The sequence below is a fragment of the Pseudofrankia inefficax genome, assembly GCF_000166135.1.
In the GTDB taxonomy this organism is placed as follows: Bacteria; Actinomycetota; Actinomycetes; order Frankiales; family Frankiaceae; genus Pseudofrankia; species Pseudofrankia inefficax.
Map to the genome: position 1 here is coordinate 8198542 of NC_014666.1, position 57671 is coordinate 8256212.

47 protein-coding genes (1 of these 47 running past the window's edge) are annotated in these 57671 nt (G+C 71.3%); 27 read left to right on the plus strand and 20 right to left on the minus strand.

The annotated features are described in order from the left end of the window. The first annotated feature begins 12 nt into the window (after positions 1-12). Positions 13-693 (plus strand): peptidoglycan-binding protein, encoded by a 681-nt coding sequence (locus FRAEUI1C_RS33300; protein WP_013427785.1) that lies wholly within the window; start codon positions 13-15, stop codon positions 691-693. 200 nt (positions 694-893) lie between these two features. Here the strand turns inward: FRAEUI1C_RS33300 and FRAEUI1C_RS33305 are convergent, their stop codons facing one another. Then, a complete protein-coding gene (locus tag FRAEUI1C_RS33305; RefSeq protein ID WP_013427786.1) occupies positions 894-3470 on the minus strand; it encodes a DEAD/DEAH box helicase in 2577 nt (858 codons plus the stop codon). A 263-nt stretch (positions 3471-3733) separates the two neighbouring features. Next, entirely contained in the window at positions 3734-4435 is a 702-nt protein-coding gene (locus FRAEUI1C_RS39935) for a hypothetical protein (protein WP_013427787.1), read from the minus strand. Between the two features lie 474 nt (positions 4436-4909). Between FRAEUI1C_RS39935 and FRAEUI1C_RS40550 the strand changes: the two genes are divergently transcribed. The 4 genes from FRAEUI1C_RS40550 (at position 4910) to FRAEUI1C_RS33330 (ending at position 8813) form a co-directional block, all read left to right on the plus strand. Beyond that, the gene (locus tag FRAEUI1C_RS40550) at positions 4910-5578 is read left to right on the plus strand and encodes a hypothetical protein (protein ID WP_198318672.1); all 669 of its coding nucleotides are present in this window, start codon (positions 4910-4912) and stop codon (positions 5576-5578) included. A gap of 208 nt (positions 5579-5786) precedes the next feature. Next, a complete protein-coding gene (locus FRAEUI1C_RS33320) occupies positions 5787-6446 on the plus strand; it encodes a YdcF family protein (protein WP_013427789.1) in 660 nt (219 codons plus the stop codon). Positions 6447-6797: 351 nt separating this feature from the next. Then, complete coding sequence (locus FRAEUI1C_RS33325; RefSeq protein WP_232425212.1) at positions 6798-7490, plus strand: dTMP kinase; 693 nt, start codon at positions 6798-6800, stop codon at positions 7488-7490. 90 nt (positions 7491-7580) lie between these two features. Next, positions 7581-8813: a DNA sulfur modification protein DndB gene (locus FRAEUI1C_RS33330; RefSeq protein WP_013427792.1), complete on the plus strand. Its 1233-nt coding sequence runs from the start codon at positions 7581-7583 to the stop codon at positions 8811-8813. A gap of 103 nt (positions 8814-8916) precedes the next feature. On the opposite strand, the gene FRAEUI1C_RS33335 is transcribed toward FRAEUI1C_RS33330, so the two are convergent. From FRAEUI1C_RS33335 to FRAEUI1C_RS33355, 7 genes are all read right to left on the minus strand, one after another. Beyond that, positions 8917-11994, minus strand: a complete 3078-nt coding sequence (locus tag FRAEUI1C_RS33335; protein WP_013427793.1) for a Z1 domain-containing protein — start codon at positions 11992-11994, stop codon at positions 8917-8919. Positions 11995-11996: 2 nt separating this feature from the next. Continuing rightward, positions 11997-12986, minus strand: a complete 990-nt coding sequence (locus tag FRAEUI1C_RS33340) for a PD-(D/E)XK motif protein (protein ID WP_013427794.1) — start codon at positions 12984-12986, stop codon at positions 11997-11999. Next, the gene (locus FRAEUI1C_RS33345; RefSeq protein ID WP_013427795.1) at positions 12983-14530 is read right to left on the minus strand and encodes an ATP-binding protein; all 1548 of its coding nucleotides are present in this window, start codon (positions 14528-14530) and stop codon (positions 12983-12985) included. The genes FRAEUI1C_RS33340 and FRAEUI1C_RS33345 overlap by 4 nt, the downstream gene beginning before the upstream one ends. A 15-nt stretch (positions 14531-14545) precedes the next feature. Continuing rightward, positions 14546-15163: a DNA cytosine methyltransferase gene (locus FRAEUI1C_RS39940; protein ID WP_071587973.1), complete on the minus strand. Its 618-nt coding sequence runs from the start codon at positions 15161-15163 to the stop codon at positions 14546-14548. A 53-nt stretch (positions 15164-15216) separates the two neighbouring features. Further along, positions 15217-15390, minus strand: a complete 174-nt coding sequence (locus tag FRAEUI1C_RS42085) for a DNA cytosine methyltransferase (protein WP_157735602.1) — start codon at positions 15388-15390, stop codon at positions 15217-15219. Then, positions 15380-15793, minus strand: coding sequence for a DNA cytosine methyltransferase (locus tag FRAEUI1C_RS36925; RefSeq protein WP_157735145.1), 414 nt, complete (start codon positions 15791-15793; stop codon positions 15380-15382). Before FRAEUI1C_RS36925 ends, FRAEUI1C_RS42085 begins: the two co-directional genes overlap by 11 nt. Positions 15794-16081: 288 nt before the next feature. Then, the gene (locus FRAEUI1C_RS33355) at positions 16082-16519 is read right to left on the minus strand and encodes a very short patch repair endonuclease (protein WP_013427796.1); all 438 of its coding nucleotides are present in this window, start codon (positions 16517-16519) and stop codon (positions 16082-16084) included. 771 nt (positions 16520-17290) lie between these two features. Here FRAEUI1C_RS33355 and FRAEUI1C_RS42090 point away from each other — a divergent pair. Continuing rightward, positions 17291-18577 carry a peptidylprolyl isomerase gene (locus FRAEUI1C_RS42090; protein ID WP_013427797.1) on the plus strand — a complete coding sequence of 429 codons (1287 nt, stop codon included), beginning with the start codon at positions 17291-17293 and terminating at the stop codon, positions 18575-18577. A 171-nt stretch (positions 18578-18748) separates the two neighbouring features. Here the strand turns inward: FRAEUI1C_RS42090 and FRAEUI1C_RS33365 are convergent, their stop codons facing one another. Together FRAEUI1C_RS33365 and FRAEUI1C_RS33370 are read right to left on the minus strand one after the other, a co-directional pair. Continuing rightward, positions 18749-20926 (minus strand): EAL domain-containing protein, encoded by a 2178-nt coding sequence (locus FRAEUI1C_RS33365; RefSeq protein ID WP_013427798.1) that lies wholly within the window; start codon positions 20924-20926, stop codon positions 18749-18751. A gap of 757 nt (positions 20927-21683) precedes the next feature. After that, positions 21684-22550, minus strand: coding sequence for a Sco1979 family transcriptional regulator (locus FRAEUI1C_RS33370; RefSeq protein ID WP_013427799.1), 867 nt, complete (start codon positions 22548-22550; stop codon positions 21684-21686). A 1427-nt stretch (positions 22551-23977) separates the two neighbouring features. On the opposite strand from FRAEUI1C_RS33370, the gene FRAEUI1C_RS33375 reads away from it, so the two are divergent. Both FRAEUI1C_RS33375 and FRAEUI1C_RS33380 read left to right on the plus strand, forming a co-directional pair. Next, complete coding sequence (locus tag FRAEUI1C_RS33375) at positions 23978-24208, plus strand: DUF397 domain-containing protein (RefSeq protein WP_013427800.1); 231 nt, start codon at positions 23978-23980, stop codon at positions 24206-24208. 56 nt (positions 24209-24264) lie between these two features. Further along, the gene (locus FRAEUI1C_RS33380; RefSeq protein WP_041262091.1) at positions 24265-25053 is read left to right on the plus strand and encodes a hypothetical protein; all 789 of its coding nucleotides are present in this window, start codon (positions 24265-24267) and stop codon (positions 25051-25053) included. A 267-nt stretch (positions 25054-25320) separates the two neighbouring features. Here the strand turns inward: FRAEUI1C_RS33380 and FRAEUI1C_RS33385 are convergent, their stop codons facing one another. After that, the gene (locus FRAEUI1C_RS33385; protein WP_013427802.1) at positions 25321-25527 is read right to left on the minus strand and encodes a cold-shock protein; all 207 of its coding nucleotides are present in this window, start codon (positions 25525-25527) and stop codon (positions 25321-25323) included. A 407-nt stretch (positions 25528-25934) separates the two neighbouring features. Between FRAEUI1C_RS33385 and FRAEUI1C_RS36935 the strand changes: the two genes are divergently transcribed. The 4 genes from FRAEUI1C_RS36935 to FRAEUI1C_RS33405 all read left to right on the plus strand — a co-directional run bounded on the left by FRAEUI1C_RS36935 (position 25935) and on the right by FRAEUI1C_RS33405 (position 31303). Continuing rightward, positions 25935-27551, plus strand: coding sequence for a cystathionine beta-synthase (locus FRAEUI1C_RS36935; RefSeq protein ID WP_013427803.1), 1617 nt, complete (start codon positions 25935-25937; stop codon positions 27549-27551). Then, a complete protein-coding gene (locus FRAEUI1C_RS33395; protein WP_013427804.1) occupies positions 27548-28723 on the plus strand; it encodes a cystathionine gamma-synthase in 1176 nt (391 codons plus the stop codon). The genes FRAEUI1C_RS36935 and FRAEUI1C_RS33395 overlap by 4 nt, the downstream gene beginning before the upstream one ends. Before the next feature lie 572 nt (positions 28724-29295). After that, positions 29296-30552: a hypothetical protein gene (locus FRAEUI1C_RS33400; protein WP_198318673.1), complete on the plus strand. Its 1257-nt coding sequence runs from the start codon at positions 29296-29298 to the stop codon at positions 30550-30552. A 196-nt stretch (positions 30553-30748) separates the two neighbouring features. Next, complete coding sequence (locus FRAEUI1C_RS33405; RefSeq protein WP_013427806.1) at positions 30749-31303, plus strand: NADPH-dependent FMN reductase; 555 nt, start codon at positions 30749-30751, stop codon at positions 31301-31303. Between the two features lie 13 nt (positions 31304-31316). Here the strand turns inward: FRAEUI1C_RS33405 and FRAEUI1C_RS33410 are convergent, their stop codons facing one another. From FRAEUI1C_RS33410 to FRAEUI1C_RS33420, 3 genes are all read right to left on the minus strand, one after another. Then, positions 31317-33092, minus strand: coding sequence for an acyl-CoA dehydrogenase family protein (locus FRAEUI1C_RS33410; RefSeq protein WP_013427807.1), 1776 nt, complete (start codon positions 33090-33092; stop codon positions 31317-31319). Positions 33093-33256: 164 nt separating this feature from the next. Next, positions 33257-33994 (minus strand): histidine phosphatase family protein, encoded by a 738-nt coding sequence (locus FRAEUI1C_RS33415; protein ID WP_013427808.1) that lies wholly within the window; start codon positions 33992-33994, stop codon positions 33257-33259. Positions 33995-34069: 75 nt separating this feature from the next. Continuing rightward, positions 34070-35764 (minus strand): long-chain fatty acid--CoA ligase, encoded by a 1695-nt coding sequence (locus FRAEUI1C_RS33420; RefSeq protein ID WP_013427809.1) that lies wholly within the window; start codon positions 35762-35764, stop codon positions 34070-34072. 594 nt (positions 35765-36358) lie between these two features. Between FRAEUI1C_RS33420 and FRAEUI1C_RS33425 the strand changes: the two genes are divergently transcribed. Both FRAEUI1C_RS33425 and FRAEUI1C_RS33430 read left to right on the plus strand, forming a co-directional pair. Then, the gene (locus FRAEUI1C_RS33425; RefSeq protein WP_013427810.1) at positions 36359-36757 is read left to right on the plus strand and encodes a response regulator; all 399 of its coding nucleotides are present in this window, start codon (positions 36359-36361) and stop codon (positions 36755-36757) included. Then, positions 36754-37539 carry a sensor histidine kinase gene (locus FRAEUI1C_RS33430; protein ID WP_013427811.1) on the plus strand — a complete coding sequence of 262 codons (786 nt, stop codon included), beginning with the start codon at positions 36754-36756 and terminating at the stop codon, positions 37537-37539. Before FRAEUI1C_RS33425 ends, FRAEUI1C_RS33430 begins: the two co-directional genes overlap by 4 nt. Before the next feature lie 40 nt (positions 37540-37579). On the opposite strand, the gene FRAEUI1C_RS33435 is transcribed toward FRAEUI1C_RS33430, so the two are convergent. After that, on the minus strand, positions 37580-38461 hold the full coding sequence (locus FRAEUI1C_RS33435) for a LysR family transcriptional regulator (RefSeq protein ID WP_232425213.1): 882 nt from the start codon (positions 38459-38461) through the stop codon (positions 37580-37582). 376 nt (positions 38462-38837) lie between these two features. On the opposite strand from FRAEUI1C_RS33435, the gene FRAEUI1C_RS33440 reads away from it, so the two are divergent. From FRAEUI1C_RS33440 to FRAEUI1C_RS33450, 3 genes are all read left to right on the plus strand, one after another. Next, positions 38838-40355 carry an amidohydrolase/deacetylase family metallohydrolase gene (locus FRAEUI1C_RS33440; RefSeq protein ID WP_013427813.1) on the plus strand — a complete coding sequence of 506 codons (1518 nt, stop codon included), beginning with the start codon at positions 38838-38840 and terminating at the stop codon, positions 40353-40355. Positions 40356-40366: 11 nt separating this feature from the next. Beyond that, positions 40367-40720, plus strand: coding sequence for a ferredoxin (fdxA, locus tag FRAEUI1C_RS33445; protein ID WP_013427814.1), 354 nt, complete (start codon positions 40367-40369; stop codon positions 40718-40720). Positions 40721-40814: 94 nt separating this feature from the next. Beyond that, a complete protein-coding gene (locus FRAEUI1C_RS33450) occupies positions 40815-41537 on the plus strand; it encodes a hypothetical protein (protein ID WP_013427815.1) in 723 nt (240 codons plus the stop codon). 180 nt (positions 41538-41717) lie between these two features. Here the strand turns inward: FRAEUI1C_RS33450 and FRAEUI1C_RS39210 are convergent, their stop codons facing one another. Further along, a complete protein-coding gene (locus tag FRAEUI1C_RS39210) occupies positions 41718-43178 on the minus strand; it encodes a sensor histidine kinase (protein WP_013427816.1) in 1461 nt (486 codons plus the stop codon). A gap of 560 nt (positions 43179-43738) precedes the next feature. Between FRAEUI1C_RS39210 and FRAEUI1C_RS33460 the strand changes: the two genes are divergently transcribed. Then, positions 43739-45142 (plus strand): adenylate/guanylate cyclase domain-containing protein, encoded by a 1404-nt coding sequence (locus FRAEUI1C_RS33460; RefSeq protein ID WP_013427817.1) that lies wholly within the window; start codon positions 43739-43741, stop codon positions 45140-45142. On the opposite strand, the gene FRAEUI1C_RS33465 is transcribed toward FRAEUI1C_RS33460, so the two are convergent. Then, positions 45100-45876: an SDR family oxidoreductase gene (locus tag FRAEUI1C_RS33465; protein WP_013427818.1), complete on the minus strand. Its 777-nt coding sequence runs from the start codon at positions 45874-45876 to the stop codon at positions 45100-45102. The two genes, FRAEUI1C_RS33460 and FRAEUI1C_RS33465, sit on opposite strands and share 43 nt — an antisense overlap. A gap of 394 nt (positions 45877-46270) precedes the next feature. On the opposite strand from FRAEUI1C_RS33465, the gene FRAEUI1C_RS33470 reads away from it, so the two are divergent. Further along, a complete protein-coding gene (locus FRAEUI1C_RS33470; protein ID WP_013427819.1) occupies positions 46271-46687 on the plus strand; it encodes a hypothetical protein in 417 nt (138 codons plus the stop codon). Between the two features lie 46 nt (positions 46688-46733). Here the strand turns inward: FRAEUI1C_RS33470 and FRAEUI1C_RS33475 are convergent, their stop codons facing one another. Then, the gene (locus FRAEUI1C_RS33475) at positions 46734-47657 is read right to left on the minus strand and encodes an LLM class F420-dependent oxidoreductase (RefSeq protein WP_013427820.1); all 924 of its coding nucleotides are present in this window, start codon (positions 47655-47657) and stop codon (positions 46734-46736) included. A gap of 201 nt (positions 47658-47858) precedes the next feature. Between FRAEUI1C_RS33475 and FRAEUI1C_RS33480 the strand changes: the two genes are divergently transcribed. Continuing rightward, complete coding sequence (locus tag FRAEUI1C_RS33480; RefSeq protein ID WP_232425214.1) at positions 47859-49148, plus strand: YncE family protein; 1290 nt, start codon at positions 47859-47861, stop codon at positions 49146-49148. A 107-nt stretch (positions 49149-49255) separates the two neighbouring features. Next, complete coding sequence (locus tag FRAEUI1C_RS33485) at positions 49256-50017, plus strand: SDR family NAD(P)-dependent oxidoreductase (RefSeq protein ID WP_013427822.1); 762 nt, start codon at positions 49256-49258, stop codon at positions 50015-50017. Between the two features lie 134 nt (positions 50018-50151). Here FRAEUI1C_RS33485 and FRAEUI1C_RS33490 read toward each other — a convergent pair whose 3' ends face one another. Further along, complete coding sequence (locus tag FRAEUI1C_RS33490) at positions 50152-51030, minus strand: TIGR03854 family LLM class F420-dependent oxidoreductase (protein ID WP_013427823.1); 879 nt, start codon at positions 51028-51030, stop codon at positions 50152-50154. Between the two features lie 159 nt (positions 51031-51189). Here FRAEUI1C_RS33490 and FRAEUI1C_RS39950 point away from each other — a divergent pair, with 159 nt between their 5' ends. The 6 genes from FRAEUI1C_RS39950 to FRAEUI1C_RS41435 form a co-directional block, all read left to right on the plus strand. Next, a complete protein-coding gene (locus tag FRAEUI1C_RS39950; RefSeq protein WP_013427824.1) occupies positions 51190-51336 on the plus strand; it encodes a hypothetical protein in 147 nt (48 codons plus the stop codon). Beyond that, positions 51333-51860, plus strand: coding sequence for a hypothetical protein (locus FRAEUI1C_RS33495; protein WP_013427825.1), 528 nt, complete (start codon positions 51333-51335; stop codon positions 51858-51860). The genes FRAEUI1C_RS39950 and FRAEUI1C_RS33495 overlap by 4 nt, the downstream gene beginning before the upstream one ends. A 264-nt stretch (positions 51861-52124) precedes the next feature. After that, positions 52125-53984, plus strand: a complete 1860-nt coding sequence (locus FRAEUI1C_RS33500) for a hypothetical protein (protein WP_013427826.1) — start codon at positions 52125-52127, stop codon at positions 53982-53984. Positions 53985-54253: 269 nt separating this feature from the next. After that, the gene (locus FRAEUI1C_RS33505) at positions 54254-56188 is read left to right on the plus strand and encodes a serine/threonine-protein kinase (protein ID WP_013427827.1); all 1935 of its coding nucleotides are present in this window, start codon (positions 54254-54256) and stop codon (positions 56186-56188) included. Positions 56189-56257: 69 nt separating this feature from the next. Then, complete coding sequence (locus tag FRAEUI1C_RS33510) at positions 56258-57061, plus strand: class I SAM-dependent methyltransferase (protein WP_013427828.1); 804 nt, start codon at positions 56258-56260, stop codon at positions 57059-57061. 239 nt (positions 57062-57300) lie between these two features. Continuing rightward, positions 57301-57671, plus strand: partial view of an OmpA family protein gene (locus FRAEUI1C_RS41435; protein WP_232425215.1) — the 5' portion only. 139 nt of this gene lie beyond the right edge of the window; the window shows 371 of its 510 coding nt (coding positions 1-371); it begins with the start codon at positions 57301-57303; its stop codon lies beyond the right edge, outside the window.

A 57671-nucleotide genomic window follows, 5' to 3' on the forward strand; every position in this document is an offset into this window, starting at 1 on the left:
GCCGCTGGTGTCATGAGCGCCACCGCGGGCGCCGCAATCTTCACCGGCGTCGCTCCTGCCAGCGCCGCCAGCAGCGTCATCTCCGACGCGCAGATCGCCGCCTACGCGCACAGCGCCGGTCTCGACAGCTGCCGCGGTGTCCCCCTCTCGACCTGGGTCGCGATCGCGCTGGCCGAGTCAAGTGGCAACACCTACGCCCACGCCACCGGCATCGAGGACTCGCGCGGGCTCTGGCAGATCAACATGTGGGCCCACAGCAGCTGGGTAGGCAGCCGCAACCTCTATGACCCGGCGACCAACGCCTGGGCCGCGACCCAGGTCTGCAAGGGCTCCGGCCCGGGCGCCTGGAGCACCTACTCGAACGGCGCGTACCGCGCGTACCTGTCGCGTGGCTACGCCGCCGCGAACGCGGTGAGCAGCGGTACCGTCTCGGCCGCTCCGGTGTCCCTGGCCAAGGCGGCCCCGGCCGTGCCGGCGAACGCCTGGTACCTGTCGCAGGCGGCGAACCACAGCTCCTACCTGGACGCGGTCCGCCAGCTGCAGACGAAGCTGTCGGGCCTTGGGTACACGATCGCGGTCGACGGCTACTTCGGCCCGCAGACCGACGGCGTCGTGCGCGCCTACCAGGGCAGCCACGGCCTTCCCGCCGACGGGGTCGTCGGGCCGCAGACCCACCAGGCCCTGTTCGGCTAGTCCGGGCCAGGCCCACCTCCGGCAGCCGCGCGACGGCTGCCGGTCCCCCAGCCGGCGGGCGAGCGACCCGGCCAGCCCGCCGGCACCCAGGCACTCCCACGCGCCGTCCCCGCGACGCATGGGAGCAGAACCGCTCCGGCCTCCCTCCTGTCAGGGCCGGGGCGGTTCGCCATTTCCGGGCGGTCAGAGCTGGTCGGGCGTCAGAGCTGGTCGACGGCGGTGACGGTGAGAGCGGCGGCGCCGATCTCGTCGGACTCGGCGAGGTCGACCTCGGCGCTGATACCCCAGTCGTGGTCACCGGCCGGATCGTCGAAGATCTGGCGGAGCAGCCAGGTACCGGGCTGGGTCGCCGTGTCGACGATGAGCATCTTCGGGCCGCGGGCGTCCGCGCCGGTCCCGATCTCGTCATGCTCGTCGAAGTACGGCGCGAGGGCGTCCTCCCAGGCGTCGCCGTTCCAACCAGCCCCGCCGTCGAGGTCCCCGAGCTCGTCCCACCGGCGCAGCGCCGCGAGCTCGACCCGCCGGAACAGCGCGTTCCGCACGAGCACCCGGAAAGCCCGGACGTTCCTGGTAACGGCCGGCGGCTTGTCGCTGAGCCGGTCGCCATGCTCGATCGCGGCGGCCTCGGCCAGGTTGGCCGCGCTTGGGTTACGCAGGCGCTCCCACTCGTCGAGCAGGCTGGAGTCGACCTGACGAACCAGCTCGCCGAGCCATTCGATCAGATCGGACAGTTCCTCGGTCCGGGCCGTGTCGGGCACGGTCTGGCGCAGCGCCTTATAGGCGTCGGCCAGATAGCGCAGCAGAAGCCCTTCCGAGCGGGCCAGGCCGTAGAAGCTGATGTACTCGGCGAACGTCATCGCCCGCTCGTACATGTCCCGGACCACCGACTTCGGCGCCAGCTCGTAGTCGTCGACCCAGGGCGCGCCGTGCCGGTAGATCTCCAGTGCGGCGGTCAGCAGCTCGTCGAGCGGCTTCGGATGGGTGACCTCCTGCAGCGCCTCCATCCGGTCGTCGTAGTCCAGGCCTTCGGCCTTCATCGCCGCGACCGCCTCGCCGCGCGCCTTGAACTGCTGCGCCGACAGCACCTGCCGAGGGTTGTCCAGGATCGACTCGATGACGGACAGAACGTCGAGCGGATAGTCCGGCGCCTCCCGGTCGAGCAGGTCGAGCGCGCCGAGCGCGAACGGTGACAGCGGCTGGTTCAGCGCGAAGTCGAACTGCAGGTCACCGGTGAGCCGGATCGTGCGCCCGGTGGCGTCCGGCTGCTCGAGCTTCTCCACGACGCCGGCTGCGAGCAGTGCACGGTAGATCGCGATGGCCCGGCGGATGTGCCTGCGCCGCGCGGCCAGGTCCTCGTCGTTGTCGGTGAGCAGATGACGCATCGCGGTGAACGCGTCGCCCGGCCGGGAGATGACGTTCAGCAGCATCGAGTGGGTGACGACGAAATGCGAGGTCAGCGGCTCGGGCTCGGCGGCGATGAGCCGGTCGTAGGTCGGCTGCCCCCAGCCGACCTGGCCCTCGGGCGGCTTCCGGCGGACGACCTTGCGCCGCTTCTTCGGGTCGTCGCCGGCCTTCGCCAGCGCCTTCTCGTTCTCGATGACGTGCTCGGGCGCCTGCACGACGACGTAACCGGCGGTGTCGTACCCGGCCCGACCGGCCCGCCCGGCGATCTGGTGGAACTCCCTGGCGGTGAGGATGCGGTTCCTGGTCCCGTCGTACTTCGACAGCGACGTGAACATGACCGTGCGGATCGGCACGTTGATGCCGACGCCCAGCGTGTCCGTTCCGCAGATGACTTTCAGCAGCCCCGCCTGGGCGAGGACCTCGACGAGCCGTCGGTATTTCGGCAGCATCCCGGCGTGGTGCACGCCGATCCCATGGCGCACGAGCCGGGAGAGGGTCTTACCGAACCCGGAGCTGAAGCGGAAGCCGCCGATCGCCGTCGCGATCTGGTCCTTCTCCGCCTTCGTCGCGACGTTGATGCTGGTCAGCGCCTGGGCACGTTCCAGCGCCGAGGCCTGGGTGAAGTGCACGATGTAGACCGGCGCCTGGTGCGTGGAGAGCAGTTCCTCGATGGTCTCCTGCAGCGACGTCATGACGTACTGGAAATAGAGCGGCACCGGCCGGTCGGCGGAGCGCACGACCGCGGTCGGATGGCCGGTCCGGCGGGTCAGGTCGCGTTCGAACCGGGTGACGTCGCCGAGCGTCGCCGACATCAGGACGAACTGGGCCTGTGGCAGCTCGATGAGCGGCACCTGCCAGGCCCAGCCGCGGCCCGGGTCGGCATAGAAATGGAACTCGTCCATCACGACCTGGCCGACATCGGCGTCGGCACCCTCGCGCAGCGCCAGGTTGGCGAGGATCTCCGCCGTGCAGCAGATGATGGGTGCCTGCTCGTTGACGCCCGCGTCGCCGGTGATCATGCCGACGCTCTCGGCGCCGAATATCTCGATGAGCGAGAAGAACTTCTCCGAGACGAGTGCCTTGATCGGCGCGGTGTAGTAGGTGCGACGACCGGTCGCGAGCGCGGCGAAGTGCGCGCCGGCGGCCACCATGCTCTTGCCCGACCCGGTCGGGGTGGCCAGGATGACGTTCGCCCCGGAGACGATCTCGATGAGCGCCTCCTGCTGGTGCGGATAGAGGGACAGCCCTCGGTCGCGCGCCCACTCCTCGAAAGTCGCGTAGATCGCGTCCTCGCCAAGCGGATCCAGGCGTGCGGCGGGCAGCCCGCCCGGGGGCAGGGCGTCAACGAGGTCGGTGGTGGCAGGAAGCGTCATGGTGCTTCCGATCGTGCCTGACAATTCGGCCGGCCGCCCAGTGCCACTCACAACCGGGCCTCTCGCTACCAGCACAACTACGTCCAACCAACCAACACGCTGTTACCAAATCGTTCCAGCGTGGTGACCTACGGCGACCATATTTCGCCAGATGGCGCGTCGGATGTCCGTCTTGGGATGGTCATATCGGGCGCATCGGCCGTATGGTAAGCGGATCACATCGCCAAAGGCGGCTTGGGGCGTGGAATGCTCAGGGTGCTGATCTATTGCGTTCTCTTCGCGCTCGTTCCGGTGGTCGCCTGGCTCACCGCCCGGCGGGTGTCGACGTTCGAGCGGCGACTGGTCGCTGCCGTAATGGTGGTCGTCCCGACGGGGCTCATCGTGTTCGTGATGGTGATGACCAGCCACGGTAAGGGAGCGACCGCGGCGCTCAGCGCCGAGGACGCGCCGAACTCCACGGCGAGCTGGAGCATTGGTCCACTGTTGGAGCTCGACACCGCTCCCGCAGCGGTAACGCCCACCGCCGATGCGGGCGTCGCCCCGCCGCCAGCCACAGCCGGCGCTCGTCCGCCGGCCTTGGGCGGTCGCCCGGACGCGAAGTCGGAGAAGCAGCCCGGCTCGACGAGTCCCCTGGCTCCCGGCTTCGCGCCGGTCGTGCCGGTGGAACCGGTTGGCGTGATCCTCCCGCCGGTCACGATCCCGTCGAGCGCTGGTCCCAGGACGCTTCCGCCGGTGACCGTGCCAGTGATCACCACGCCGCCGCGCCCGTCACCGCCGGCCGGGCCGACGACGACACCGCCGGTCATCGAGCCGACGACGCCCGTCATCACGCCGCCGCGCACCACACCGCCGGTCACGACAAGCGCGGCACCGGCTCCGACGACACAGCCGCCGGTCACCACCGAACCGCCGGTCACCGAACCGACGAGCGCCGCGCCGACGATCGTGACCGATCCGGTGACCACCGGGCTGTCCGACCTGCTGAGCGCCTCCGCGTTCCTCTCCGCGACGGCCTCTCAGTCGGCGTAGCGCCGCGCCTCAGTCGGCGTAGCGCCGCGCCCGACAAGGGGCCGCCCGCTCCGCGCCTTGATCATGATCGTCGGCTTGGCCCTCGAGTGGTTGCGGCCAGGCCCGATTCACGACCGCCCGAGGGCGAAAACGGCGATCACCGCGCCGGGCCGACCGTCGCGGGCGCTGCGCTAGCCGCTGCGGGGCTGCCGGACCGGCCGGGATTCTCCCGCTGCGCGCGCCGGTTGAGGCGAACAGATCGCCGACGCCGGTGGACGCGGATTCAGCTTCATAACGGACAGTCAAGATCTCAACCAGAAGTCCACTACCAGGACACGGACACGACACAAAGCAGTCGCTTGACTTCGCTGCGCTCTCACCTGCCGCTACTGTTGCCACCTCATGTGACTCGGGGGGGCGCAATGCGAAACATGCGGGCGATCGACGGACGAACGGACATCAGGCTCGCTGAGGCGTCGGCGTTAGGACGACCGCGCCGGCACGTGGTGGCCGGCGCGTGGTTGGCCGCTCCTTTGGCGGTCCTGGTGCTGGGCCTGGCCGGATGCTCGTCTCACACCGGTGACGACGCGTCGGGCTCGGCTCAGGTCGAGGCCAGCGCCGTTGGCCTGGTGGCCCCGGAGACGTCGGATCCGGCGACATCCGAGCCCTCCCTCGGCGATACGCCTTTGGGACTCGACGTCGCCGCCGACCCACCGCCCGTCGCGCCCACGTCCGCTATTCCGCCGACGACGAAGGCGGCCCAGGCGGCGCCAGCGCAAACGGCGCCAACTCGGGCGGCCGCCGCCGCGGTGGCGGCTCCGCACACGTCGCAGGCCCCGCCGCCACCGCCAGCCCAGGCTGCCCCGCCGCCGCAGAACCAGGCGCCCGCACCAGCACCGCCGGCGACAACGGCTCCGCCGCCGGCGAACTGTGACCCCGCCTACCCGGACAACTGCCTGCACGACGGCATTGGCGACTACGACTGCGCGGGCGGCTCCGGTAACGGTCCCAACTACGTAAGTGGCCCGATCCGCGTGTTGCCCCCGGACCCCTTCGGTCTCGACGGCGACGGCGACGGGATCGGCTGTCAGTCCTCCTGACCGAGCGGCGAGCCGGCCGCACCAGCTCTCGCACGGGGGTGGTGGGGCCGGCCAGGCCGTCGCGGCCGTGCCGCACGGCGTTCCACGGATGCGCAGCGCTGTTCCACGGGCGTGCCGCGCGGCGGTTCCTCGGGCGTAGCGCGAAGCGCGGACACTTTGGCGCTGGCCTGGAGCAGGCCGGCGCCGGTCCGACCCGGATGATGAGGACATGCCGGTGGCCTGGTGGGTGGCGTTCGCCGCGGTCGGGATGGTGGTCCTGGCAGCGTGTGCCGTCGAGCTCACGCACTGGACCGCGTCCCGCCGGCATTTCCCCGACCCACCAGCGAAGACCGGCGCCGACGACCAGACCGAGGTCATCGTGGTCTTAGGCTGCCCGACTCGCCACAACGGCAACGTAAGCGCCAACCAGCAGTGGCGGACCAAGATCGCAGTTCGCTCCCGGCGGCGCCGCACGGACAGCCTGCTGGTCTTCACCGGGGCAGCGACGCTGGGCGCCGCAGTTGCCGAAGCGGACACGATGGCTGGTTATGCGCGTTCCGCCCTCGGGGTCGCCGAGGAGCTGATCGTGTCCGAAGCCAGCTCGCGCTCCACCCGAGAGAACCTCGCCTTCTCCACCCCACAGCTGGAGCAGGCGACCGTCATCAGGATCGCGTCGAACCCGCTGCACGCCGCCCGGGCCCGCCGCTACCTACGCCAGAGCCGCCCCGACCTGTTCGCCCGCCTCGCGCGAACCCGCGACTACCGCCCGTTCGAACACCCCTGGCTCAAGCTCAACTCGGCCTTCTACGAACTAGGCCGCCCCATCCTGCGCCGCCAGTTCCCCAAACTCCGCGACCGCTTCCAAGGCCGCACCCGCCCGAAGCCCTAGCTCCGCCTCCGCTTAGGTGCGCTCGTTCCGACGTCCCCATGATCACCGTTTCGGCCCTCTGAGGGTCGTTGCCGGGTCTGTTTCGTAGCCAGGAGAGGGCGAAAACGCCGATCAACGGGACGGGCGGACCTCGGCGGCGACAGCGCCAAGGTCCGCCCGCCCGGCCAGCGCCCCGCCGCCGTCAGATTGGCATCCGCCCACCGCGACGACACCGCGAAAGACCGCCTGGGCCATCGTCCGCTCGCCGCGTCACCGGGGCCCGGCCACCCGATCATGATCCGTAGCCGGCACCACCGGGGCGAACGGGCTCAACGAAGCGGTTTACGGTCGGGTATGCGCGCTCGACCGAGAATGATCGTGCTTGTCGGCGTCGACGGGGCCGGCAAGTCGACCGCGGCACGACGACTCGCCAACGAACTGACGGCCTCGGGCACCCCCGCGCGCTACTTCGAGAACGCTGGCGGCCGGCCGATCATCGACGCCCTCGCACACCGCCTCGGCCGCCGCGACGGCCGCCATCTCCTGGGAAACCGCGGCTACCTCGGCGTCGAGGTCACCATCCGCTGGCTCGCGATCACCCGCGCCGTGACCCTCTCGACGCTCACCCGCCGAGTAGCCGTCATGGACCGCTACACCTACTGCCAATACGCCATCATGCGAGCCCGAGGCGACAGCCGCCCGACTCGCAGACCGACCGACGACCAGGACCTCTGGGAGGCTATCGATACGAGTGGCGGTCACGGGCGAGGCTTCAACCGCAGTGACCCACAGACCGGTGGACACGCCGAACGGCTGGTCCGCCTCTTGTACGCCCCATTTCCCAAGCCGGACGCCACCTTCTACCTGGCGGTTCCGCCCGAGAAGGCAGCCCGCCGCGTCCAGGCTCGCGGCCGCGACGTCGAGGACCCCATCTACCTAGCCGCCTTCGCCGCGGCCTACCACACTCTTCCCGAGTTCCCGGGGTTCACAGTGATCGACGCATCCGGCAACGCCGAAGAGCTCCTCGCCACCATCCAATCCCACCGATGCCCGTTGAACGACTGATTCCACTTAAAGGGTGTCGTAGGTGGATGAGACGATTAGAGGCAAGCGTGCGACGTTCCAACGGGACGCGTGTGGTCGGAGGGGGCAGACATGATCCAGATCGAGGGCGACAGGGTGAGTGGGCGTCGGAGGGAAACGACGTTCCTAGCTCAGCGGTCCTACCAGGGTGGTCGTATCGTATATACGATACGCGTTCCACTGACCACGCTCGATCTAATCCTGCCGTTGCCGGATCCCGACCAGCCGATCGCCGACAATCGCAGGGTCGATCCCCGACACGCTAAGGCGTTCGGCGACTACATCAAGGCGAAGCAGAGTTGGGTGGCACCGACCTTGCTCACCCGCGACAACGGCGGCTGCCGGTTCGTGGAGGTCCCCGACACCGACGGGCAGATCGGCTACCTGACGATCCCGTGGGCGACCGGAGCGATCTCGCCGCTGACTAACGTCGACGGTCAGCATCGCATCCTCGGCATCCATTTGATCATAAGGGCGCTGGGCGAGGAGGTCCAGAAGATCGACCGCGAGATCGGTCGGACCACTCGCGCTGATCGGATCGCCAACTTCGAGGTGGCGCGGGACAAGCTCACCGCCGACCTCAAGCGCCTCGAGAACGAGTCCGTAGGGGTCGACATTTACCTCGAACCGAGCAACGTCCTGGCCAGACAGATGTTCGTGGACGTGGCGGACAACGCAAAGGGCATCTCCAGCGCGCTGAGGGCCCGCTTCGACAGCAGCAAGGTCGCGAACCGGATCCTCGACCCGGTGATCGGCCACGCCCTACTCAAGGACAAGATCGACCTCGAGCAGGACAGGATGACGGGCAGGAACCCGAACCTCATGGGCGCCAAGCACGTCGCGGACCTCATCCGCGGGGTCGCCGTCGGCGTCGGGGGACGGATGGGCAGGCAGCAGGAGCAGGATCTGGCCGACGAGGTACTGGTCGAACGTGTCCACGGATTCCTGAACTGCCTCGCAGACGGGTTCGCGGATCTGTCGGCTATCGCAGAGGGCGCCCTCAAGCCGGTTGACCTGCGGGCGCAGTCGCTGCTCGGCTCGGTCGGCATGCTGCGAGTTCTGGCCGGCGTCTACCACGAGCTGCTCGAGACCGAGGAAGCGTCGGACGAGGAGATCATCGCCTTCTTCAGCAACCTGGATCCCCACATGAACGCGCCCGCTTCCGGCAGCGGCATCTGGCTTAGCACCGTCGCCCGGGCGGACTTCGAACCCAACGGCGCTTCGCTGATCATGCGTACCCAGAACCTTGTGCACCTGGCCAAGGTCGTTACCGGTTGGTACCGCACTCCGCCAAACATCCTCTGATTCTGAGTACCCGACGGCTGTCCCCCGCAACCGCGCGGGGGACAGCCGTCGGAAGCCGCCTATACCGCGTTCGACCGACAGCTCTCAGCAGGCAATGATGCTGCTATCGCTGGGCGTCGCGTTGGATAATGGCGCCAGCGTCGCTCTTCTTGACCTTGAAACCGATCTTGGACTTGGCAAGGAACGGTAGGGCGTAGGAGATGAGGGTCGCCACGTCACCGGCGGGTACGGGATCCGGGAGGTCGCTGGCGTTCTTGGGGCCGGCGGGTCCGGTGTCGAGCGCGAGGTTGAGCAGGACCGCCCCACGGGTAGGAGCGTGAAGCCCGACGGCGTAGGGGCCGCCCCTCGTGTCCAGTTCCTTGGTTCCCGACGGGCCGTCGACCAGCACACCGGCGATCGTCCGCATCGCGTCACGTTGCCTCGGTGAGCTGCCGTTGAAGCCTGGACGGTCTTTACGCCGGGACGTGTTGATGACCGGCAGTGGCATCGGATGGTCTCCAGGGCGCCGGTGTGCAGCGCCCTGGAGCAGGGGCACGAAGACGACGAAGTCCCGCAGGATGCCGTCTTCGATCAACTCGTGGACGGCTCGCAGGCTGGGGCGTGGGTCCCAGCCTGGCAGCCAGATGAGCCCTGACATCACCTCGTACACCACCTGCGCAGGCACGACGCCGAACCGCACCTGGTACGGAGACACCTCGTGCCCAGGCCGCCCATGCTCGTTGAAGTGCTGGAACTCCGCGCGCGACGTGAGCGCAGAAATCAGCGGCAGTACCGCGGCGAGGTTTCGGGCGTTACGAGACCCGTCGCCCCGGTCCGGAAGCAGAGTGAAGTCCTCGACCTTGCCGCCAGCGCCCTGCCGGACAAGTTCGGCGTTGTACATCTTGCTGGTGGACGTCGGTTTGAGCCAGGGGAGCTGTTGGAAGACCATCGGCGGGACGTCTTCGGGTCGGACGCCTGGCAGGCCGTCGGGCGTCGGCTCGGAGTAGCGACGCAGCTCCGCGCGGAAGTCCTCCTCGTCCTCGACGATAGCTTGGAACGCCTCGTAGAGGTCGTAGGTCTTGGTGCCGACGCGAACGTTGCGGCCGATGTGGAGGCGGACGAGGTCGTGGTATCCGCGGCGGAAGCCGAACCAACGACCCATCTGCATGAGGGAGTCGGCCTGCCCTGTCCTCCTGGTGTAATAGGAGATCGTAAGCCCCTCGACGGTGAAGCCCCGACTCAGCTTGGCGCCACCCACTAGGATCTTCCAGACGTCGCCGGTCTGGAAGTTCAATTCGTCCTGCTCGTAGTCCTTCTCCTTACTCCCGTTTACGACTATGACCGGGGAGCGGCCTTTCTCGATCCGGCCGAGGACGAGCCCAATCTTGTCGACGAGTTCGTCGAAAGTTGCGGGCAGGGGCATAGCGTCCGGCGCGGCCTTCCCCTCCGACGCGGCACGACCCCGCGCCCTGACTAGCAGTGCGGCGGCGACGGGGGAATAGTCCTCGTCGAACAGCTTGCGCAACCGGGCCGTCCCAGCCTGCGTGTCATAGCCGGAACGCCGCCAGATCTCGCGAATCCTGTTCGCGAGGTCGGCGTGGTCCGCCACGTTGACTGACTCGTGGACCAGCATGGTGTGATGTTGGAACCTCAGGTTCGGTCTGACACTCTGGCGATAAAGCTTGATCGCACCCGACAACACGAAAGCGTCGAGGGCTCCCTGCATCTCCTCGCGCCAGCAGTCCTCGTCGTCGACCGACGCGGTCAGGTCTCGGACGTAGGCCTTCTCGTTGGAGTTGTGAATCGTCTTGGCCTGGTCGCCGTAGTCGACGCCCAGGTCGTGGAAGTCCGCCGCGCCCATGTAACCGTCGGGCCGTTCGAGGGCAAGTATGAAATCCTTCGGGAAGATGTCCTCGGAGTCGTCGGGATCGACGAAGACGTTCGCGAACGGGGTGGCCGTATAGCCAATGTACTGCGCTCTACTCAGGACTCTCAGCAGTTCGGAGATCTGCCGATTGACAGCGGTCCGCTCCTGTTTCTCCTTCGGCGTCAATCTGGGCTTGCGGGTGTTGACGGAGGCTTGGTCGGCCTCGTCGTCGATGATCAGGGTCGGGATCTCGCCCAGATTCGCGCGGATCCCGCGTAGGTCAGCGACGAGCTTCTTCAGGACGGTGCTGTTCTTCTTGACGACCGCGATCCGGACATCGCTGGACAGGAGGTTCTCGGGACGGTAGAGGGGCACCAGCTTGTTCTTGAGTTGATTTCCCGCCCGGAAATCGAGCACCGCGAGACCTTGCTGGAGCCTCTTGTAGTCGCCATTGTAGGTGCTGAGCCGGTGGACGGCGGGAACCTCGTCCAGATTGCCGATCTCGACGCCGTGACGCAGGAAGCGGCCGTCGTGCCAGTCGGTGTCCCCATGATAGTCAGTCTCCGCGAACTGTACAGGGTCGTTTTCGTCGCGGCCGACGAGGATGTTCTCGACGCCAATCAGCTCCATGTCCAGACGTCGCTGCGTCTGCTGTCGCAGAATCTCGACAGTGCCAGTCAAGACGATGACGAGCCGAAATCCGGCGTCGATCGCCTTCGCCACGACGCCGGTAAAGTTCGCTGTCTTGCCGCTCTGTACGTAGCCGACGACGAGGCCGCGCGATTGGAACCGTTCCTCCCAGGTCGGATCGGCCAATCGTTCGACGACTGCGGTCGTCGCTGTATCGAGTCGTCCGAGCGCCGGAGCCGCCCATCCCTCTCTCGCCAGAAGGTCCGAGTACGCCTTCCAGTAGAAGTCGTGACCGGCCCGCCGTTGGGCGGTGTACCAGTGGTGCCAGTCCTTGTCCCTGGCCTCGATGACGACGCCGGCCGGGTCCGGAGGGTAGACCGCCTCTATCGTCGGCCAGGACGGCTCCGTGAACGCCAGCGCGCGGTAGATCACGGCTCGGCGCTCGGCCGTGTGGTGCCGTGTGCCCTCAGCCCAGGATGCGTCGTCGCCGGTGACGGCGTCCCACCGGGCGACGAGGATCTGGAACTGGATCCGGATCTCGTCGTTGACGCCCTGCCGGTTGAGGGCCTCGACGAGTGCCTTCTCGTCGTAGGGCGGGGCGCCTTTGCGCGCGGCGAAGAAGTTCACGGTGTCAAGAAGCGCCGAGGGCGCCTCGTCCAGCATGCTGTTCAGCGCCGGCAACAGGCCGACGACACAACCGCTCATGGTCAGGAAACCCCCGTGGGACCAGGTCCGGCGAATGCGGCAAGTGCCGTCGGCGGAGTGCCTGGCGGCCAGCTCGTCAGGTCGAGACGGTATGAGACGGCTGCGACAAGTTCGGGATGGTGGATCATGGTCTCTATGTGGTCTCGGGTGATAGCCGGGAAGTCGTCATCGACCAGGTAGGCTGCAGGCGTGGTCCGCAAGAGGTAGCGCTCGCGGTAAAGGTCGGCGTCGCCTGCGCGCCATCCGGCTGCACGCAGGAGGCCGTCGAAGGCGGTGGTCTCGTCAACCAGCCGTCCGCGCACCCTGCCGACGAGCTCGGGCAGGGTGACGCTGTCCCGGTTGGGTCCAGTCCGGGTGAGTTGGATCGAAACCAGCCACAGCGGACGGTGGGGGTTAGCCGCGAGCTGGGTCTCGCTGGCGATCAGATGCGTCCGCTTCTCGGACAACGTCGCCTTCACCTCAAGGTCGACGTCAGTCAATCCGAAGTCGTGCTCGCCGCGATCCGGGCCGAGCCAGGCCCCGACCGCCGTCTTCTCGCCGAGGCCGGTCAGCAGATGGTTGAGCACCAGCAGCTCGCCTAGGAGGCCGACTGCCCTGTCCTCGCTAAGACGGGCGCGGGTGGCGAGCAGGTCGTGGAACGAGTCGATCGACAGAGCAGTGGCCTGCCGTAACGGCCTGCCCGTGACGAGATCGTCGACGACAGCCTCGACCAGCGCGTACGCCTCGACGTGGGCCAGGTGAGCGTCGATGTCAAGCACGAACCAAGGCCCCTCGCCATCGCGGTACACGGACGCGACAGAGACTCGGCTGAGCGCGGCGACATCCGGCTCCGGTCCGTCAACCGGCGTCCACAGCTCGATTCGCTCGACCTTCGGATCGATCTTCAAGAGGCACGTCGGCCGGTCGGCCAACAACAGCGTGATTGGGGAGCCAGCGACGAAATACTTCTCCAGCGTCTCCGGGCTCAGATGTTCGCGTGGGTTCAGGGTCATCGATCTTCCTTCGGCGGACCGAGGCCCGCGTCGATTTGCGCATGAACTGCGCGGTAGAGGATCTCCTGCCACGCCGCAAGCTCGGCCTTGCCCCTCGGGCCAAGGTAGGTGCCTTGAAAAAACTGGTTCGTGAGCAGGTGTAGCAGCGTCTTCAATACGGGCGCGTCGTCCGGGTCCTCGCTTTCCCAGCCGACCAGCGCTTCCCGGTAGCGGCGGTTGAGAACCAGCTCTGCCTTTTCTCGGTCGACGTCGAACACTCGGCGTCTTTGGAGCCATCTCCAGCGGATCGCGATCGGCGGGACGCCACGATCGAACTCGACGGCCTCGCCGTAGCCCCTTAGGACCGCGTCGGGCAGTCCACCATCCGGTTCGACCACGGTGATTGGCTGGCGTTGACGGGCACGTCCACGTTTCTCTACCCCGGCGGCCACGTCGAGGTAATCAAGGAGGTTCTCGCCTGTGGTCACGCATGTCGCGGTCTCCAAGGCGCGGCGCAGGTCCGCCGAGAGCGTCAGACCAGACTTCTCGGGATTGATCGTCGCGTGGCCCCCACCGGTTCCAACGATGTCCAGTGCAATGCGGGCCAGTTCCCATCCCGGCCGGTCAGCCCACAGTCCGCACCAGCCACCGATCTGGAGGAGCCGGTCGCGGCGGTAGGCGAAGATGCCCTGGAACTTAACTCCCGGATCTCCGCCGAGCTTGAACTCCGGGGCCTGCGACCGCGCCGGCCAGACATGCACGACCGCTCTAACAGGCTCAGAACCGTCGGGCAGGTCGATCCGTAGTCGCTGCGGGAAATCCGGGTCTCCCGAGACGGGGTACGCGAAAGGGTTGGTGATCTCTACGCGTCGAGGGATTCCGCCAGCGCCAGCAACCACGTCCCAGGTTTCCAGGGTGATCCGCGGTCCGGACGGCCGGGCGAGCAGCCGATGGAACACCACCCCCAGGTGGTTCCGGATCTTGAGCATCGCATCCTGGAGCCAGCGTCGCTGCTCGTCCGGATCACGGGTGCTCGGGAAGGTGCGGACGTCGCGCCACTCGATCAGGGTCCCGGTCACGAACCGCATCGCAGTCGCGACACCGTCGATCCGGGCCTCCACGTCCGCCGGGTTCAGCTCGCCGACCAGCGGGGACGACGTGTCACCCGACCTGATTAGCTTTCGTCCGACAGGGGTCGCGCCGCGGGCACGCGAGCAGATCAGCACGGTGTCCGCTTGGCTGAGCGAAGCCGCCTTGAGGCCGACACCGAAATGGCCAAGGTCCGTGTCACCGTATTGACGCGTGCCGGCGTACATCATCGCCGCGTCAACCGCGGCCAGATCCATTCCCCGCCCGTCATCGATCACCTGCAGACCGACAGGCGCGTCGCTGGCGAGGAGGATCCGGATGCAGATCGCCCGGGCGCGAGCGTCGATGGAGTTGTCGACGAGGTCCGCCACGGCCGAGGCGAGCGTGTGGTGCAGGCCGATCCTGTTCGCGAGCGCAGGGTCCATCCGCACGGCCTGCATTGCCCCGACAGCCGCCGGCACCTCGAACGACGTCATGAACCCCCTCCACGATCACCCTGCCACCCGGGCGCGCCACAAACGCGAGCTGATCGCGACACAATACGACGCGACACGCTCGACGCCCACAGAGCCCACAGAGTGGCACCGGAAAGGCGAACAGAGCGAATGTAGTGCTACAAGGAAGGCGTAGGCTGAAGATTCGATCTTGGCGTCGGCGACCGCCAAGCCGACGGGCGCGCCCCCGGACCGGCTCACTTCCTCCATCGCTGCGATCTGTTCGCCGATGCGTTGCGCGAGCAAGCCTGGCGCCGCGTTGCCGACCTGGAGGGCCATGGCCTCGACACCGCCGCGGAGTTCCGCGGTCGGTGGAAAAGTCTGGAGCAGCATCGCCTCACGAAGCGTGATCGCACGATCCTGGACGGGATGAGCGAAACGTCCGCGGGTGACGTTGGTGCACCATGAGGTCTGGGTCGGTGCGACCTGGTCCCACCACATCCGGCCGTAGATGTCGTAGTGTCCCTTGTGATCACGATGGCAGTCGAATACCGGGTTGTCGGGAAGGTCTGCGCGACCTCCACCCTCCGGGATCGTGCGCAGCCGTCGAATCGCGATCTCGCTGTGTCGCCGGGCCGCGTGAAACCGATCGTTCGGGTCCACCTGACCGGACATCAGCGGACGTAGACGACCAATCGTCTCGCTGACGGTCGCGTACGGGCGCCGAGCTAGTATGGGCGGCGTTTCCGGGGCGCGGTGAGTCTCCGGCGGCAATCGAGGCTGGAGACTCGGCTGGCAATCACGAGGACTCGTTTGCGGCGTTGAGGCACTCCGTAGTCAGCAGTGTCGACGACGTGCGAGACGACCCGGTCGCCGAGCTCGTCGAGTTCGTCACAGAAGATCCGGAAATAGTGCTCCCAGCGACCCGACCAGGCCGGGGACGTTCTCGAAAGCGATGTGTCGAGGGCGTAGTTCCCTGACCATGCGTAGGTACTCGTAGATGAGTTCGTTGCGACGCAAGTCCTCGGCGTCCGCGTCTTGCCCGCGGCGAAGGACCGTGAAGCTCTGGCAGGGTGGGCAACCGAACAGTAGCGTCAGCTCGCCGGGGACCACCCCGGCCGCGCGCAGGTCGTCCAGCGAGACGTCCCGGATGTCGCGCACGATCGGCCACAGGCCCAAGTTGGCCTCATAGGCAGCGGCCGCCATGCTGCCGATCTCCACCGCCGCTACGGGCTTGAAGCCCGCGACCCAGAAGCCCATGGAACCACCGCCGCAGCCGGCAAAAAGGTCGACGACCGTGTACACGAACCCGTCACCCTCCCGCAACGCCCGCGGCCCAACACGCAAGGCCTTCGACAAGGCCAGAGGAAACCTCCGCCAAACCGGCGCAAGTTCCATCTCCCACAACCGACGACGCCAACCGCCCCGCCTACTTAGGAAGACAAACTTACCATACCTCTCAACGGATCCCCATTCAACTATTGTCCATATTTCGCGGCTACTGTCGCTACGCGCCACAACTTGCCCGCGCGGAGGCCTGGTGGCGGGATCGATGAACGCGTAGGACAGGGCCGGCGCAATCGCTCCTACAGTTCAGCTGACGGTAAGCCTTCGCGTCCGGACGACCTCCGCAACCCTTTCCGCAGCGACACCCGGGTCCTCGTGCTCCCACACCCGGACGACTTGCCATCCAGCAGCCTCAAGGACGTGATCGGTGTTGAGGTCCCGTTCCCGGTTGATGCGGACCTTCTCGGCCCAGAAATCGGCATTTGTCTTGGCCACAGTGTGGTGTCGCGGACAGCCGTGCCAGAAGCACCCGTCGAGGAATACGACTACCCTCACCCGCGGGAACACCAGGTCGCCCGTCCGCCGAACCGCCGGCAGCGGTCGTGCACCGACGCGGTACCGCAGGCCGAGGCCGTGCACTGCGGAGCGCAGCGCCAGCTCGGGTTTGGTGTCGCGAGACTTGTTGGAGCGCATCGAGGCCCGGACGCCCGCGGAGGACGCCCACGACTCCCGAGTCCTCGCCACGAAGCCCAGCCTAACGGCAGCCGACCGGGCCGTTCCGTCACACCCTCACGAAGCCAAACAGAGCGACAAGCGGTCGCCAAGCGGAACCGCTACGGCCTCCTATCTCCTCCTCGTTTACGTCGATTGGTCGGCTCTACGACAATCGCTCCTCGCACCGTTGGACGGATAATACGTTGTCCGCCCGCAAGTCCCGCACAGACGAGGTGGGATTCAGAAGTGGGCAAATAGGTCACGGACTTCGTGATATGGTCACGTGCCATCCAGTCGAACTGGTATAGCCCCCCCTCATCGTCGTGGTGCCTGTCGAGGTCGTCGTGCAGGCGACGCAGAGCCGCAACGCGAACCGCCCTCAATGTGGCCGAATAGGTTCATCACGATGGCTCCCTGAACGGCACACCGATGTCGATGGGTGGCCGCGCAGGCAGCAAGGCGAGACCGAGCTATCTGACAGGGATCATGCATCGGGTCGGGCCGGGTCGGGCGGACAACTTGCCGTCCGACGCCCGACCTCGGCGGCGACTTTGCTGGGCGACACCAGGAGGGCGGAGATCTCGGCAACCGAGCGGCCGCCGCTCAGTTCCGGATCGAGCACGGCGCTTTGCGGGCCGCCGTATCACCCAGCGCGAAGGGTCTCCTGCCCTCATTTGCGTCCAGCCCGCGACCGCCATCCAGGCGTCGCCAGCTCGTAACCAAATGTGTTCGCTCCGGCGGAGGGAGGCGGCCGTCGTACAGGTTGGGTTGCTAGGCTGCGACGCCGGGAGGTAGCAACTGATGCCGGACGAGAAGGACCCCGCCGGGCCGGATGAACGGCCCGCCGAGTCGAGTGCGCCGGCAGAGCCGGCGGCCAAGACCAGCACCGCGCCGCCGATCATCGTTTCGGCCGCCGGAATCCCGATGATCCCGGGCGTCGGCACGGCCGACGCGCTGCCGGGTGGGTGGGCTGGCCTGCTGCCGCCACCACGGGATCCAGCCGCCGGGCCGTGGTCGGCCACCGGTCCGACGCTGCGTGACGGCGCGGCCGACGACGAGGACGACGACGCGCGGGACGAGGACGACGACCTCGACGAGGCCGACGCCAAGGACCTCGACGCCAAGGACCTCAGCGCCGACGACCTCGATGCCGAGGACGACGCCCCGGGCGCCAGGCACCTCGCCCCCGAGAACCCGGACGCCGAGGACTTCGACGAGCCTGACCCCGCCGACTTCGATGACGACGAGGACGACGAGGACGACGAGGACGACGACGAAGACGACGAGGCGAAGCCGAGCTGGCAGAAGGACATCTCGGCCGGGGCGCCACGCCGCCGTCAGCTGTCGCCCGAGGTGAAGGTCGCCGCCTTCGGCCTGTTGGCCGCGGCGCTGCTCATCACCGGCGCGGTCCTGATCTCGAAGGCGGTCGGTGGCTCGTCGAGCTCCGCCGACACGCTGGCCACGCTGCCGACCCCGACCACCAAGCCGCTCGCGTCGACCAAGGTTGGCGACTGCGTCTACACCGAGGATGGCCAGCAGCCAGCCCGGGACGTCACGCTCCCGCCGGCCGGGCCGAGCGTCGACACGAAGACCGCGACGATGACGATCAACACCAACTACGGCACGATGGTCGCCACGCTGGACGCGGCGAAGGCTCCGTGCACGGTGCACGCACTGGAGTACCTCGCTCAGCACAAGTTCTACGACCAGACGACCTGCCATCGCGAGACGGCCGGGTCGACCTCCGAGATCTTCGTCCTGCAGTGCGGTGACCCGACCGCCCAGGGCTCCGGCACCCCTGGGTTCGCCTACAAGAACGAGAACACGAGCGGCGTCAACTACAACCGCGGTGTCCTCGCGATGGCGAACGGTGGCCCGGACACCAACGGCAGCCAGTTCTTCATCAGCTACGCCGATCCGACCGAGGCCGGCGCCCAGGCGCTGGCCGGCGGCTACACGGTCTTCGGCCAGATCACCCAGGGCCTGGACGTGCTCGACAAGATCACCGCTCCGGGTGTGCAGGGTGAAGCCGGCGACGGCCCGCCGGCCAGCAAGCCCGAGATCGCCTCGGTCACCATCACCCAGTAAGGCGCCCGGTGGTGCGGCTCCTCGGCATCGACTGACGATGCCGAGGAGCCCGAACCCGCCGCGGGGCAGCGGCCGGGGGTCAACCGCCTTCTTGACTGCTGGTCATAACGACCCGGGCGACGAATAGCTCGAAAGTCGCATCAGGGTCCGGTCGGGTCGCGCCAAACAGGCTCAGGCCCGGTGGCGGGGAGCCACATGGTCATGCAGCCGGTGGTCCCGCGCCGCTGGAACCGGCATGACGGTCGGGTGCGGCCCATGCCTCCCGCCGGCGCCCGCGGGCTCCCCCGCGAAGACGGCGGCGAGCCGGTCGGAGCAGACCGGATGGCCGAACAGGTGGCCCTGGCCGAAGTCGGCGCCGTGTGCCAGCATCCGCGCCGCCTGCTCGCGCGTCTCGACGCCCTCGACGGTCACGGTGTGCCCGAGCCGGTGCGCGATCAGGACGATGCCCTCGACCATGTGGTCCAGCGCCAGCGCCGAGAGGCTTTCTCGACCCGCGTCCGGCCCGTCGACGTCCGCGTCGTCGTCGACCTGGCCCGCGAACTGGCCCGCGAGCTTGAGCGAGCTGACCGGCAGCGTCGGCAGGTAGGCGAAGTTCGAGTAGCCGGTGCCGAAGTCATCGATCGCGATCCGGATGCCGGCGGCGGCGAGGGCGCGCAGCGCCTCCAACGGCCGGCCGACCGTGTCGAGCATCAGGCTCTCGACCAGCTCGAGCTGCAGCCGGCCGGGCTCGATCCCGGCCCGCTCGACGATCCGGAGGATGACCGGCACGACGTCCGGTTCCTCCAGCTGGCGTACCGAGAGGTTCACGCTGACGAACGGGCGGACCGGTGGCTCGTCGTCGCCGAGCGCGGTGGCGGTCGCGGCGACGTTCGCCCACCGGGCCGCGTCCTGGCAGGCCGTCTCCAGCACGTGCAGACCGAGCGGGACGATCAGGCCGGACTCCTCGGCGGCGCCGATGAACTCCTCCGGCCGGCGCATCCCGCGCCGTGGATGGTTCCAGCGCACGAGCGCCTCGGCGCCCTGTATCCGCCCGTCGAGCAGCCGGACGATCGGCTGGTAGTGCACGACGAACTGACCGTCCCGCAGCGCGGCCGCGATCGCGCGGGTCGTCCGGGCCGCGGCGGCGGCCTGGTCCGACTCCGACACCCTGGTCGCGTCGACGCGTTGGCTCGTCGCGCCGTCCGAGCCGGTCACGGCGCCGGCCGCCGTGGGCGCCGAGGCGTCCGGCCCGGCCTGCCCCGGCGCGTACCGCGGGTCGGGCCGGTAGGTGACGTCCTCGATCGTGACGGCGAAGCACACCCGGGCCGCGTCGTCCTCGACCATCGTCGCCGTCAGCGCCACCCACACGGGCCCGCCGTCGGGGCCGGCCGTCCGGTCCAGCCGCCAGATGCCGTGCCCGGACCGGCCGGCCCGCACCGCGGCCCACATGTCGATCAGCTCGGCCCGATCCCGGGAGTGCACCAGGTCCCAGACGTCGCCGATGGACAGGTGCGCGAGGTCCCGGCCGACGATCTGGCTGGCGGTGTCGTTGACCTCGACGATCTCGCCGCAGTCGGCGACCACCAGGGCGCCGATGCCGGCGTGGTCGAAGGCCGCGCGGAACTGGGCCGCGCCGCTGCGGCGGGCCCGCTGCGCGCTGCGCAGGGCGGCGAGCTCGGCCCGCTGCTTCTCGGCGGCGACGGCCTGGTCCCGCGTGCGGACGGCGTCGCCGTGACCGGCGGCGAGCGCGCCAAGGAGCGCGAAGACGGCGGCCGCGCGCCCGGCGCCGGCGGCGGCGGCCAGCGCAGGACCGAGGACGTCAACGCTGCGGGCGAGCGCGTCCGGGTCGGCGAACCCGATCCGGACCAGCCGCGCACCGACCGCTCGGCCGGTCTCCCGGTCGACCGGGTCGGCCGCGACCGCGCGGAACAGCCGACCGGTGAGTTCGCGCAGCTCGGCCCGCATCGCCACGCCGTCGACGGGGTCGGTGGCGGCGAACGGGTCCGGGGGGCCAAACCCGGCTGGGGGCCCGAATCCGGCCGCAGGTGCCGACTGGACCGCGGGGGCAAACACCTCGACGGCGGCCGGTGAGGGCGGAGCCGACGAGGGCGGATAGGCCGGCCCGCTGAGAACCGCGCACATGTCCGCGGCGGCGTCCTCCGGCTCCCCGTCGGAAATCGTGGCGGTGCCGGTCGGCTCGGCGGACGTCGAGCCGGCCGGTCCGGAAACGGGCCGCTTCTTCCGCGTTGCCGCAGGGGGCGGCGCGCTGGGCGGGGTCATCCGCCCGGCAGGCGCCAGCGGTGCCACACCCGCGCGTGCCAACAGCACGGTCACCGCCTCATACCAACGATCGGCGATCGGGTCGTCCACGGCGCCTTCCCTGCGGGTCCGCGAGTTGATTGGGCCTCATCGTCCCAGAACGAGTTGACGCCTCCGCACGGGCACCCCTGCGTGGATCGGAACCCAACACGGCTCATGCGGGCTCCCGTCGGCACCACGCTGGGCGATTTCACCCGGGTCCGGCGGCGCGGCTCGCGATTGCGACATAACCGCGTGCGAGGCAGCGCGGTGCCGGCCCGAAAGCGAGGGTCGCCGTCGCATCCGGCCCGCCGGCGGCCCGGCCTGCGCCCAACACGGCCGGACGAACCAGGACGGAGTTAGCGGAATGTCCCCTCCGTATAAACGCGAGATTCGATGCCCGGCCGCCACCGGCGAGTAACAAAGCCGAATCACGTGCACGTCGCCAACCGAGGTGTAACGCGCCGGCCCACAATCCGCATGACGCGGGAAATGCGGCCCGCACAATGCACGCGCAGAATGCACGGCCGTTCTGCACGGCGTGTATGCACGTGCACGCCGGCTGAACCCGAATGGAACACGGCCAAGGCCGAGGCCGCCAGAAAAGGTTCCGTCACGTAAGGGCCAGCCCGAAAAGGCTTCCGCGGGCACCGTCACGGGCCCGAGGGGGTACCGCGGTGCCAGGTGTGGGCCACGCGCTCACGAGGCGTGGCCGGCCCCGGTCCGCGACGGCCGCCGCCAGTGCGCCAGCCCTGCTGGGGCGAACGCTGGCTCCCCGCGGCGGAGCCAGCGAGGAGGCTGAGCCGCAGGCAGCCGGTCTGTCAGGCCGTCAGAGCTGGCCGGCAATCTTCTTCAGGACGTCCGCGGTACGGGCCGGCGTCGTGCTGTCGACCGCCAGCCGGTCCATGGCCTCCATGTACCGGTCCACTTCCTCGCGTTTGTCCAGGTAGTTGGCACCGCCGAGCACCTCGATGTACACGACATCCGGAATGTCCGGTTCGGGGAATCGCAGGATGCTGAAGGCGCCGCCCTCGGCCGCGTGGCCGCCGAAGTCGAACGGCATGACCTGCAACGTCAGCGTCGGCGTGGACATCAGGTCGATGAGGTGTTCGATCTGCGCCTTCATCGTCTTGACGCCGCCGATCGGCCGCCGCAGCGCCGCCTCGTCGATGACGACCCACAGCCGCGGGGCGTTTTCCCTGCTCAGGACCTTCTGGCGGTTCATCCGTACGTTGACGCGGGCCTCGATGATCTCTTTCGACACGCCCCGGTTTCCCTGGGCGATGATCGCGCGTGCGTACTCCTCCGTCTGCAGAAGGCCCGGGATGAACTGGAGTTCGTAGGTACGGATGAGGGACGCCGACTCCTCCAGCCCGATGTATGGCTGGAACCAGTTCGGCAGGACCTCGGAGAAGCTCTGCCACCAACCCTGCTGGTTTGCCTCGCGGACCAGCGCCATGAACGGCGCCCGCTCTGCCTCTTCGGTCACGCCGTAAAGAGTAAGCAGATCCTCGACGTCACGTTCCTTGAAACTCACACGTCCGAGCTCGAGCCGGCTGATCTTTGACTCGGATCCACGAATGTGGTAGCCCGCGTCTTCACGAGAGACGCCTTTGTCCTCACGCAACCGCCGCAGCTGGGAGCCGAGCATGATGCGACGAACGGTCGGGCCACCGCCCGCCGACGCTGTCGTCACGTCCCACTCCCTCTGATCCTGCCGTCGTAACGGTAAGCAAGCTTGTCCGTGTCCGGGCGCGGCGTCCAGACCCATCCGGGGTAAAAGTCTCGCGACCTGCGGGGCAGAACGTCCCACGACCCTTGCCGATCACGATTCACCGGGGATGCCACGTCCGCCGAATGGCTCGAAATCGGAGCAAAACAGACATTCACTCCGTCGCAACCGGTCACTGAATCGTGAAACCCCCGAACCCGCCCGGACCCGACGACCCGCCCGGAGCGGCCGAACGCCTCTATTCTGCCTGCGCCCGGAGCGCCCCCGGCCGTCACCGCCAGCGCCCCGGACTCGCGCGAACCGACCGGGCTTCCCCGATGGCGGAGGAGCTTCGCCGAAGCGACATTGCGGCCATCCCCGTGACATGACTCACAGTCATCCCAGACGCAGGCCACATAGGCAAGACGGCCCGGCCGATGATCGACAGATCGTCAACGCACAGTGACAATGGGGAGCCACTTGCGGGCGCGCAAAAGGGCAGGCCGACCACCCCGGGGCGCAGGGCGCCCTCGTCCGCCACTCGACCCCTCCATCGCGGTCACCGCGCGGGACCTCCCAGCCCACGCCCAGACGCACCCAGCCTGATCGGCCACGGTCCGTCAATTGCGTGATTCCTACACCATCGCGGGCCGGTTGGCACTATCGCCCCGATATGCCGCGTTGGGTATAGATCTCCGTCACGCTACGAACACGCTACCAACCCTGCCGGGCCCTTCCCCCTGCGCGGCGATCGGGCCACCCCTTCCGCGGTCATCCCCTTCGCCGGGCCGGAGCGTGTCGGCGCGGAGAACGCCCAGCCCGCGACCGCCGGTGCCGTGATGCGCCGGCCGAAGCGACACGGCAAAGGAGACGTAGGCCACAAAACGGCCGGGCTCCGTCGGATCGGGGAATCGAACCGGGGCGACCAGTCGACGCCCGTCGCCGCATTTGCGCAGGTCACCGGCTTGCAAGCCCGTGGGCCAGGACTGACGGAGCCACTTGCTCCTGCGGACGATGAGAACGTTCGCTCCCAACGTTTGCACACGTCCTCTCCCGGGCAGATGCACGTGCATGCGACCGTGCCATACTGCTGCTGCACAAAGAAGCACGGCGTATCCGGGAACTTCCGCGACGCGGAGGGGGGTGGGCTGGTGTACCCGACCACAGGTCGGCGTCCCGCTGGGACAGCCGTGACGGTCATCGTTGCGGGCCGCCGAGCGCATGCCCGGACCGGTTCGTCAGAGGGACTGGTCGGAGGGCAGCCCCTCGCGAGGCGGAGGCACGGCTTGCAGGACCGCTCGCAGCATCCGCGCCGTTCGCCAATGGCGACGAACGGCGCGGCCACCTCGTTTGACACGGATTCGGGGTGCGGTGGCAACCCTCCCCGGCATCCTCAGGAGACCGCCTTGACCATGATCTACAACGGCATGTCTGCTGCCGCTCTGAAAAGCGCCACCTGGCAGAAGAGCCGGCGCAGCAACTCCCAGGGGAACTGCGTCGAGATGGCGCGGATCTCGGGCGATGCCGTCGCGGTCCGTAACTCCCGGCATCCGCAGGGACCGGCTCTCATCTACACCCTCGCCGAGATCGAGGCCCTGATCATGGGTGCCAAGGACGGCGACTTCGACAACTTGCTCTGCTGATGGGCGTCGTCGTCGCCGCCACCGCCACGCCTGCCTCGCGCTCGTTCGGAGCCCGCATGGACACCCTGACTTCCTCGGAGAAGACGCTGACTGGAGAGCGCATCTTCACGTCCAGTGACCTTCCGAGCCTGTCGTTGCCCGACGCCGACGGCTTGGTGACCTGTCGGTGGTTCCAGGATCCGGCTCCCGGCCGGACCGCCTGGCGGACTTCCTCCCAGACCTACCGGCCCCCGCTGGCGGCGGCGGAGGCCTCCGCGGTCGACGACGACAACTTCGCGCCGCGTGGCCCCGGCCAGGTCGCGTTCGTCGCCGTCGACCGCACCTGGCTCGTCCGGGAGGGCATGGACCGGGTGCGCACCCGCGCGGTCGACGCGGTGGTGCTGCACGCCAAGGCCAGTCCTCCCGGTCGGACCGCGCTCGCGTTGGCGTTCAGCGCGCACCTGCGCACTCGCCAGCACCGGATGGGTCTCGGCGCGGATGTCGTCACGGCGGCGGTACGCCCCGACCTCGCCGGCGCACCCGACGCGTTCCGGGTTCCGCACCTGGTCACGGTCTCCGACGGCACCGGCACGGTCGCCGACACGATCATCTGGCAGGTCATGACCGGCGCGCGGTACGACGCCTGGCTCGGTGGGGCGCCGCGGCCCGATCATGTGGCGATCGAGACCGCCCTGCCCGGTCTCGTCCGGCTGCGCCACCTGTGGCGCACTGGCCGGCTGGACCGCTCCCGCGCCGACACGCTGGCCGCCGTCCTCGACGGGGGCGAGCTCACCGCGCAGAAGATCTTCCGCTACCCGCGCGTCGTGCTCCCGATCGCCACCCGCGCCCTGCGCGGCGTCCTCTAGCACCTCGCCGCGTCCGGACCATCGGGCGACGGCTCGCACCCACCTGCCAGCCCCGGCACGACGATGTGCCCGGGGCCACCCACCCCGGACGGCCCGCCAGCGACGCCGGCCACCGCGCCAAGCCAGCCCCGGCCACATCGATGTGTCCGGGGTTTCCTGCTGTCTGGGGCGGTTTCCTGCTGTCGGAGGACAGAGGCGCCGCGACAGGCGGGGCCGAGACCTCGGGCCGCCCGTCGAGGGGCTCGACGGGCGGCCCGGCGGCCGTCGTCAGCTGGTAGGACGCACCTTGCCGGCCTGCGGCCCCTTCTGCCCCTGCTCGATGTCGAACTCGACGCGCTGCCCCTCGTCGAGGGATCTGAAGCCGTCGGTCTGGATCGCCGAGTAGTGGACGAAGACGTCCGGGCCACCGCCGTCCACCGCGATGAACCCGAAGCCCTTTTCGGAGTTGAACCACTTCACGGTGCCCGAAGCCATGTCGACCTCCATGCCGATATTCGTGGGTGGGCTGCGCACCACCCCGCCCCACGCCGCCGGCACACCCCGCCACGGGCAGCCGGCGACGGTTCCCCCAGCCTGTCGCGCTGTCCCCGTCCACACCCGGCGGCGCGACAGCGGCCAGTTCGGGGGGACGGCGACGTCGTCACTCTATCCGCGCCGACCGACAACTGGATCATTGACCGCGCCGGCCGCAGGGCGTCGGCGTCCGTTCCGAGCGGGCACCGTCGTTACCAATGGCGGTACCTTCACTACCAACGGTTATCGCGTGGACGGCGATCGCGAACTCGCCAGCCCGGCCGAGGCCACCGGCGGTGTGGCCCGGCCGCGACGGGGGAGGACGCCGGCCACACGACCACGCACGATCAGGCAGGCGGGTGGCGGCGATGCGGATCCACGACGACTCCGGCGGCGTCGACGTCCCCGGTGACGACCGCCGCGGCAGGGTCGTCGACCGGGTGACCGACCTGATCGGGAACACCCCGCTCGTCCGGCTCACCGAGGCCGTCACGGCCGCCGCGCGCCTGTGGCCGGCCGACGGAGCACCCGGGGAGGGCTCGCGCGGCGGGGCGCCGCTGCTCGGCAAGCTGGAGTACGTCAACCCGGGCGGCTCGGTGAAGGACCGGATCGCGGTGGCGATGGTGGACGCGGCCGAGCGGGACGGCCGGCTGCGCCCCGGCGGGACGATCGTCGAGCCGACGAGCGGCAACACCGGCGTGGGTCTCGCCATGATCGCGGCGCTGCGCGGCTACCAGTGCGTGTTCACCATGCCCGACAAGATCAGCGAAGAGAAGCGCGCGGTGCTGCGTGCCTACGGCGCCGAGGTCCTCGTCTGCCCAACAGCGGTCGACCCGGACGACCCGCGCTCCTATTACTCTGTCGCCCGCGACGTCACCCGCCGGACCCCGGGCGCCTGGAGCCCCGACCAGTACTCCAACCCGGACAACCCGGCCGCGCACCGCGCCAGCACCGGCCCGGAGATCTGGCGGGACACCGGCGGGCGGGTGACGCACTTCGTCGCCGGCATCGGCACCGGCGGGACGATCAGCGGGGCCGGGCAGTACCTCAAGGAGGTCAGCGGCGGCCGGGTGCAGGTGATCGGCGCCGACCCGGAGGGCTCGGTCTACTCCGGCGGCAGCGGCCGGCCCTACCTGGTCGAGGGCGTCGGCGAGGACATCTGGCCGGCCACGTTCGACAAGACCGTCGTCGACCGCGTCGAGGCGGTCAGCGACCGGGACTCGTTCCTGATGACGCGGCTGCTGGCCCGGGAGGCGGGGCTGCTGGTCGGCGGCTCGTGCGGGCTCGCCGTGGTCGCCGCGACCAGGGTCGCCCGCGCGCTCGGGCCGGACGACCTGGTCGTCGTGCTGCTGCCCGACTCCGGCCGCGGCTACCTTTCGAAGATCTTCAATGACGAGTGGATGTACGACTACGGCTTCCTCGACCCGCCGTCGGACGAACCGGTCGTCGGGGCGGTCCTGGCCAGCAAGCACACCTCCAATGGCAGGGCTGGCGGGAACGGCAGAGCTGGCGGGAACGGCAGAGCTGGCGGGAACGGCAGAGCTGGCGGGAACGGCAGAGCTGGCGGGAACGGCAGAGCTGGCGGCAGGCTGGCTGCCAGCCGGCCCGGCGGGTCCGCGGCGCCGGAGCTGGTGCACGTGCATCCCGACGAGACCGTCGGCGCGGCCATCTCCTACCTGCGCGAGTACAACGTCTCTCAGATGCCGGTGGTCCGGCACGAGCCGCCGCTGCGGGCCGCCGAGGTCGCCGGCGCGGTGCTCGAACGCGAGCTGCTCGCGGCCGTCTTCGCCGACCGGGCCGTGATCGACGCACCGGTCGCCGCGCACATGTCGGCCCCGCTGCCGACGATCGGCGCGGGCGAGCCGCTCTCGACCCTGGTCGAGGCGCTCGGCAGCGACGATCCGGCCGTCCTCGTGCTCGACAGCGGGAACCCGGTCGGCATCCTCACCCGCGCCGATCTCCTCAGCTTCCTGGCCGCCAGGTGACCGCCGACCACGACTACACCGGGCGGGGCTTCGAGACGGTCGCGGTGCACGCCGGCCAGGAGCCGGACCCGGCGACCGGTGCCGTCGTCGTGCCGATCCATCCGGCCTCGACCTTCGCGCAGGACGGGATCGGCGGCCTGCGAGCCGGCTTCGAGTACGCCCGCTCCGGCAACCCGACGCGGGCCGCGCTCGAGACGTCGCTCGCCGCGCTCGAGGGCGGCCGGGTCGGCCTCGCGTTCTCCTCCGGGCTGGCCGCGGAGGACGCGGTGCTGCGCGCGGTCTGCCGCCCCGGCGACCACGCGCTCATCCCGGCCGACGCCTACGGCGGCACCTACCGGCTGTTCCACCGCGTCTACGCCGACTGGGGCCTGGACTACACGCCCGTCGACCTGGCCGACCCGGCCGCGGTCCGCGCCGCGTTGCGCGCGGGGCGGACGCGGCTGATCTGGTGCGAGACCCCGACGAACCCGCTGCTGTCGATCGCGGACATCGCGGTGCTCGCCGAGCTGGCGCACGCGGCGGGTGCGCTGCTCGTCGTCGACAACACGTTCGCCTCGCCCTATCTCCAGCGCCCGCTCGCGCTCGGCGCGGACGCCGTCGTGCACTCGACCACCAAGTACCTCGGCGGGCACAGCGACGTCGTTGGCGGGGCGGTCGTCGTCGCGGACCCCGAGCTGGGCGGGCGGATCGCGTTCGTCCAGAACGCCGCCGGCGCCGTGCCAGGGCCGTTCGACGCCTGGCTGGTGCTGCGGGGGATCAAGACGCTGCCCGTCCGGATGGACCGGCACTGCGCGAACGCCGCCCGCGTCGCCGAGCTGCTCGGTGGCCATCCCGGCGTCGCGGAGGTGCGCTATCCGGGCCTGCCGACGCACCCGGGGCACGCGGTCGCGGCGCGGCAGATGTCCGGGTTCGGCGGCATGGTGTCGTTCCGGGTCCGCGCCGGGGCCGATGCGGCGGCCGAGGTCTGCCGCCGGGCCAGGCTGTTCACCCTCGCGGAGTCGCTGGGCGGGGTGGAGTCGCTGATCGAGCATCCGGGCCGGATGACGCACGCCTCCGCCGCCGGCTCGCCGCTGGCGGTGCCCGACGACCTGGTTCGGCTCTCGGTCGGGATCGAGTCGGCCGACGACCTTCTCGCTGATCTGCGCCAGGCCCTCGACGCGGCCCTCGCCTGAGAGAACAGACAAGAACCGTCACTGCGCGAGCCGTTGGCCGACGGTGCGGGCCGGGCCGGCGGGCCGCCTGGCGGGCCGCCTCCGAGCGACGGTGTTCGAAAATCGGTAACTCTCCGCTACGAATACGCGAAATGTTGTGCGGCGTTGCGATGCTGGAGTCGCAATTTACAGTAACCATCCATCGGTGCCGCGACCAAAATCGCTAACCGAAGGTAAGCGGAGAGGCCGTTCCGATCCGGCCCAGGACCCGCGGACCAACCGCCGAAACACTTGACCGACTGCGAGCAAAGGCGATAGGCCCGTTCGCCAGCAAAGATAGGCCTGCGCAGCGCCTCCGACCCGCTGTGGCACGTAGATGGCTCGAGTATGTCTTCGATACGACGTTCCGTCGCCGACCGGGCTCAATTCCGTCCACGATGGACATGCCGACGAAGCCGCAGATCGCGGGGGCATTACTGTCCTCTGAGGTTGTCTAAGCCGCGGCGCCCGCCACGGCCCGTAAGGATGGCTCGTTACGCAGAGCCACCAACTCCGGGCCGCGTCGGTTCGCCTCACCGGCCGACGACCCGACCATGACCACGCAGCGCTATCGGGAGGGGTGGGGCGTGGCAAGAGGAAACCCGACGTTGGCGGGCGGCGCGGCCTGGCCGGCGGCGCCGCCGGAACAGCACAGCGATGACATCCAGGGCCTGTATCTGGCCTCGGACAACACCGGCCAGCACACGGCCTCAAACGACACCGGCCCGTACCTGGCCGCCGACAGCACAGGCCCGTACCTGGCCTCAGACAGCACAGGCCCGCACGTGGCCTCAGACAGCACAGGCACAGATATGAACATCGACGGCCCGGCTGGTCGATCCGACCAGTCCCTGACCGGTCCCGCCGGCACCCGGGAAAGCATGCCCACTGGCGACGACGCGCTCTCCACCGGGGAACGCGCCGGCCGGCTGCTGCGGGAGCTCCTCACGGGGACGCCGGAGTATCGCCGGATGTGGGAGTCCCGGGTCCGCCGGGCGAGCGCCCAGGAACCGAGCTTCGCGGCGGTGGCTCGCGTCATCGCCGAATACCTCTGGAACGCCGGCATCGTCGCCGAGGAGGACCAGGAGCTCGACCGAGCCCTCAAGGACCGGGTCAGCCGGGCCCTCGGCGGCGGGCGCATCTCGGCCCAGACGATGGAATGGTTCATCGAGGCGTTCGGGATGCGCGAGCACGAGGCCGGGCTGTGGGCGGCGTTCGCCGGCCTCACCGACCCCGGCGTCGAGGCCGGCTCTGGAAGCAGGCGTGGTGCGCCGGCGCTGATCCTGCCGCAACGCCACCGCACTCTCGCGCTGTTCGAGCGCTACCGGTTCGACCACACCGGGTCGCTCGTCGAGCAGCACACCCATCAGGTGATCTCCGCCCAGGAGGACGGGGTCGCCGTCTACCCGTGGGTGCTGCGCTCGGACGCGACCGAGAGCACGGTGCTGGTCGGTGGGGAGCCGGGCTCCCAGCACGCCTACAGCTCCCGGCTGACGCTCACCGAGGTCGGGCTCGACCGAACCCTCGGCCGGGGCGCCCGGCACTCGCTGGAGCTGCGGGCCCGGTTCCCGTCGGGCCAGCCGGTCCAGGAGATCCGGCGAGCGGTGCGGGCCAAGACGGAGAGCGTCGACCTCGCGATCGCCTTCGACCCGGCCCAGTTGCCGCGCGACCCGCGGTGGACGGTGTGGAGCACCCACGAGGGTGGCCTGATCGTCGACGACGAGCCGGTGGTCCTGTCGGAGAACAACACCCTGCACCGGTTCCTGCCAGCGATCCATCACGCCGTCGTCGGCTTCCGCTGGTCCTGGTAACCGCCTCTCGGGAGAGGCCGCTGGCCGCGGCTGGCGCCTTCGGCCCGCGGTCTCTCCCGGCCGAGCACGGTCAGTGTTACCGCAACATGACAGCCGCGACTCAACCGCGCCTGGGACCCTTGGATCCGCGGCGGGCCGGCGCATAGCGTGCAACCGTCCGAGATCGCGGCCTCAGGTGCCGCCCAGGAGGTTGGCGATGGCTGGTTGGCGTGTGCTGAGCGTCGTGGGCAACCCGAAGCCGCAGTCGAGGACCCGGCAGGTGGCCGAGGCGGTGGCCGAGCGGGTCGTCCGCGGGCTGCCGGCCGGTACCGCGGCGGGAGACGCCTCGACGGCCGAGGTCATCGAGGTGTCCGAGCTGGGCGCCGGGCTGCTCGGCTGGGGTGATCCGGCCGTCAAGGCCGCCACGACGGCGATGGCCGCGGCCGACGTCCTCATCGTCGCGACGCCGACCTACAAGGCCACCTATACGGGCCTGCTCAAGCTGCTGCTCGACCAGATCGGCGCCGGCGAGCTCGGCGGCGTGCCGACCATCCCGGTCCAGGTCGCCGCGGCGCCGCAGCACGCGCTCGCCGTCGAGGTCCACCTGCGCCCGGTGCTCGTCGAGATCGGTGCTTCCCTGCCGACGTCGGGGCTGTTCGTCCTCGACAGCACTCTCGACACCCTGGGCCAGACGCTCGACCAGTGGTCGACGCCCAACCTCGACGCGGTGATCGCGCTGGCCACCGCCCGCGCGGGGCGCGTCCGGGCCTGAACCGGCGGGCCGGTCAGCCGCGGGTCACCGGAGGGACGCGGGCGAGGATGGCCGCGACGTCGGTGCCACGTGGCAGCGTGCCGTAGGCCCGGCCGCCGCCGCCGGCCAGCCGGGTGGCGCAGAAGGCGTCGGCGACGGCGGGCGGCGCGTGCCGGACCAGCAGCGCGCCCTGCAACACCAGCGCCATCCGTTCCACCAGGCCCCGGGCGCCGAACTCCAGCTCGCTCGGGTCCGCCGTCGGCAGCCCGGCGAGATCCGCGCGCAGCGCGGCGATGGCCGCGTCGAGACGGTCGTCGCCGCCGGCGGACCGGGCGACCTCCGCGTCGAACGCCGCGACGGCGGCCGGCTCCCGGCCGAGCGCGCGCAGCACATCCAGGGCGTTCACGTTGCCCGCGCCCTCCCAGATGCTGTTCAGCGGCGCCTCGCGGTAGAGCCGCGGCATCCCCGACTCCTCGGCGTAGCCGTTGCCGCCCAGGCACTCCAGCGCCTCGGCGACGAACCCGGGCTGCCGCTTGCAGATCCAGAACTTCGCCAGCGCGGTCGCCAGCCGCAGGAACGCGCGCTCACCCGCGTCGCCACGCACACCCCGGTCGATCGCGCCGGCCAGCCGTAGCACGAGCGTCGTCGCGGCCTCCGACTCGACGGCGAGGTCCGCCAGGACGTTGCGCATCAGCGGCTTGTCGACAAGCAGGGCGCCGAACGCGGACCGGTGCCGCGCGTGGTGCATCGCCTGGACGAGCGCGGCCCTCGTTCCGGCAGCCGAGCCGAGCGCCGAGTCGAACCGCGTCATCGCGACCATCTCGATGATGGTCCGGACGCCGCGCCCCTCCGGCCCGACCAGCCAGCCGACGGTGTCGTCGAACTCCGGCTCGGCCGAGGCGTTGGAGCGGTTACCGAGCTTGTCCTTCAGCCGCTGGATGCGGAACGTGTTGCGTGACCCGTCCGGAAGGATCCGCGGCACCAGGAAGCAGGACAGCCCGCTCGGCGCCTGCGCCAGCACGAGAAAAAGGTCGCTCATCGGTGCCGAGGTAAACCACTTGTGTCCGTGAAGCCGGTAGCCACCGTCCGGGTGGGCGACCGCGACCGTGGTGTTGGCGCGGACGTCCGAGCCGCCCTGCTTCTCGGTCATCCCCATGCCGGCGATCAGGCCCAGCTTGCCGGTCGGTGGGCACAGCGCGCGGTCATAGACCCGGCTGGTCAGCAGCTTCTCGTAGACGGCGGCGAGCTCCGGCTCGGCCCGTAGCGCCGGGATGACGGCGTAGGTCATCGAGACCGGGCAGGTGTGGCCCTGTTCGACCGTGCTCCAGACGTGCAGCCCGGCGGCCCTGGCGACGTGCGCACCCGGGCGGCGGCTGCCCCACGCGGCGCCGGCCAGGCCCTCCCGCACGGCGACGTCCATCAGCGCGTGCCACGACGGGTGGAAGTCGACCTCGTCGATCCGGTTGCCGTACCGGTCGTGGGTGCGTAACTCGGGGACATGGCGGTTGGCCAGGTCGCCCCAGCGGGCGGCCTGCTCGCTGCCGGCCAGCCAGCCCAGGCGGTGCAGGTCGTCGACGTAGAAGGCGGCGCCCTCGCGGCGCAGGCCCTCTTCCAGCACCGGGTCGTCGGCCACGTCGTAGTCGACCAGCGGCGGCGGCTGGTTCGTCACCACGTGGGTCACGGCCGGACGCGACCGCACCGGCTCGCCGCCGACGCGCTTCGCCCCGCTGGAGGATCGTTGCGTCGACCCAGCCGTCGTCGATCCGGCTGTCATGGATCCAGCCGTCGTCGAACCAGGTGCCACCGTCATGGCGCCGCACCTCCTCAGCCGGACGTCGCCGGCCGTCGCGGTCATCCTGCTCCCGTATCCGCTTCGCATCCAGTACCCAGCCACAATCCGACCCGCACCCGGGCACGGGTCTGGCCCGCGCGGACCGGTCGGCGCGCGGGTGCGGCGGGCGGGAACGCGGGCCGTCAGCGGTAGCTGAGCAGCTCGCGGCCCGCGGCGTCGATGTGGCTGTGCTCGTTCACCGAGATGAGGCTGGTACCGGAGCGGCCAGACACGATCTTGGTGATGCCGCCATTGATCATGGTGCGGTTCAGCTGGACGAGACCCTCGACGCCGACGCCGAGCAGCCGGCCGCACAGGGCGGCGATCGGGCCGGCCGACGAGAAGACCACCGCGGTGCCACCGGAGCCGAGCCGGCCGGACAGCTCGTCGAGCGCGCCCGCGACGCCGTCGCTGAACGCTCGGAAGCTGCCCGGCCCGGTGTCGCCCCGGCCCATCCACTCGGCCAGCGCGTTGTCCAGCAGGCCCTGGAACGACCGCGACGAGATGCCGCTGGAGGTCGACACCCGCTGGGCGGGCGGGCGGCCGTCGCCGACCATCGTGTCCTGGTCGTACTCGTTCCACCGGGCGTCGGCCTCGGTCTCGCCGGCCCAGCCACCGTCGCCGAGGGCGACAGCCGGGCCCGCGCCGGTACCGGTGGCGGGCTGGCTCGCCGGGGCGCCGGCGTAGGCGGCGAGTGCCGCGGCGGCCGTCTCGCGCTGGCGGCGCAGGGTGCCGCTGGCCGCGAGATCGATCCGCACGCCCCGGGCCCGCAGCTCGGCCCCGGCCAGCGCGGCCTGCCGGTGGCCGAGCTCGGACAGGACGTCGTAGTCGGCGGCGCCGAACGACGCCTGGCCATGCCGCACCAGGTAGATGACGCTCACGCCGGCCTCCGATCCGCCCGCCCGCTGTCCGGGCCCTGGTTCGAAGCTATCCAGAACCGGCGCGCGAGGCGGGGGTCAGGGCGCGGGGACCAGCTCGGCCACCAGCTCGCCGACGGCGTACTGCTGGCGCAGCCGCCGCTTGTCGAACTTGCCGACCGAGGTCTTGGGCACCTCCGCGATCACCTGCCAGCGTTCCGGCACCTGCCAGCGCGCGACCTTGCCGGAGAGGAACTCCCGCAGCTCGGGGAACGTCGCCTCGACGCCCGGCCGCAGCACCACCAGCGCGAACGGCCGCTCGCCCCACCGGTCGTCCGGCACGCCGATGACACTGGCCTCGGCGACCGCCGGGTGCGCCATCAGCAGGTTCTCCAGCTCGACGGACGAGATCCACTCGCCGCCGGATTTGATCACGTCCTTGGCCCGGTCGGTCAGCGTCAGGTAGCCGTCCGGGCTGATGTGCCCGACGTCGCCGGTCCGCAGCCAGCCGTCGTGGAACTTCTCCGGGTCGGCGGCCGCGGCCCCGGTCGCCGCGCCGCCGGAGTAGTAGGAGCCGGCGATCCAGGGGCCGCGCAGCTCCAGCTCGCCGGCGCTCACGCCGTCCCAGGGCAGGATCTCGCCGCCTGCACCGACCAGCCGGGCCGCGACGTTGGCGACGAAACGCCCCTGGGTGAGCCGGTACGGCCAGGCCTCCTCGGGGCTCAGGCCGGCCGGCGGACGCGCGACGGTGACCAGCGGGGAGGTCTCCGTCATGCCGTACGCGTGGATCAGGGTGATCCCGAGCCGGTCGTAGGCCTCCATCAGCGACGGCGGGCAGGCCGAGCCGCCGACGACCGCCTCCTTCAGCGACGAGACGTCGGCCGCGCCCGGGTTCGCCTCCAGGTAGGCGAGCAGGCCCTGCCAGATCGTCGGCACGCCGGCCGCCTTGTTGACCCGGGTCTTCTGGATCATCTTCGCCAGCGGCTCGGCCTGCAGGAACGGCCCGGGCAGCACCAGCTCGGTGCCACCGAGGAACGCGATGTACGGCAGCCCCCAGGACAGCACGTGGAACTGCGGCACGATCGCGAGCACCCGGTCGGCCGACGAGATGCCCATCATCGACGGCAGGGCGGAGCCCATCGCGTTGAGGAAGATCGACCGGTGGCTGAACACGACGCCCTTGGGGTCGCCGGTCGTGCCGGAGGTGTAGCACATCGCGGCCGCCGTCGTCTCCGGCACCTCTGGCCAGTCGAACGTGTCCGGGCGGCCGGCGATCAGGCTGGCGTAGTCGTGCACCTCGACCGGGCGGCCCGCGGCGCTCGCCAGCGCGGGCAGGTCCGTGCCGACCGCGGCGGCGTCGAGTGCGCCGTGATTGACGACAACGTGCTCGACCGTCTTCATCGCCGGCAGCAGCGCGACCAGCGCCGGCAGCAGCGTGTGGTCGACGAGGAGCACCCGGTCCTCGGCATGGTTGGCGATGAAGGCGATCTGCTCGCCCGGCAGCCGCAGGTTCAGCGTGTGCAGGACGGCGCCCATCGCGGGGACGGCGAAGTACGCCTCGATGTGCTCCTCGTTGTTCCACATCAGGGTGGCGACCCGGTCGCCCGCCGTGACGCCCAGCTCGGTGAGCCCGTGCGCGAGCCGGGCCGCGTTGGCGCCGGCCTCGGCGAACGTGGCGACCGTCAGGCTGCCGTCGCCCTGCGCGGTGAACAGCTTCTGGTCGGGATACACCGTGACGGCATGCTCCAGCAGCCGCCGAATGCCCAGCGGCACGTCCTGCATCGTGCTGATCATGGTTGCTGCCACCGTGTCCTCTCGGCGCCGAGAGCCAGGACCGCGCACGGCCGGGCCGGTCAGTGCGCGAAACCGTAAGGCCCGGCCATCGGGCGCGCAACCCACCAGATCTCCGCGTGGTTCGCCACCGGGCCCGCGCCGGCACCGTCGATCCGGCCCGTTCGAGCCGGCATGGATGTGATACAGGTCACCGACAGTCTGCCGCATCTGGGACACCGCGGCCAGATTCACGGGCACAGATGGACCGAATGTCTCTATTGACGTGACCCCCAAATGTCCCCTCCGGGGGATGTCCGCGGCGGGGCGCCTGCCGTATGGTGTAGCCGTCTCGTTACCCCCGCCGACCGAGGTCCTGGTCAGACGGGTGACGGGTCACCGGCCGTCAGCTGTTCGGGCCGACCGGTCGCCCGGACCGGGCGGCCACTCGCGGCCGGGCTTGGCGGAGTGCTCCTGGCTGGGTGGCGCTGGCGCCGGGCGGACGTCGTCCGCGCGGAACGAGTGGTCCGGGCCCGGAACGCGGCGCGAAGATGACGGAGATGCGTTCGAGCGGAACCCCCCACGCTCGAGCGAGGCCACGGCGAGCGAGGTGTTCCTGTGCGAGCCATCGGGACGCGGCCCTACATTCCAGGGCGCGCGCTGATCGTCGACGACAACGACATGATCCGGACGCTGGTCAGCCGGCTGCTGAGCCACGATGGGCACGAGGTCGACGCCGCGGCGTCGGTCGAGGACGCGCTCGCCCTGCCCGTGGCCGACTACCACGCGCTGATCATCGACGTGCGCCTCGGCGCCGAACGCGGGACCGACCTGATCGAGCGGCTGCGCTCCCAGGACCCGTCGATGCCGGCCCGCTGCCTGCTGCTGACCGGCGGGATCGACGACGACCTGCCGCCGGACGTCGCCGTGCTGTACAAGCCGTTCACGGCCGACGACCTGTCGGCCGCCGTACGCGCCTTGGGTGACGTGCAGCCCAGCGGTGCGTCACCGAGGTGACCGTTCACACCGCCCCCGGCACCGGTCGTGCCACCGCCGTGGGCCCAGCGGCCCGCCCGGCGGTCGCCGTCGCGCCGGTCCAGGCGCACGACCCGGTCAGCGACACCACCCGGCTGCTGCTGCGGTTGATCGCCGCCGGCCAGGAGCGTGAGCGCCAGCACCTGTGCGACGCCTTCCACGACGGCCCGATCCAGGACCTCACCGCCGTCCTGCTGACCTGCGCCGCGGTGCGCCGGACCCTCGACGGGCCCGCGGCCGAGAAGCTCGCCGCCGTCGAGACCCAGCTGCGCGACGCGATCACCACCCTGCAGCTGCCCGCGCCGGCGTTCCGCGCCGGCAGTGACGCGTCCAAGATCCTCACGACGGCCCTCACGAACCGGGTGCGCGGGACGCTCGCCCGCGAGCTGGAGACCGTCCTCGACGTCGACGAGGCGCCGCCGAGCCGGGCCGAGATCGCCGAGGTCCTGTCCGCGGTGCAGTTGCTGCTGCTGGAGAGCGATCCGTGGCGGCCGGCCCGGCGCGCCAGCGTGACCGTCCGGTCCGGCCCGGACGGCGTCACCCTGACCCTCTGCGCTTCCCCGGATCCGTGCTCGGCGACCAGCCTCGACGCGGCGCACGACGCCGTCGCCCGGGCCGGCCGGCTGCGCCGGGTCGCCGCGATCGTCGGCGCCCGGATCACCGAGGAGCAGCCCGGCGGCTCCTGGCGGGCGTCGCTCAGCTGGCCGCGGCGGACCCCGCCGCCGATTACCCAGGGCCGCCTGGACGTCCCGCGGCCGAGCTAGCGCGTCCGTCCCAAGACGGCCCGGCGATCGCCGGCCGAGCTCAGGGCGCCGCGGGCGGATGCACGAGCCCTGGGACCTTCAGCGTGCTGAACAGGTCAAGGAAGGCGGCCGCGGCCGGCGGGAAGGCCGTGCGCGCGTAGCCGACGACGGCGACGACCGGCGCGTCCGCCAGCCGCACCCGATGGGCGGCGAGATCCGCGCGGACCGCGGCGTCGGGCACCAGCGCCACGCCGAGCCCGGCGGCCGCGAGGCGCGCGGCGGCGTCGACCGTGCGGGTCTCGACGGTGGCCCGCGGGGTGAATCCGGCGGCCCCACAGGCCTCCAGGACCAGCGTCCGCAGGCCGTGCCCCGGCGCGTACAGCACCCAGTCGACGGCGGCGAAGGCGCGCAGCGGCACCCCGGCCGTCCCGGCCCGCGGGTCGCTCGCGGGCACGACCAGCGCGTAGCGCTCGTCACCGAGAAAGCGCACCGGCCCGGCCCAGTCCGGCGGCCTGGCGCCGATCGCGAGGTCGGCCCGGCCCTCGGCCATGAACTCCTCCAGGCCAAGCCGGTCCGGGAACTCGGTCAGTCGTGGCGGCACGTCGGGGAAGCGGTCCCGGAAGCGCGCGATCGCGTCCGGCAGCACCCAGGTGGCGAGCGACGTCAGGGTGGCGATGTGCAGCGTGCCGCCGTCCAGGCCGGCGGCCGCGCGGGCCCGGATCACCGCGGTGCCGGCGTCGGCGAGCAGGCCGCGGGCGGCGTCGAGGAAGGCCCGGCCGGCCGGCGTGAGCCGCGCGCCCCGGCTGGAGCGTTCCAGCAGCTCGGCGCCGAGCTGCCGTTCCAGGGCCCGGATCTGCTGGGACAGCGACGGCTGGGCGACCAGCAGCCGGGCCGCCGCCGCGGTGAAGGACTGCTCCTCGGCGACGGCGACGAAGTAGGCCACCTGCCGTAGATCCAGCCACGGCTGCCGGGACCCCGGGCCGGTCGGCTTCGGGGCGACGGCCGGACCGGTGGGCCCGGGACCGCCCGCCTTTGAGTCCCGTGGGGCATCCATAGCAGTTTTCTATAGCTCCAGGTGGGTTTGCGTCTTGGACCTCGGGTCAGGAAGAAGGGACGATGACCGTGGCGACTCGCGACGAGGCGAGCGCCCACGATCACCCGCCTGGCAACGACGCCGTGGCTCGCCACACAACCGGTGTTCCCGCCAGCCTCAGTCTGTCCCGGTCGGCCATGGGCACCAGTACCTCGTTCGCAGTCCAGGGCTGCCCGGCCGTGCCGAGACCCGGCCAGGCCAGCCCCGCGGGTTTGATCGGAGACAGATGCGCGACCCGAACCTCCCGGCCGGATCCCCTCAGTCCGGCCCCGGCGACGCGGTGGGCGTCACCGTCCTCGCCGGCGGCCGAGTGATCGACCCGGCGAACCGTTTCGACGGGATCGCGGACGTGGTCTGCGCGAACGGCAGGATCGTCGCGGTCGGGCCGGGCGCGGGAGCCGCCTATGCGGCGCCGGGCGCCACGGCCGCCCTTGCCGCCCCCGGCGTCACGGTCGCCCCCGGCGTCACGGCCGCACCCGGCACCCCAGCGGCCTCGGCGGTGTCCCGACCCCCCGCGGGGCCCGTCGAGGTCATCGACTGCACCGGCCTGATCGTCACCCCGGGCCTCATCGACCTCCATGTGCACGTCTACCCCGGCCTCGGCGACTTCTGCGTCCATCCGGACCGGGCCGGCGTCGAGGTCGGCGTCCCGGTCGTCATCGACGGCGGCACCTCGGGCGTGCGGACGCTGGGCATCTCCCGGGCGTTCGCGCAGGGCCCCGGGGTGCGGACCCGGGTGCTCGCGTTCATGGACCCGTGCCTGCTCTACCTGGCGACGAAGGACTTCATCGCGCACCGCCTGGAGATCGCCAACGACCCGCGCAACCTCGACCTGGACGCCGCCGCGGCGGCCGTCGAGCAGAACCGGGACTACGTCATCGGCTTCAAGGTCCGCGCGACGACCACCGAGGACGACCGGGTCTCGCCGTTCCTGGAAGGCGCCAAGTCCATCGCCGGCGACCTGCCGATCATGATCCATCTGGGCAAGTACCCGTACACGAAGAGCCTGACGAACCTGGACGCGCTGGCGGCACTGCGCCCCGGCGACATCGTCACGCACGCCTTCCGCGGCCACTCGGGCGCGTTGGTGAACGGCGCGCCCGGCGGCGGGACCGGGCGCGCCGCGGCCGACCAGGTCGCCGTCCACCCGGTGTTCGCCGACGCGGTCGCCCGGGGGGTCCGGCTCGACCTGGGCCACTCCGGCTCGGACTTCCGGTTCGCCGCCGCCCGGGCGCTGCTGGACCTCGGCTACGCGCCGGACACGATCAGCACCGACCTGAACCTGTTCAACGAGGACGGCCCGGTCTACTCGCTGCCGGAGACGCTGTCGAAGATCTGGGCGCTGGGCGTCCCGCTGGTCGACGTGATCGCGATGGCGACGGTCAACTCCGCCGCGTCGATCCGCCGGTCGGACGTGCTGGGGACCCTCGGCGTCGGCCGGGCCGCGGAGGTGAGCGTGCTGCGGGTCGACGAGGGGCCGGCCGCGTTCTCCGACGGCTTCGAGACGGTGGCCGGCGAGCGCCGGCTGGCGCCCGTCGGCTGCGTGCGGGGCGGCACCTGGATCGAGGCGACCGGACCGTTCAGCCGGGCGGCCGCCTCGGTGGCCGCGGCTCGCGCCGAGGCCGACGCCGCGGGGCTGCCCCGCCGCAGGGCCGGCAGCGCCGCGGCCGAGGCCGCCGCCGAGTCCGCCCGCTTCGGGATGCCCGCCGGTGCCGGCCCGGCGCTGACGTCCCAGGCCCGGTAGGCGCGCCGACGATGGCCTATGTGATCGGGGCCGCGTGCGTCGACATCATGGACCAGTCCTGCGTCGAGGACTGTCCGATCGACTGCATCTACACCGGCGCGCGCAAGCTCTACATCCACCCGGAGGAGTGCATCGACTGCGGCGCCTGCGCCCGCAGCTGCCCGGTCGACGCGATCAGCTGGGACCGCGACCTCGACCCGGCCGACCCGGACATCGCCCACATCCAGGACGCGGCGGCGTTCTTCTACCAGCCGCTGCCCGGTCAGCCGGCGCCGCTGCGAGAGCCGGGCGGCGCGGCCGGCCTCGGTCCGGTCGGGGTCGACACGGCACTCATCACGGCCATTCCGGCGCAGGGCGAGCGATGAGCCGCCCCGCCACGAGACCGACCCCAGACCTTCCCAACGGCTCCGCCGCCGCGGTGAGCGTGGGAACGGACCCGACGGCAGCGAGGACGCAACGGTGAGCGCGGTACGGACGAGCGGCGAGAGCGGACGGCCGCAGGGCTCGGCGGCGCCGAACAAGTTCTACGACGCGCTGGTGACCACGATCGAGCAGGCCCGCGCGGCGCTGCCCGACGAGGAGGCCACGTTCTTCAACCGCCCGATGAGCGAGCCCGAGCTGATCGAGTGGCTGTGCTTCCAGGCCTACTACGAGAAGCGCGCGGCCGAGTTCATCGGGCGGTGGCTGGCCGACACCCCGGAACTCGACGCCTTCACGCTGCTCGCCCGGCAGGTGCGCGACGAGGCGCGGCACTACCAGCTGCTGATGCGAGCGCTCGACCGGCGCGGCGTCTCCTCCCTGGACCGGTGGAAGCCAGAGCCTGAGTGGGAGGAGTGGATCGACGGCTGGTACCCGTCCGGGGCGGACACGATCGAACGGGTGGCGGCGCACAACGTCACCGGCGAGATCGGGGCGGCGAACGCCATGCTCGCGGTGAAGCCCCGGCTGCCGGCCGACGTCGCGGCGGCGATCGACAAGATCCTCCCGGACGAGCAGTTCCACATGCGACTCGGCCGGACGGTGCTCGCCCGCTACTGCGTCGACGACGAGGCCCGGGAACGCGTCCGCCACCGCGCCCGGCGCACCTTCGAGCTGGAGCAGGCCGGTCGCGCGGCCTACAACCGGCGGATGGCCACCCTCGGCCTGGCCGACCCCGACGCCACCACCCCACCCCTGGCCTGACCCTGGCCCATATCCGGCCCCGCCCGGATCCGGCCAACGGCCCCGGCCCTGCCCTGCCTCGCCCGAGACCAGCAAGATCGGTGTTTTCGCCCTCGCGTGGCTGTAACCGCGGCGTTTTTGTGACCAGGCGAGGGCCAAGACGGCGATCAAGCCAGCGGGCGGACCTCGCCGGGCCCGACGCTAGGAGTGGGTCGTCCGCGAGATCGCGGGCGGTGGCTGACCGTGCGGCCGGCGGACCGCGGACGGCCTCGTGGTGGCACCACCGTCAGGGCAGAGCCCATCCGCGCGAAGCCCGTCCGAACGATGGTGGTAGGCCCACGGGCCGTCCGGGGCGGGGGTCTCGGGGCTGGCCGTCGGAGCCGGGGTGGGCTGCTCGGCCGCGGGCAGCAGCAGGCTGACGGTGGTGCCGACGCCGACGGTCGAGCAGAGCTGGACCTCGCCGCCGGCCTCGGTGACGATCTCCCGGACGACCGCCAGGCCGAGGCCCGTGCCGCGGTCCGCGGGCTTGGTGGTGAAGAAGGGCTCGAACGCTCGGGCTCTGGTCGCCGGGGTCATTCCGTCGCCCGTGTCGGAGATCCAGACGCCGACGTGGCGCCGGCTGGACCGCTCCGCCTCGGCCGGTGGGCGGTCGGCGGGGTGGCGCCGCGCGTTGGGGTACCAGACCGGCGCGCCGGTGCCGAAGCCCGCCGGGGCGGGCGGGAAGGCGGCGGTGGCCACGTCGTGCTCGTCGCACAGCACGACGTTGCCCGTGGTCACGGTCAGCGTGCCACCGCGCGGCATCGCGTCCCGGGCGTTCATCGCCAGGTTCACGATCGCCTGCTCCAGCCGCGCCGGGTCGGCGCGCACCCGCCAGAGGGCGTCGTCAAGCTCGATCCGCAGGTCGATCCGCGCGCCGAGCGGGCGGCGCAACATCGCCACGGTCTCGCGCAGGACCGCGTTCACGTCGATCGGCCCAACCAGGGCGGGCTGGCGCCGTACCGCGGCCAGCAGTTCGGCCGCGAGCTCGGCGGCCCGCTCGCCAGCGCGCTGGATCTGGGCCACGTCCCTGCGCACCGCGTCCCAGCCGCCGGGGACACCGCGGGCGTCCACCCGGGACGACGCGGCCCCACCGTCACCGGCCGGGTCGCCGCCGACGCCCGCCGGACCGGCCGGGTCGCCGCCGGGCCCACGTCCGTCATCCAGCGCGTCGGCGACGAAGTCGGCGTAGTTCCTGATGACCGAGAGCAGGTTGTTGATGTCGTGCGCGACGGTGCCCGTCAGCTGCCGCAGGCTCTCGAACCGCTCGAGCACACTCGGCTCGCCGTTCCGGGCCGCCACCGCGGCGGCGGCCGGCGCCACGCCGCGCTGCCGAGGGCCCGTAGACGGTGCCGCGCCGGCCCGAGGCACGGCCCCCCGCTGGACGGTCGCCGTCTGGACCGCCGCGGACCGGGCGGCGACGGGTGCCGGCGCGACCGAGGTCGTCCTGACCGCGGGCGGCGGCGCCACCGGCGGCCAGACGTTCGACGGGTCCGGGTAGGACGGATGGTCGGCGGGAAGGCCGAGGTGCCACTCGCCGGCCGGCCGGCCGTCTGCCGGGTGGATGCCCCGCGGCCGTGGGGCCGTCGGAAGGGACGCGGCGGTGGCGTCCGGCTCGCTGTTCATGTCACCCCCGATGCGGTGTCGGTCCGCGCGAACCAACCGGCAACGCCTCAACTCGCGGTCCAAGCCCTGGACGATCTCCCGTTGCGCATGCCTCCGCCGTAGAGGCAAAGCCCCCACCTCGGAGAGGATCACGCCCCCGGCACCGCGATGCGTGCCGGAGCGTACCGCGCTCGCTACGCCGAAGCGTGGCCACGCGAACAGCTACCAGTCGATCGCAAGCCACGATGGCGGCCACCTGGCCACGCGGCGCACGGCCCACCTGTCCATCCGGCCGCACGGCCGAGCGGCGCCGCACCCAATAAACCCGAACCGACCTGCCTCGTCCAGATCGCCTGATCGGTGGCGCCGGGCCACCGGCGGCCGTCCAGGAGTGTCACCGAACGTCCGTTCTCGCCCGATTCGCCGGAACAGCAAGGCCTTCGCGCGAATACGGTGGTCGCGAACGGGCGCCGCGCCAATGGTCCTATGGACGCAAACCCCGAGAAGGTGGTACTGGCACCACTGTGCCTGTGGGACCAGCCCCCTGTGCAGAGGGTCACCTCCCAGGCTGAACTAGCACCATGGAGCAGATCGGGGTTCTGCTGGCGGACGACAACCTGATCGTTCGTGCCGGGGTGCGGGCCTTGCTCGCCCGGGTGCCCGGGGTGTCCGTGGTCGGCGTCGCCGCCGACCGCGACGAGCTCGTTCGCCTTGCCCGCGAGCACCGACCACGGGTGGTGGTCACCGACATCCGGATGCCACCGACCTTTTCCGACGAGGGCATCGAGGCCGCGCGGGAGATCCGGCTGCACGCGCCGGGGACGGGCGTGGTGCTGCTCTCCCAGTACGACGAGCCGGAGTACGGGATCAGCCTGCTGGCCGGCGCCGACGCCGGTGGCTGCGCGTACCTGCTCAAGGAGCGGCTGGCCGACCCGGAGATCCTCGTTCGGGCGATCCGGGAGGTCGCGGCCGGTGCCGCGCTGCTCGACCCCCGGATCGTCGCCGCGGTGCTCAGCCCGGTCCGCGACGCCGCCGACCTGACCGACGACCAGGAGCGGCTGCTGCGCGAGGTCGCCGAGGGCCGTTCGATCAGGGCGATCGCCGACGGCCAGGGCGACACCCCGGCCGCCGTGAACGCCGCCATCGACGCCCTGCTGCTGCGGCTCGCCCATGGCGCCAGCGCCGGCCGGGCCGGGGCGCTGCGCCAGCTGCGGATGCTGCACGCCGCGATCGTGCGCCGCGACGAGCAGGGCGAGGCGCTGTCCCGGCTGCTGCCCGGCGGCCTGGCCGAGAAGCTGCGGGAGGACGCCAGCGCCGGGCAGTCCGCGGAACGGCTGACGGTCACCGTCCTGATGTCGGACATCCGGGGCTACACGACCATCGCCGAGCGCACCGACCCGATCGTGCTGGCGGGCCTGCTCGACGCGCACCGCCGGGAGATGAACGCGGCGATCCTCGCCGAGGAGGGAACGGTCCTGCAGTACGCCGGTGACGCCGTCATCGCCGTCTTCGGCGCGCCCTACCCGCAGGACGACCATCAGACCCGGGCGACCCGGGCCGCGACCGCGATGCAGGCCCGTCAGCGGGCGCTGAACGCCCACTGGCGGCAGGAGGGCCTGACCCCCTTCGGGCTCGGGATCGGCATCAGCACCGGCGAGGTGGCCGCCGCGCTGCTCGGCTCGGAGGCCCGCCGCGAGTACACGCTCGTCGGCGACACCATGAACCTCGCCGCCCGGCTGCAGGCCTTCGCCCACGCGGGCCAGACCGTGCTCTCCGAGCCCACGGTCACCGCGCTGCGCGGCCCCCTGGCCGCCGCGCTCGCTCCGCTGCCCCCGATGACCGTGAAGGGCCGCGCCGGGTCCGTCCACGCGTACCTGCTGGACGCGCCGGCCGTGGTTCCCGTCGCGACGGTCGGGATGCGGCCGGCGCCGGCACCCGTGGGTCAGCGGCCGCCGCTGAGGTCGAGAAGGGCCGCGGTGGCGTAGGAGGACGACTCGGGCAGGCAGAACCAGAGGATGGCGGCGGCCACCTCGGCGGGAGTGCCGGCCCGGCCGAGCGGGGCGCTCGGGCCGACCTGGGCGGCACGGTCGGGCTGGCCGCCGCTGGCGTGGATCTCGGTGTCGATGATCCCCGGCCGGACCGCGTTGACCCGGATGCCCTCGGCCGCGACCTCCTTGGCCAGACCGATCGTCATCGTGTCGATGGCCCCCTTGGACGCGGCGTAGTCGACGTACTCGCCGGGGCTGCCCAGCCGGGAGGCCGCCGACGACACGTTCACGATCGCGCCACCCGTCCCGCCGTAACGCGTCGACATCCGGCGCACGGCCGCGCCCGCGCACAGGAAGGCGCCGACGACGTTGACCGCCAGCATCCGTTCCAGCCGCTCGGGCGACATCTCGTCGACGCGGGCGCGCCGGTCCACGATGCCGGCGTTGTTGACCAGGACCGAGACCGGGCCGAGCCGGTCGGCCGCCGCGAACAGCGCGGTGACATCGGCGCTGGACGACACGTCGGCCCGCACGGCGACCGCTCGGGCACCCGCCGCCTCGCAGCGGGCCAGCACACCGGCGGCCGCCTCGTCATCGGTCCGGTAGCTCAGGCACACGTCCCAGCCGTTCCTGGCCAGCTCGACGGCGGTCGTCGCGCCGATCCCCCGGCTTCCACCGGTCACCACCGCCACGCCTCGCTGCGCCGGCAGCGACTCGGCTCCGACCGTCACGCCGGCCTCCGTTCCGTCCGTCCTGTCCCCGACTGGACTCCCGCGACGGCGCAAGCCCGCCGGCAGCCTCCCACCTTTGGTGGCGTCCGCCGGGATGGCCCGGCCAGCGGCTTCGCGGTCGGTCCACACCCCGCGTGCCCGGCCGTCCGGGCGGGCCTTCCGGCCCGGCCGCGATGAGACTTTCTGCCGTCGTATCAGCGGAAGCCGCGCGTCTGACGCCTTTCGGTGCGGGTATGGACCCACGAGGGATGGGGACCTACCTCCCCCGGGCCCCCGTTAGGAGGCGCGGAAGCAGGTTCTTTCACGCTTCCTTCGGCATAGGGCTTCCCCTTACCTATGAGGCACGTCACAATCGGCCAAAGCAGGTCGGACGGCGCAACCCGAGGAGGAGGCCGTGGAGCAGGCCCAGGACCGGTCCGTCGCGACCACGGTCGCGACCGGCAGCAGTGTGATTGTGGGTCTGCGGGTGGGCGACCCAGGCGAGCTCGCCGATGTCCTGCTCGCCGCCGAGCTCGCGGTGAGCACGGGCGCCAGGCTCGTGGTGGTCGCCGAGCGCGACCGCTGGGCACGGTTCGCCCGCTGGACGTCCGGCATGTACTGCGCGTTCGGGATGGACGGGGTCGCGCAGGCGTCGCAGACCGCGGAGCGGGCCGTCCAGGACGACCTCTACGAGCGGGTGGCCGGCGTGGTCGGGCTGGTGCCGGTGGACTGGACGCTGGTGTGGGCGTCGGGCTCCGCCACCCGGGCGGCGGTCCGCTACGCCCGGCGCAACCCCACCGTCCTGGTCATGTTCCGGCCGGCCTGCCGGTAGCCGCCGGTGGCCGCCGGACCACGTCCGGCGGCTCGGGCCGACAGCCTCAGACCTGTGGCAGGACCTCGGCGGCGAGCAGCGCGATCTGGTCCAGGTCGTCCATATCCAGGAGCTGCAGGTACAGGCGGTTCGCGCCGATCTCGGCGTACTCGCCGATGCGCGCGACGATCTCGGCCGGCGTGCCGGCGACGCCGTTCTCCTTCAGGTCCGGCACCTCGCGGCCGATCGTCGCGGCCCGCCGGGCGACCTCGGCGTCGTCCCGGCCGCAGCAGACCGTCAGCGCGACCGAGCGGATGAGGCTGCCCGGGTCGCGGCCGATCTCCTCGCAGGACCGGCGGGTCCCGTCGAACAGCCGGGCCGCCTGCGCGACCGGCTGGAACGCCGCGTTGTACTCGTCGGCGAAACGGGCGGCCAGCCGCGGCGTACGCACCGGGCCGAACCCGCCGACGATCACCGGCGGGCGTGGGGACTGGACCGGCTTCGGCAGCGCCGGGCTGTCGGTCACCGAGTAGTACCGGCCCTCGAAGCCGAAGGTCTCCGTCGCGGTCCACAGGCCAGTGATGATCTCCAGCTGCTCGGCGAGCCGGTCGAACCGCTCGGCCAGCGGCGGGAACGGGATCGCGTAGGCCTTGTGTTCCGCCTCGTACCAGCCGGCGCCGAGGCCGAGCTCCACCCGTCCGCCGCTCATCTCGTCGACCTGAGCGACGGAGATCGCCAGCGGGCCCGGATACCGGAACGTCGCGCTGGTCAGCATCGTGCCCAGCCGGATCCGGGTGGTTTCGCGGGCGAGGCCGGCGAGCGTCACCCAGGAGTCGGTCGGCCCGACGCCCGGGTCGCCGCCGCCGATGCGCGCGTAGTGGTCGGAACGGAAGAACGCGTCGAACCCGCCCTCCTCGGCGGCACGAGCGACGCCCAGCTGCTGGGCGTAGGTGTTGCCCTGCTGCGGCTCGACAAAGATCCGAAGGTCCATGCTTCCTGCCTACCAGCAACGCGGACGGTTCGCGAAGTGGCCGGTCCGCCGGATCTGTCCGGCGACGGCAGGCGTCGCTGGCACCGCCCGGGGGAAGGACCACGGCGAGGTGTGGACCCCGACGTGCCGGATCACCACCTGCCCTGAGAGGCTCCCCGGCAAGAATCCCGGCACTGGCGCTGCACGGAGGATGTGTTCCGCTTGAGATCCACGAGCTCCGCCCGCCTCGGCGGGCCGGTGACCATCGCCCGCCTCGGCGGGCACCGGCGGGCGATGGTCGCCGTCCCGGCGACGACGCGCGCCCGCCGACCCGGCCGACGGGTCCGGCCAGGCGCGGTGGCCGCGCTGCTGGCCGCCGCGCTCCTCGCCGCCGCAGGCGCGGCCGGTTGCTCCAGCACGAGCGCGAACGCCGGCGGGGCCGCGACCTCCGACCCGATGGCCGGGATGAACATGGCGACGACGATGCCGGCGCAGCTTCCGCCGGCCGCGACGCCGACCAGCGTCAACGTCTACTCCCACGACGGCGCGAACGCCCTGAGCCCGAACGTGGCCGGGCAACGACAGCTGGTGTACGTGCCGAACAGCGACCAGAACTCGGTGGACGTCATCGACCCGACGACGTTCAAGGTCATCGATCACTACACCACCGGGAAGAACCCGCAGCACGTGGTGCCGGCCTGGGATCTGAAGACGCTGTACGTCACCAACGACCTGGCCAACAGCCTGACCCCGATCGACCCGACGACCGGCAAGCCCAAGGGCCCGAACATCCCGGTCGACGACCCGTACAACATGTACTTCACCCCGGACGGGAAGTACGCGATCGTCGTCGCCGAGGCCCGCGAGCGACTCGACTTCTACGACGCCCAGACCTGGAAGCTCGTCCACCAGGTGCACGTGGACTGCCCCGGGGTCGACCACATCGACTACTCCGCCGACGAGAGCTTCCTGGTCGCCACCTGCGAGTTCTCCGGGAAACTCGTCAAGATCGACTGGAAGAACTTCCAGGTGCTCGGCTACCTGACCATCGGCGGGATGCCGCAGGACATCAAGCTCGACCCGCAGGGCGAGGTCTTCTACGTCGCCGACATGCAGTCGAACGGCGTTCACCTGATCGACGCGAAGACCTTCACCAAGATCGGCTTCATGCCGACAGGCAAGGGCGCCCACGGGCTCTACCCGAGCCGGAACGCCAAGCTCCTCTACGTCTCCAACCGGGGCGAGGGCTCGATCTCACTGATCGACTTCGCGACCCGCAGGATCGTCGGCCGCTGGCAGATCCCCGGCGGCGGCAGCCCCGACATGGGCGGAGTCTCGGCCGACGGCAGCGTGCTGTGGCTGTCCGGCCGCTACAACCGCGAGGTCTACGCCATCTCGACGACGGACGGGCACCTGCTCGCGCGCATCCCGGTCGGCGCCGGCCCGCACGGGATGTCGGTCTGGCCACAGCCCGGCCGCTACTCCCTCGGCCACACCGGCATCCTGCGCTGATCCAGGTCCGTCCAGCTGACCCGGGTTCGTCCACCCGAGCGCGGGGCCGGCCGTCGGCACTAGCCTGATGTCCGGCCCCGCGTCCGTTGTGTGCTGAGGGAGAACCTGTGTCCGTGCTCGACCGTTTCCGCCTGGACGGCAAGGTGGCCGTCGTGACCGGCGCGTCCGCCGGGCTCGGTGTCGCGTTCGCGAAGGCGCTGGCCGAGGCGGGCGCCGACGTGGCGCTGGGCGCCCGCCGCGTGGAGCGGCTCGAGGACACGAAGGCGGTCGTCGAGGCCGCCGGGCGCAAGGCGGTGGCCGTCCGGGCGGACGTCGCCGAGCCGGCCGACTGCCAGGCCCTCGTGGACGCGGCGCTCGCGGCGTTCGGCCGGGTCGACGTGCTGGTGAACAACGCCGGCGTCGGCACCGCCTACCCGGCGACCAGGGAGACCCCCGAGCAGTTCCGCCAGGTGATCGACGTCAACCTGAACGGCTGCTACTGGATGGCCCAGGCCTGCGGCCGCGTGATGAAGCCAGGCAGCAGCATCATCAACATCTCCAGCGTCCTGGGCCTGACCACCGCCGGCCTGCCGCAGGCGGCGTACTCGGCCAGCAAGGCGGGCCTGATCGGCCTGACCCGGGACCTGGCGCAGCAGTGGGGAGCGCGCCGCGGCATCCGGGTGAACGCCCTGGCCCCCGGCTTCTTCGCCTCCGAGATGACGGACCAGTACAAGCCCGGCTATCTGGAGGCCCAGATCCCGCGCGTCCTGCTGGGCCGTTCCGGCGACCCCGAGGAGCTCGCCGCCGCCCTGATCTTCCTGGCCAGCGACGCCGGCTCCTACACCACCGGCCAGGTCCTGACCGTCGACGGCGGCTTCACCGCCACCTAGCCCGGCCCGCCCCGGCCAAGATCGCGGCTTTGGCCCTGGGACGGTCGTGAATCGGGCCCGATCGCAACCAGCTGAGGGCCAAACTCGCGATCATGGCCGGGGTGGGACGGGAACGGACCGGCGGCGGGCCTGCCTCAGGTCTCCAGGGGCTTGAGCTCGGTGGCGAAGGCGTCGAGGAACGCGGGCAGGGCCTCGGCGCGGACGGCTGGGTAGAGCACGAACTTGCTGAACCCGGCGGCGACGAACTCCTCGACCTTCGCCCGGATCGCGGCCCAGCCGACCGGGAGGTACTCGGCCGGGTCGACCTCCGGCCGGCGCGCCCGCAGGGCCTTCAGGTCCGGCGCTGGCCCGTCGAGGGCGACCCGGATGCTGACACCGAAATGCTCCGGGTCGACCGTCCGGCCCGCCTCGGCGGCCGCGGCGTTGACGGCGGCCAGCCCCACGGCCGCCTCGGCCGGAGTGATGAAGCTCGGCAGCCAGCCGTCGCCGAACCGGCCGACCCGTCGCAGCGCCTTCGGGCCGGAGCCACCCAGCCAGAGATCCAGCGGACGTTCCGGGCGGTCGCCGAGCGCCAGGCCGTCCAGGTGGAAGAACTCGCCGTGGTGGGTGACGGAGGGCTCGGACAGGAGCCGGCGCACCACCACCAGCGATTCGTCGAAGACATCACCACGGCGGCCGGGCGGCACCGGGAACGCGTCCCGTTCGGCCGGCCTGGCCGGCCCGAGGCCGACCACGGGCAGCACCCGGCGCGGGGCGAGCGCCGCCAGCGACGCGAGCTGCTTGGCGTAGACGACCGGATTGCGGCCCGGCAGCACGTTGACGGCTGTGCCAACCTTGAGCCGGTTGGTGCGGGCCAGCGCCCAGGCCATCCCCATCATCGGGTCGACCGCCCGGCTGGACAGCTGCTCGGACAGCCACAGCGAGTCCACGTCGACCTGGGCGATCTTCTTCACCAGCCCGGACAGCTCCGCGCCGGAGACCCCACCCAGTCCGATCCCGATCCTGACCTTCACAGCGCTCACCCTCCCGGTCGACCTCGACAGTGGTCAACCCGGCCCGGCCCCAGTCCATGCCGGGCCGGCTCGGCCCGAGCGGCGGGCGCGCGGCCGGTTCCGTCGACCGGTTCATCGATCCGGGTTGACCACTACGGCCCCACCACGGACTCTGGAGGCATGGGTGACCCCGGACGCATGGGTGACATCGGCAAGCCCGAGCGGATCGTCGAGGACGAGCCCATCTCGTGGCCGGACGAGGAGCCGCTGACGGTGCCGGCGTCGCCCGAGCGTGAGCCCGAGCCGGCGGTGGCCCCCGGGCGATGAGCCTGCTGGGGTGGCGCCAGTGGGCGGTGGACCGGGAAGGTCTGCTGCGGCCCGCCTGGACGCCCTGGACGCCGTTCCCGGCCGGCCTGCTGCTGTGGCGCCCGGACGGCCTGACCCGGGCGTACTGCCTGCGTGACGCGCATGCCACCGGCGAGCCCCCCGGCGCCACCGTCGGTCCCAGCACCGTCGGTCCCAGCACCGCCTCCGCCCAGCCGGAGGACGGCGCGAGAGGCGTGATCCCGGCCGACGGCTGCGTCTGCGGCCTCTACGCCTGGCGTGACCCGGAGACCCTCGCCGCTGCCCCGATCCCGCGCTGGACCAGGCGCCCGATCGTCACGGGCGCGGTTCGGCTGGGCGGCCGGGTCATCGTCGGCGAGCGCGGCTACCGCGCCGAGGTCGGCTACCCCGTCGCGATCCACGACCCACACGGCGTCATCGCCCCCGCCTACCAGGTGGCCCGGTACCGCGACTGGCGCGCGCTGGTCGCCGAATGGCGACCGGAAGCGCCGTCCACGGCGGCCTGACGCCCGTCCTGCGCGACACCAGGCGCGACAACAACCACAGATCTCCAGCGAGCGGCGTGTCCGCTCGGTTCCCTCGCCTACCTGGTGAAACGCCGCCCATGCCGACAGTGGACCGATCTATGGCAGTGTGGGTGTTCGCATACCCAAAGCGACGATTACTCCAATACGGGTAAAGTGCCGGGCGGCGCGTCGACTTGACGACGCAGGGTGAAGCCGGATCTTCCGGCCGGCTCCGCCGGCGGCCCGGCTCCGTCAGGAGGACTCGTGTCGGCCACCGAGCAAGGCTCCGGCGTCGTCGCCCCCTTCCGGCTCGGCCGCGTCGGCTCGGGCGATGCGCTGGGTGGCCCGGAGACCGGTGAGACCACGCTCGGGCGGGGTACCGACGGCGGGCTCCCGATCAGTGCCCGACACCGCCGCCACGCGCGACGCCGGCTGCCACGCTGGCCACTCGTCCTCGCCGGCTACCTCGTGCTCGCCGCGGTGCTGCTGCGCTCGCTGTGGGCCGACCCGGGCGCCCGTGGCTACGGAGTGTCCGACGCGACGCTGTTCACCTGGTTCATCGGGTGGGTTCCGCACGCCGTGCTGCACGGGTCCAACCCGTTCGTCACGCACCTGCTCAACGCGCCGGATGGCGTCAACATCATGTGGAGCACCCCCGTGGTGCTGCTCGCCTTGTTGATCACACCGGTCACGATGGTCGCCGGGCCCGTCGTCGCCCTCAACACGTTGCTGACGCTCGCGCCGGCCGTCTCGGCCATCGCGGCGTACGGCGCCGCCCGCCGGTGGGCCTCGGCCTGGCCCGCGGCCGTCGCCGGGCTGCTCTACGGGTTCAGCCCGTACATGATCGGTGCCACCCGCGGCCACCTGCACCTGACGTTCGCGCCGTTCCCGCCGCTGTTGCTGATGCTGCTGCACGACCTGTTCACCGGCCGCCGGTCGCCGCGGCGCACCGGGCTGTGGCTCGGGCTGCTGGTGGCCGCGCAGGCCCTCGTCAGCGAGGAGCTGCTGGCGACCGGGGCGCTGATCGGCGGGCTGGGCGTGCTGATCGCCGCGGCGCGGAACCGGGCCGCGGTCCGGGCCCAGGTCGGCCCGCTCGCGCGATCGCTCGGCTGGTGCGCCCTCGTCGCGGCGGCGCTGCTGGCCTGGCCGCTGTGGATCCAGTTCCGCGGGCCATACCGCGTCAGCGGCTCGATCCAGCCTCATGACGTGGCGGTCTCCGACCTGCTGACGTTCGCCGTCCCGACCTGGGCTCAGTGGCTGGCACCGCACCAGGCGCTGGCCCGCAGCCACCGGTTCACCGGCAACCCGGTGGAGGTCAGCGCGTACTTCGGCGTGCCGCTGCTCCTGCTGCTGGCCGCCCTGTCGGTGCGGCTGCGGCGGGATCCGGTGGTGCGGGTGCTCACCCCGCTGTTCGCGATCGTCGCGCTGCTCTCGCTCGGCGGCCACCTGCACATCGACGGCCGGATCACCAGGATCGTGCTGCCCTGGCTGCTCGCCGAGAGGCTGCCGGTGATCGGCAACGCCCTGCCGTCCCGGCTGGCGCTCTACCTGACGCTGTTCGCCGGGCTGGCGCTGGCGATCTGGCTGGAGCAGGTCCGGCAGCGACCCGTGCCGCGGCGCGCGGGCGCCGCGGTGCTCGCCGCCGCCGCGCTGGTGCCGCTGTTCCCCGCCCCGATGCACGCCCACGAGATGCGCGCGCCGACGTTCTTCACGACGGCCGCCGTACGCGTCATCCCGAACGGCGCGCGGGTGCTCGTCGCGCCCTACCCGCGCCCGGACATCCCGGACGCGATGTTGTGGCAGGCCCAGGCGGGTTACCGGTTCGCCGTGGCGGGCTGCTACTGCACCGTGCCTGGCCCGGACGGGCGCTCCCAGTTCCACGGCAACGCCAGCCCGCTGACGACCGCGCTGCTGACGGTGGAGGCCGGCACGATGACGCCACGGGCCGCGCTCGCGCTGCCCGGGCTGCGCGAGGCCTACCGGGCGCTGCACCCGGACGCGGTGATCGTCGGCCCGGCCGACCATCACGCCGAGCTCATCGAGCTGGTCACGGGCCTGACCGGGCGCAGCCCGGTGGACGAGCCGGGTGGCGTCGCGCTGTGGCCGGAGTCCTTCCGCGTCTGACCGGTTCATCAGGACCCGTTGAAGCCGACGACCGATCACGCCGCGCGGCGACGCTACGTAGTGACACTGATTCACAAGGTATCGACAGTCCGGTCCGGCCGGCCGGTACACCGGGTGCTGACGACCCGGCGAGGTGCACACGAGAAGCTGTTCGGGGTGCCACTCCGGATTGCCGTCCGGGATGATGGAATGGCCGCGGGAAACTCCCGCCGAAGCCGGAGAAGAGCCGAAATGCTCAACCGTCCGGACGTCGGCGGCGCGCGTCCCGCATGTTGGGTGGGGGTGACGTGACAGCCGGGCCAAACCGAGTGGTGGCGGGTCGCTACCGGCTGCTCGCGCCGTTGGGCGCGGGCGCGATGGGCACCGTCTGGCGCGCCTTCGATCAGTTGCTCGACGCCGAGGTCGCGCTCAAGGAGATCGAGTTCGCCGGCGGCGTTCCCGACGAGGAGCGCGCCGACAGGGTCGAGCGCGCGCTACGCGAGGCCCGGCACGCGACCAAGCTGCGCGCCCACCCGAACGTGGTGACGATCCTGGACGTCGTCCTCGAGAGCGGGCTGCCCTGGATCGTGATGGAGCTGGTGCCCTCACGGTCGCTGTTCGACGTGGTGCGCCAGGACGGCCCGCTGCCGCCGGTCGAGGTGGCCAGGATCGGGCTCGCGATGGTCGACGCACTGGCCGCCGCGGCCGAGTTCGGCATCATCCACCGGGACGTCAAACCGTCCAACGTGCTGATGGCGAACGACGGCAGGATCGTGCTCACCGACTTCGGCATCGCCACCGGCGACGGAGATCCGACGCTGACCGTGACTGGTGTTATCGGAACTCCGCTTTACATGGCCCCGGAACGGCTGAACAGTCTGCCGGCCACGCTGGAGTCGGATCTCTTCAGCCTCGGCGGAACTCTTTACTTCGCGGTAGAAGGACAGGCGCCGTTCGCGCGGGACAGTTTCAGCGCGATGCTCGCGGCGATCGTGCTCGCTCCGGTCGCCTACCCACGGCAGGCCGGACCGATCGCCGACGCGCTGATCGGCCTGCTGGAGAAGGACCCGACGACCCGGATGCGGGTCGCCGTCGCACGCCGGATCTTCATCGACAGCATCCGCGCGGTCGACGGCGCGTTCCTCGACCCGGAGGCGACCGCGTCCGCCCCGCGCCGGACCCGCGCCCAGCCCGCCGGAGCGACCCAGCCGCAGGACGTCCCGGTCGGCGTCCCAGCCACGACCGCGCCTCCGGTGCTCGCCGCCGCTCGGCCGGCGCCGCAGGCCGAGCCGGCGGGCGGACGGCCGGCGCCACCGACCGCGCTGACCGCGACCGAGGAGGACGGCGCGATCGCGCTGAGCTGGGAGCCGTCGCCGACCCCCGGCGTCGTCTACCGGGTGTTCCGGCTGGTCGCGGACCCGGCGGCACCGAACGGCTGGCGCGCCCGGGGCCTCGGCACGACCGGCGTCACCGGGCTGGTCGACGCCGGGGTACCCAAGGGTGTGCCGTTCCGCCACGAGGTCGTCGCCGTGCTGCGCGACCCGTCCGGCCACACGATGACGGTCGGGCCGGACTCGCCGGCCGCGTCCGCGCCGGTCGGCACCGCGCCCCGGACCATGTCGCCCCGGATCCACGGTCTGCGCGCCGACCTGCTCGGCGACGCGATCGCGCTGTCCTGGCGGCCGATGCCCGGCCAGAACGAGGTCGTCATCGAGCGGGTCTTCGACCCGTCCTCGTCGTTCCAGGGCGCGATGCGCCGGTTCCGCGGCACCGGCGGGCAGTACCTCGACCACGACGTCCAGCCGGGGGCGACCTACCGCTACCGGGTCTGGGTCGCTCCGGCCGTCCACGGCACCCTCGCGCTCGACCTGGCGGAGGGCGCCGAGGTGGCCGCCACCGCGATCCCCCGCCCGCGCGCCGTCACCGACCTGGAGAGCCAGCGGACCCCGGGCGGCACCGTGCTGCGCTGGACGAGCGTGCCCGGTGCCGTCGTCCGGGTCTACGCGACCCCGGTCGCGACCGGGTCAGGGCTGTCCGGGACGGGGCCCTTCGGGCCGGCGGGGCACGAGGTGCGGGTCGGGTCGCTGGAAGGCCGGGCCCGGCTGGTCGGCGAGAGCCGCCGCGGCCGGCTGCTCGACCCGGAGGGCGGCGCCGACGTCGTCTACTCCCCGGTCAGCGTGGCCGGCGACCGCGCCATCATCGGCGCCGCCGTCATGCCAGGATGACCGCTGCGCCGCGGCGCCTGGGCGCCGTTCGGGGGCGGAGCACCGATCCCCTTCTGTAGAGGATGCGCGATGAGCGAGGCGGGGTCCGTCCAGTACGAGGACGTCGACGAGACGACGGCCAGGACCGCGAGCCGGCGGTACTGGGAGGACGAGGCTGCCGCCTACCAGGAGGAGCACGGCGCCTTCCTCGGCGACGTCGACTTCTGCTGGTGCCCGGAGGGGCTGCGCGAGTCCGAGGTCCGGTTGCTGGGCGACGTCTACGGCAAGCGGGTGCTGGAGGTCGGCTGCGGCGCGGCGCAGTGCGCCCGCTGGCTGACCGCGCGCGGCGCGCGGGTCGTCGGCGTGGACCTGTCCGCGGGCCAGCTCCAGCACGGCGCCGCGCTCGGGCGCAAGACCGGGATCGAGGTCGGGCTCGCCCAGGCCGACGCGACCGCGCTGCCGATCGCGTCGGAGTCGGTGGACCTGGCGTGCTCGGCGTTCGGGGCGGTGCCGTTCGTCGCGGACAGCGGCGCGGTGATGCGCGAGGTCGCCCGGGTGCTGCGCCCGGGCGGGCGGTGGGTGTTCTCGACGAACCATCCGATGATCTGGTGCCTGCCGGACGAGCCGGACGAGACCGGGCTGCGCGTCATCCAGAGCTACTTCGACCGGCGCGCCTACCTGGAGCGCGACGGCGGCGGCCGGCCGGCCTACGTCGAGACGCACCGCACCATGGGCGACCGGGTCCGCGAGATCGTCGCCGCCGGCCTGGTGCTGCTCGACGTGGTGGAGCCCGAGTGGCCCGAGGAGAACACCGAGATCTGGGGCCAGTGGGGGCCGGTGCGCGGGTACTACGTGCCGTCCACGGCCATCTTCGTGACCGCCCGACCGGACTGATACCGACCGGGCCTGGGCCGGCCGCCGGCCTCCAGTGGCGCACCGTCTCGGTAACGATGCGTTATCCAGACCTCAACAATCGACGGACAAGTCCCACTTGAGCCACAACGACCTGGCCTGGTCGCAGTCCACCCGGCTTGCCCCGTTATGTTTGGCCCCGCATTCGCCGTTAGGGGCTGTCTGTGTATCACGCCAACCACCCCACCGGGGATGTATCGCCCGAGAGGCGACACATCCCCGTGGTTCGCACGCGCGCTGGAGCTGTCCTCGCGGCCTGCGCGCTCGCCGTCGTGGCGGCTGGGTGTACCTCTACCAGCAGCGATACAAAGTTCACCCCGGCCGCACCCGGCAGCCGGACGCTGCCGAGCGTCGCGCCGTTCGCGCTGCCGGACCTGAACAGCTTCATCAGGCTGCCCGACGGGAGCCTGATGTCGTCGGTCAACTCGGACTACCTGTTCGACGTCGGCAGCGACAAGCTGGTGCCCGACGCGGCCGCCGAGATCGAGAAGATCGTCCCGGCGATCCAGACCCACGACGGTCCGGTCCAGATCCTCGGTTTCACTGACGGTGTCGGAACGGACTCCTACAACCAGGACCTGTCGCAGCGCCG

Excerpts from the sequence above, each read along its gene's own strand:
- FRAEUI1C_RS40550 (WP_198318672.1), top strand. The coding sequence starts at position 4,910 with ATGCGGGCGATCGACGGACGAACGGACATCAGGCTCGCTGAGGCGTCG.
- FRAEUI1C_RS42090 (WP_013427797.1), top strand. The coding sequence starts at position 17,291 with ATGCCGGACGAGAAGGACCCCGCCGGGCCGGATGAACGGCCCGCCGAG.
- FRAEUI1C_RS33460 (WP_013427817.1), top strand. The coding sequence starts at position 43,739 with ATGGAGCAGATCGGGGTTCTGCTGGCGGACGACAACCTGATCGTTCGT.
- FRAEUI1C_RS33420 (WP_013427809.1), bottom strand. The coding sequence starts at position 35,764 with ATGATCAGCACGATGCAGGACGTGCCGCTGGGCATTCGGCGGCTGCTG.
- FRAEUI1C_RS39950 (WP_013427824.1), top strand. The coding sequence starts at position 51,190 with ATGGGTGACCCCGGACGCATGGGTGACATCGGCAAGCCCGAGCGGATC.
- FRAEUI1C_RS33385 (WP_013427802.1), bottom strand. The coding sequence starts at position 25,527 with ATGGCTTCGGGCACCGTGAAGTGGTTCAACTCCGAAAAGGGCTTCGGG.
- FRAEUI1C_RS33320 (WP_013427789.1), top strand. The coding sequence starts at position 5,787 with ATGCCGGTGGCCTGGTGGGTGGCGTTCGCCGCGGTCGGGATGGTGGTC.
- FRAEUI1C_RS33300 (WP_013427785.1), top strand. The coding sequence starts at position 13 with ATGAGCGCCACCGCGGGCGCCGCAATCTTCACCGGCGTCGCTCCTGCC.
- FRAEUI1C_RS33440 (WP_013427813.1), top strand. The coding sequence starts at position 38,838 with ATGCGCGACCCGAACCTCCCGGCCGGATCCCCTCAGTCCGGCCCCGGC.
- FRAEUI1C_RS39940 (WP_071587973.1), bottom strand. The coding sequence starts at position 15,163 with ATGTCCGGTCAGGTGGACCCGAACGATCGGTTTCACGCGGCCCGGCGA.
- FRAEUI1C_RS33335 (WP_013427793.1), bottom strand. The coding sequence starts at position 11,994 with ATGAGCGGTTGTGTCGTCGGCCTGTTGCCGGCGCTGAACAGCATGCTG.
- FRAEUI1C_RS33475 (WP_013427820.1), bottom strand. The coding sequence starts at position 47,657 with ATGGACCTTCGGATCTTTGTCGAGCCGCAGCAGGGCAACACCTACGCC.
- FRAEUI1C_RS33495 (WP_013427825.1), top strand. The coding sequence starts at position 51,333 with ATGAGCCTGCTGGGGTGGCGCCAGTGGGCGGTGGACCGGGAAGGTCTG.
- fdxA (WP_013427814.1), top strand. The coding sequence starts at position 40,367 with ATGGCCTATGTGATCGGGGCCGCGTGCGTCGACATCATGGACCAGTCC.
- FRAEUI1C_RS33375 (WP_013427800.1), top strand. The coding sequence starts at position 23,978 with ATGATCTACAACGGCATGTCTGCTGCCGCTCTGAAAAGCGCCACCTGG.
- FRAEUI1C_RS33505 (WP_013427827.1), top strand. The coding sequence starts at position 54,254 with ATGTTGGGTGGGGGTGACGTGACAGCCGGGCCAAACCGAGTGGTGGCG.
- FRAEUI1C_RS33305 (WP_013427786.1), bottom strand. The coding sequence starts at position 3,470 with ATGACGCTTCCTGCCACCACCGACCTCGTTGACGCCCTGCCCCCGGGC.
- FRAEUI1C_RS33330 (WP_013427792.1), top strand. The coding sequence starts at position 7,581 with ATGATCCAGATCGAGGGCGACAGGGTGAGTGGGCGTCGGAGGGAAACG.
- FRAEUI1C_RS33380 (WP_041262091.1), top strand. The coding sequence starts at position 24,265 with ATGGACACCCTGACTTCCTCGGAGAAGACGCTGACTGGAGAGCGCATC.
- FRAEUI1C_RS33325 (WP_232425212.1), top strand. The coding sequence starts at position 6,798 with ATGATCGTGCTTGTCGGCGTCGACGGGGCCGGCAAGTCGACCGCGGCA.
- FRAEUI1C_RS39210 (WP_013427816.1), bottom strand. The coding sequence starts at position 43,178 with ATGAACAGCGAGCCGGACGCCACCGCCGCGTCCCTTCCGACGGCCCCA.
- FRAEUI1C_RS33340 (WP_013427794.1), bottom strand. The coding sequence starts at position 12,986 with ATGACCCTGAACCCACGCGAACATCTGAGCCCGGAGACGCTGGAGAAG.
- FRAEUI1C_RS33410 (WP_013427807.1), bottom strand. The coding sequence starts at position 33,092 with ATGACGGTGGCACCTGGTTCGACGACGGCTGGATCCATGACAGCCGGA.
- FRAEUI1C_RS33405 (WP_013427806.1), top strand. The coding sequence starts at position 30,749 with ATGGCTGGTTGGCGTGTGCTGAGCGTCGTGGGCAACCCGAAGCCGCAG.
- FRAEUI1C_RS33345 (WP_013427795.1), bottom strand. The coding sequence starts at position 14,530 with ATGACGTCGTTCGAGGTGCCGGCGGCTGTCGGGGCAATGCAGGCCGTG.
- FRAEUI1C_RS33400 (WP_198318673.1), top strand. The coding sequence starts at position 29,296 with ATGACCACGCAGCGCTATCGGGAGGGGTGGGGCGTGGCAAGAGGAAAC.
- FRAEUI1C_RS36935 (WP_013427803.1), top strand. The coding sequence starts at position 25,935 with ATGCGGATCCACGACGACTCCGGCGGCGTCGACGTCCCCGGTGACGAC.
- FRAEUI1C_RS33510 (WP_013427828.1), top strand. The coding sequence starts at position 56,258 with ATGAGCGAGGCGGGGTCCGTCCAGTACGAGGACGTCGACGAGACGACG.